The following is a 57,671-nucleotide window of genomic DNA, read 5'->3' on the forward strand; positions in this document are numbered from 1 at the left end:
GGGCCGCCGCCGCCAAGCGGGTCGCGGACCGGGTGGAGGTGCTGCGGCTGGGCCGGCGCGTCGCGTCGTACACCGCCGCCGACACGACGATCGAGGAGCTGGTCGGGGCGATGACCGGCTCGCTGGACGGGCCGAACGGGACCGGGGAAGCGGAGGGCGCACGATGACGGCGCAGAGCGAGAAGGCCCCGGCGGCCGTGGGCGGCCGGGCCGCGGTGCCGGACTGGGTGCGCCGTGCGGCAACCCTCAACGAACTGTGGACCTTTGTCATCCTGGTGGCGCTGGTCCTGTTCTTCACCATCGCGGCGCCGGGCAAGTTCTTCACCACGTACGACATCACCCAGATCGCCGTGAACGCGGCCATCTATCTGGTGCTCGGTGTCGGCATGACGTTCGTGATCATCACGGCGGGCATCGATCTGTGGATCGGCTCGGTGCTGGTGCTGGCCGCGGTGGCGGCGGGTGAGTACAACATCCATCACGGCGGGGCGACTTCGGGCTGGGGCACGGTGGCGTTCTGTGTCGTCATCGCGCTGGCGGTGGGCACGGCGTGGGGCGCGCTGCAGGGCGCCGTGGTGGCGACCGGCAAGGTGCCGCCGCTGATCGTGACGCTGGGCGGGCTCGGCGCGGCGCTGGGCATCGCCGAACTCGCCACCGGCGGCCAGGACCCGGCCGGGGCGTCCTCCACGCATCTGCAGAACAGCCTCGGTTTCGGCAAGGTGCTCGGTATCCCCTGGATGGTGATCCTGGCGGCCGTGGTGACCGCGGTCTTCGGCGCGGTGCTGGCCGGCACCCGGTTCGGCGAGCACACCCTCGCGATCGGTTCGAACCCCACTGCCGTACGGCGGGCGGGTATTCCGGTGGGCCGGCAACTGGTCAAGGTCTACGGCCTGATGGGGCTGCTGGCCGGGCTCGGCGCGGTGATGTGGCTGGCCTCGTACGGCACGACGTCGATCGCCGGGCACTCCACCGACAACCTCAAGGTGATCACCGCGGTGGTCCTCGGCGGTACCAGCCTGTTCGGCGGGCGGGGTTCGGTGCTGGGCACGGTGATCGGTGTGTTCATCCCGGCGGTGCTGACCACCGGGCTGATCGTGATCGGCGTCCAGCAGTACTGGCAGGACGTGGCGGTGGGTGTGGTGCTGGTCGTGGCCGTCTACATCGACCAGCTGCGCAGGAAGACCCGGGAACGCGCATGACCGGATGGCTCGTGACGGGATCGCCCGTGACGGGATCGCCCGTGACGGGATCGCCCGTGACGGGATCGCCCGTGACGGGATCGCTCGTGACTACTGAATCGCTCGTGACTAGGGAGGACTCCGTGATGAGGAGCATTCGCAGCAGGCGCCGGTTGCTGGTCGCGGTGGGCACGGTTCTGGCCCTCGGCGCGGGGGCCTCGGCGTGCGGATCGTCGGACGACGGTGGCGGCTCGGGTAGTTCGGGCAGCGCCAAGGGCAAGAAGGTCCGGCTGATCACCGGGGTGAAGAGCGACCCCTTCTACATCACCATGACCTGTGCCGCGCAGGAGGAGGCCAAGGCCAAGGGGATGGACTTCACGGCCGACGGTTCCGCGCAGTGGGACGTGTCCGTGCAGCGGCCGCTGCTCGACTCGACGGCCGCCTCCCGGCCCGACGGGCTGCTGATCTCGCCGGTCGACACCAGCGCGCTGACGCCGTCGCTCAAGCAGATCCAGTCGGCCGGCACCAAGGTGGCGCTGGTGGACACGACGGTGACCGACACCTCGATCGGCATCACCCGGATCTCGTCGGACAACGAGAAGGGCGGCCGGGTCGCCGCCGACGCGCTGGCCAAGCTGATGAACGAGAAGGGCTCGGCCATCGTCATCAGCGTCAAGCCCGGCGTGTCGACGACCGACGCGCGGATCAAGGGCTTCACCGAGGAGATGGCCAAGTACCCGAAGATCAAGGTGCTGCCCACGCTCTACGACAACGACCTGCCGGCCACCGCGGCCTCCCAGATCCAGTCGACGCTCGCCGCCCACCCGGACCTCGGCGGGGTGTTCGCGGGCAACACCAACACCGGTCAGGGCATCGCCACCGGGCTGAAGCAGGCCGGCAAGGAGGGCGCGGTGAAGGTGGCGGCGTTCGACGCCGAGCCGGACGAGATCGCCTCGCTGAAGTCGGGCACCCTCCAGGTGCTGGTCGCCCAGGACCCGGCGGCGATCGGCCGGCAGGCGGTGGACCAGCTCGCCAACGCCTTCGAGGGCAAGTCGGTCAGCAAGTCGATCGGCACCAACATGGTGGCGATCACCAAGGACAACATGAACGACCCGTCGGTCAGCAAGTACTTCTACAAGTCGCAGTGCTGAACGGAGTTCCGCGAGAACGAATCTGACGACTGGTCGAAGACCCGTCCGACGTACGGTCAGCGGCCGGGCGGACCCACCCTCCTGGGTCCGCCCGGCCGCCGGTCGTACGGGCGGGTCAGCTCTACGAGCAGGACTCGCCGTTCAGCGTGAAAGCGTACGGCGCCGAGTTCTGGCCGCTCCAGGTACCGAGGAAACCGAAGGACAGGGTGCCGTTCGCGGCAACCGACTGGTTGTAGTTGGCGGCGTCGGCGGTGACCACGCCGCCGTTCTGGCTGACGGTCGCGTCCCACATCTGGGTGACCTTCTGGCCGTCCCGGAAGGACCACTGGACCCGCCAGCCGGACAGGGCCTGGGTGGTGGTGACGGTGACGGTGGACTGGAAGCCGTCGGTCCACTGGTTGACCAGGTCGTAGGAGACCTGGCAGGCGGCGGGCGCCGCGGAGGGGGTGGGAGTGGCGGAGGCGGTGGCGTGGTGGCCGCCGGTGCCAGCCGTGGCCGAGGAGGTGCCCTGGGGCTCCGGGTCGGGGTTCTTGTGACCCGGAGTGTCGACGGCGGTGGCCGAGGCGGAGGGGGCGGCGGAGGCGGTGTGCGTGGGGGTCGGGTCGGCCGACGGGAGGACGGAGCCGGGGTCGGCGACCGGCTGCCGGTCGTCCTGGGAGGCGGAGGCCGTGTCGTCGCCGGAACCGCCGCCCATCGGCATCATCGACACGCCGAGCGCCACCAGCGAGATCATCACCGCCGCGCCGAGCAGACCGTGCCGCAGCACCTTGCCCCGGCCGCTGCCCTCCTTGGGGTCGCCGCCGTCGTGGTCGGCGCCGACCGGGCGGCCCGCGCCGAGCCGTACCTCGGCGGCGCGGCGGCGGCGCTCCAGGTAGGCGAGGCCGCCCCAGCCGATGACCCCGCCGGCGAGTGCCGCGGGCAGTCCGCCGCCGTGCAGCCGCAGACAGGCGGCGGCCTCGGCGCACTGCACGCAGGTGGCGAGGTGCCGGGAGAGGTCCTCGGGCGTGTCGGCGGAGGAGGACCGCGTGACCGCGTCGAGGAGCCGGGCGTAGCTGCGGCACTCGGCGGCCATCGGCGTGTCGAGGTGGGCGCGGTGGCAGCGGTCGCGGAAGAGTCCGCGCACCTGCTCAAGCTCCTGTGCGACGACCACCGGGTCGAGACCGAGCCGGCGTGCCACGGAGGACAGCGGCAACGCCTCCACCTCGGCCAGCCACAGCAGTTCGGCGTCCGCCTCCTGCATGTCCCTCAGGCCGCGCAGCGCGACGGGCCGCTGCAACGGCAGCCCCGTGTAGCGCGCGGCCTTCTCGGAGTTGAGCCACAGCCGCAGGTCCGGGTCGAGCTGGTGCCCGAGCCCTTCGGCCTCCCAGGCGGCCGCCGTGTTGCGCACGGCGGTGAGCAGCAAGGGGATCATCGGCAGCCGGGCGGCGCGCCGTCCGGAGCTGCGGACCGGAGCGAAGTCCGCTTCACGGGCTTCACGCATACCGAGCGTGAAGGCCTCGGTGGCCAGTTGATTGGCCGTCAGAGAGCCGGACGTGCACAGGTCGGCATAGGAGAGCACCGCGTCCCAGCATTCGGAGAACAGCGCTGCCTCGGCGGCGTCCTGAGGGGTCGGCAGGTCGGGCATGGGTCTCCTGCATCCAAAGCGAGGTCAACTCACCGTATCGGCAACGGAGTTGGGGGGAACCTCGCGGCGGGCCCGAGTTTTTCACGTCTCCTGCACAACTGACAAGCGGCATATTCAAAACCGGCTACCGGTGGTCGTGCCACGGATTCTCCCCGTCGCCCATACCACCGGTCCCCGGCGTCACGTCAACCGCTGCGCCCAGCTGTCCGACCGCTCCCCGGCCGCCACCCGCCCCCGCGCGTCGAGCGCCCGCACCGGGTACGCGGACCGCGCGCGGGGATCGCGGTCACCGTACCGGACAGACGCTGACGGCCGAAGCGGGCACCTGGCCGTGGATCGTAGCCCGGCCGGAGAACGCGTTCGTGTCCACCGTGGTCCACAACTCCGGCCCCTAGTACGGACAGCGACCGCGTTTCGACTCACCGTTCTCGTCAGTCACTTGCGGCGGGCCGCCGGGAGTCACACCTTCGTCGGCTCCTGAGCGGGCAGGCTGTCCATGAAGGAGCTGACGGAGAAGACGGCACGGCCGGGTCCGGGCTCGCCGTAACCGGGCGGGGAGGAGAGGCCGAAGTCCTCCATCGTCTGGCGGTAGGCCTGCAGCAGCCGGATGTGGTACTCCAGCGGGGCGCCCTGCGGGTTGGCCTTGCCGAGCGGGGTGGTCGGCTCCGGGCACCAGGTGGTGAAGCGGGGCGTGATGCCGTGCGACATGAAGAAGCGCAGCCCCTCGGTGGTCGACGCGATCGCCTCGTCGACGGTCTTGAACCCGAACGGCTCGGCCATCTCCACACCGGCCACGAAGTTGGGGATCACGTTCCGCGCGCCGAAGATCTCGGCCGAGTCCAGGATCCGCTTGTGCCACTCGTCCCGGCCGACGTACCGCTCCTTGCCCGGGCAGTACATCTTGAAGAGGTACTCGTCCCACACCTCGAAGTTGGGGTGGTAGATCTGCACGCCGTAGTCCTTGAACCGCTGCACGTCGTCCCGCGGCAGCGCCTGCGCGACGACCTTGCCGATCCAGCGCCCCGGGAACCGCTCCTCGATGGCCTTGGCGTAGTGCCCGTAGAAGTCGGCCTCGTCCCGCCCGGCGACGGTCTTGGTGATCGCACCGCCGGTCAGCGTGTAGGCGGTGGACGCCTTCGCCGTGTCGTAGCGGTCGATGATCTCCAGGGCTTCGAGGACCTCCTCGACGTCCTTCACACCCGTGTACGGCCGCCCGGCCGCCTTGTGCTGGCGCCAGTTGTGGTTGATGTCGCAGTACTGGCACTCCTCCTTGGCGCCGAAGTACTGGCAGACCCGGAAGACGGTGAGGTAGATCAGGTAGCCCCACTGGATGGTCGGGGCGACCTCCATCACGGACTTTCCGTTGGAGAGCTTGTGCCGGTAGTACTCCGGCATCGGCGGCACGCCGACGTCGGCGATCCGCTTCCCGTCGAGGTAGAGGCCCAGCATGCCCTCGTCGTCGGCGGCCACGCGGTACGGCGAGGTGGGGTTCACCCGCACCGACACCACGGTCCGGCGCAGGTCGTACGGCCCGCCGGTGAGGATGATCTCCTCCGGGGGCCGGCGCAGCGCGGCCTCGCCCAGCTCGGGCAGGGTGCCGTGGTCGAAGGAGAAGATGAAGTACGACTTCGGCTTGACCTCGCCGCTCTCGTTGTCGCTCAGGGCGGAGGGGTCGAAGGCCACACCGCCCCGGAGCAGGTCCTCCTTGAAGACGGCTTCCCGTGGTACGTGCGGGAACCTCTCCATCAGATCTTCGACCAGCGCGGTACGGCTGCCCATCCCGTGTCTCCTCCCGGCTCAGGCGTTCGACTCCTCACGTTATGCCCATGCTCGGGCGTCAGCCGTGCCGGGTCCCCTCACGGCGCGCAATATGCCCCGGTACGGGGGTGTTAGGGGCCAGTGCGGGATCCGTCACCGGTGTCCCCCAGGCCGAGGTGAGCGGCAGGACGCCGGCCCACAGCCCCAGCTCCGCGTCCGGTCCGTCACCGTCGTCCGGCGGTCCGGTACGGATCTTCACGGAGGCCTCCTCCAGGGAGAGGGCGAGGAGGGTGGTGGCAGCCAGCTCCCTGCGGTTCGGGCGGCGGGCGTACGACCACTGGCCCGGGGCCGCGTGTTCGGAGAGAAGGCGCAGGCCCGCCAGCTTCTCCTCGGGGTCGGTCACCTTGCGGGCGGTGCCGTGGACCACCGCGCTGCGGTAGTTGACGCCGTGCTCGAAGACGGACCGCGCCAGCACCAGGCCGTCGACGTGCGTCACGGTGACACACACCGGGGTCCCGCCGGCGAGGCTGCGGCTGGCGACCGAGCCGTGCAGATAGAGCTGCCGCTCGTCCCGCCCGTACACCGTCGGCACGACCAGCGGGCGCCCCTCGACCACCACCCCCAGATGGCAGACGAACCCGGCGTCGAGAATCGCCTCCAGCTCGGCCCGGTCGAGACTGCCCTGCTCGCGCAGCCGGCGATGGCGGGTGCGGCCGGTCACGGGAAGGCGTGGGGACAGCGATTCAGGGGCCATGCCCGCACGCTACCGATACCGCAGGGAAATGGCCACAGCATTGCCGATCACAGCAACCGACGGCACGCGAAGCAACGAAATCAGCAGATCGCTCCGGTCGCTCAGCCGCCGGCGGACCGCCGCGTCGATTCCCGCAGCACCACATGCGTCCCCAGCACCAGATGCTGGCCGTCCGGGAGCTCGTCGCGGTGCAGCGCGAGGCGGACGGCGGCGCGGCCCAGTTCCTCCTGGGGCACGTGGACCGTGGTGAGCGTCGGGTAGACGTCACGGGCGACCGGGATGTCGTCGTAGCCGGCCACCGCGATGTCGTCGGGGATACGGCGGCCGGACTCCCGTATCGCCTGGATCACGCCCGTGGCGATCATGTCGGTGGCCGCGAAGACCGCCGTGAACTCCCGCCCGGAGGTGAGGAGTTCACGGGTCGCCTGGTAGCCGTAGGAGCGGGAGAAGACGCCGTCGAGGATCAGGGCCGGGTCGGGGGCGAGGCCGAGGAGTTCGTGGGCACGGGTGAAGCCGGCGATGCGCTGGGCGCTGGTGGACAGGCCGGGGACCCGGCCCAGGTAGGCGACGCGCCGGTGGCCGCCGGAGAGGAGGTGGCTGGTGAGGGCGAAGGCGCCGCCCTCGTTGTCGTAGTCGACGACCGTGGCCGGGACACCGGGGCCGAGCGGCGGGCGGCCGACGAGGACCAGCCGGGAGCCGGACCGGTCCAGGGCGTGCGCGAAGTGGGTCATGCGGTCGTGGTAGGCCTTGTCCTGCAGGGCGCCGCCCACCACGATCACCGCGTCGGCCCGCTGCTCCCGCATGGTCTCCACGACGGCGAGGATGCGCCGCGGGTCGCCGTGCGTGGTGCAGAGCATGCACAGCCGGCCCTCCGCCGAGGCCTGCTCCTCGACCCCGCGGGCGATGTGCGCGTAGAAGGGGCCGGTGACGTCGTCCACGACGAAGGCGACGGTCTTGTTGGTGGCGCCGCCGAGCGCGCGGGCGTGCGCGTTGACCACGTAGTCCAGCTCGCGCATCGCCTTGAGGACCTTGGTCCGGGTGGCGGCGGCGACCGGGTAGGTGCCGCCGAGGACCCGGGAGACGGTCGACGCGGAGACGCCGGCCCGCGCGGCCACGTCCCGTACCGTCGAGGCGTCCCCGTTCAGCGCCGGCTGCGTCCTCTTCGCCACCGCTCGGCTCCCCTTCGTCATGTGTTCAGGTCACCCTACGAGACGGCCGGAGGCGCCCGGCGGACGGCCCGTCACGCGGCCCGCTCCAGGACCGAGTGGTCGATGGCGTACAGCAGACCGTCTCCGGTCAGCAGCCGTCCGGCCTCCTCCACGACGGTGAGTCCGAGCCTCGCCACCTCGTTGCCCTGCGAGCCGGCCAGGTGCGGGGTGAGGAAGGCGTTGGGGAGGTCGAAGAGGGGGGAGTCGGGGGGCAGCGGCTCGGGGTCGGTCACGTCGAGGATCGCGGTCAGGCGGCCGGTGCGCAGCTCCTCGATCAGGGCGTCGTGGTCGAGGAGGGAGCCGCGCGCGGTGTTGATCAGCACCGATCCGGCCGGCATCAGGGCGAGTTCGCGGGCGCCGAGGAGATGCCGGGTCTCCGGGGTCTGGGGGGCGTGCACGGTGACGATGTCCGAGGTGCGCAGCAGCTCGTCCAACGGCAGCAGGGGGACGCCGAGCCGGGCGGCCTCCGCCTCGTCCACGTAGGGGTCGGCGAGGCCGACCGACAGGTCGTACGGGCGCAGCAGTTCGAGGAGCCGGCGGCCGATGCGGGAGGCGCCGACGATGCCGACGCGGCGGTGGAAGTTGCCGATGCCGGGGACGATGTCGCCGTACGGGAAGGTGCGGCGGGTGCGCAGCAGGTCGCGGAAGGCGAAGACGTCCTTCCCGGCGAGCAGGATCATCGCGAGGGTGTACTCGGCGACCGGCAGCGCGTTGGCGGCGGCGGCCGAGGAGACGGCGATGCCCCGCCGCCACACCTCGGGCGTGGTGAAGCCCTTGACCGAGCCGGCCGCGTGCAGCACCGCCCGCAGTTTCGGCGCCGCGTCCAGGGCGGCCGCGTCCAGGACCGGGCAGCCCCAGCCGGTGACCAGGACCTCGGTGCGGGCGAGCGTCTCCCGTACCCGGGGATCGGTGAAGTCGTGCGCCACCAGAGTGGGATCGATTTCTACGTACTCGCACAGTCGCGCGAGCACCTCCGGCGGAAAGATGTGCGGCACGTTCTGGGCCGTCATGGCGAACAGTGCCTGGGGACGCTCGGGCAAGGAAGTGACCTTCCGGCTCGGTGACGCGCGGATAGCAACCGGTCTCTACCGTAGGTCTCGGCGAATGAGAGGGTCAATGGACAGGCACTCCCCGGAGGAGACGGACACTTCCCGGAGAACGACGGACGCTCCCCCGGAGAACGATAGAAATGGGACGGCAGAGATGACGGATCCGGCGCAGACGGTCACCAACTGGGCGCGCAACATCACCTACACCGCCAAGGAGTTCCACCGCCCGGACTCGCTCGACGAGCTCCGGTCGCTGGTGGCCGGCAGTGCGCGGGTACGGGTGCTGGGCAGCGGGCACTCCTTCAACCGCATCGCCGACCCGGGCCCGGAGGGCGTGCTGGTCTCGATCGCCGGGCTGCCGCCGGCCGTCGAGGTGGACACGGCGGCCCGTACGGTCCGGGTCGCGGGCGGGGTGCGCTACGCCGAACTGGCCCGCGCGGTGCATGCGCGAGGCCTCGCGCTGCCCAACATGGCCTCGCTGCCGCACATCTCGGTGGCCGGCTCGGTCGCCACCGGCACCCATGGCTCGGGCGTGGCCAACGGGTCGCTCGCGGCGCCCGTACGGGAGGTGGAACTGGTCCTCGCCGACGGCTCCACGGTCACCATCGCGCGGGGCGACGCCCGCTTCGACGGCGCGGTGACCTCGCTGGGTGCGCTGGGTGCCGTCACCGCTCTCACCCTGGACCTGGAGGCGGCATATGACATGGCGCAGACTGTATACACCGAACTGCCGCTGGACGGCCTGGACTTCGCAGCGGTGTCCGGGGCCGCCTACAGCGTGAGCCTGTTCACCGACTGGCGGGAGCCCGGCTTCCGGCAGGTGTGGGTGAAGCGGCGCACCGACCGGCCGGCCGTGGACTTCGGGTGGGCCGCGCCCGCGACCGAGGCGATGCACCCGGTGCCGGGCATGCCGGCGGGCAACTGCACCCAGCAGTTCGGGGTGCCGGGGCCCTGGCACGAGCGGCTGCCGCACTTCCGGGCGGAGTTCACGCCGAGCAGCGGGGACGAGCTCCAGTCGGAGTACCTGCTGCCGAGGGCGGCGGCCGTCGACGCCCTGCACGCCGTCGACGGCATCCGGCAGACGGTCGCCCCCGTCCTGCAGACCTGCGAGGTGCGGACGATCGCCGCCGATCCGCAGTGGCTCAGCCCCGCCCACGGCCGTGACTCCGTCGCCCTGCACTTCACCTGGGTGGACGACCTGACGACGGTGCTGCCCGTGGTACGCCGGCTGGAGGAGGCGCTGGCGCCGTTCGACCCGCGGCCGCACTGGGGCAAGGTGCACGCCGTGCCCGGCGAGGTGCTGCGCGGCCGCTACCCGCGGCTCGCCGACTTCCGTGCTCTGGCCCGGGACCTCGACCCCGACGGGAAGTTCACGAACCCCTTCGTGGCAGAAGTCCTGCACGACTGACGGACTTAATCCAACCCTTAATGTAATGGCTTGTCGAAAGCGCTTCCCAGACCATAGCCTTGCGCCGTGTGAAGCACACATCACGTGACATCCGCACCGCGAACCGCTACGAGGTGCTGCGGCACATCATCGCCGAGTCTCCCACCTCCCGGCAGGAACTGGCGGCCGTCACCGGGCTGAGCCTGGCCACGGTCGCCACCCTCGTCGGGGAGCTGCTGGAGCTGCGGATGATCACGGAGGTCGGCTTCGAGGACTCCGCGGGCGGCCGTCCCCGGGGACTCGTCGCGGTCAACCCGTCGGGGGGCGCGCTGATCGGCGTCGACATCGCGGAGACGTACGTCCGCGTCGAGCTGTTCGACCTCGCCCTGAACGTGCTGGCCCGCGCCGAGGAGGACGTGCGCCCCGGCGAGAACCGGCCGGAGCAGGTGGTGGGCCAGGTGGCCGCGGCGGTCGGCGCGGTGGTGGCGCAGGCCGGGATCGAGGGCGCGCGGGTGCTGGGCGTCGGGGTGAGCGTGCCGGGGCAGGTGGACCGGGCCACCGGCATCGCCGAGTACGCGCCCAACTGGGACTGGCACGACGTGCCGTTGCTGCGCCTGCTGTCCGGACACATCGCGTATCCCCTCTACCTGGACAATCCGCTGCGGGCCTGCGCGGTGGCCGAGCAGTGGTTCGGGGCGGCGCGCGGGCGCGGGGACACGGTGGTGGTGAACCTCGGAACGGGGGTCGGCGCCGGGCTGGCGCTCGGCGGCGGACTGCACCGGGGTGTCAGCAACAGCGCCGGCGAGTGGGGGCATACGACGCTCGTGCTGGACGGCCGGCTGTGCCACTGCGGCAACCACGGCTGCGTCGAGACGTACGTCGGCGCCCCCGGCATCATGCTGAACCTGCGGGAGTTGAGCCCGCAGAGCCCGCTGCTGCACCCGGAGGACCAGACGGCCACCGTGGACGCGCTGGCCCGGGGCGTGGCGGACGGTGACCCCGTCGCGGTCGAGGTCGTACGGAACACGGCCCGTTACATCGGCGCCGGTATCGCCAACCTGGTGAACCTGCTCAACCCCGAACTGGTCGTGCTCAGCAGCTGGGTGGCCCGCCGGCTCGGCGAGCCGCTGCTGGCGGAGGTGCGGGACGCCGTCCGGCGGCACGCGCTCGGTCGGCCGTTCGCCGCCACCGAGATCGTCCTCTCCCCCATCCCCACCGACCCGGTCTGCCTGGGCGCGGCCACGTTCGCCCTGGAGGGCGCGCTGCGGTCGGTGGGCCTGCGCAACGGGGGCCGCACGGGCCGCACCGTGCCCGCCTCCCGGTGACCGGCCCCGCCGACCCGGCCGTCCCGCCCCTCGACGTGCCCGCCTCCCGGTGATCGAACAGTCCAAATCGCGGGTCGATTAATCCATTGCCGGGCTCCTCGGCGCTCTGCGACCGTCGTGGCGTATCCGCGGCCGGTCGGCCTCTCGAACCCGACCGGCCGTATGCCGTGCACGGAACGAGGGGGTCCTCAGCGTGGCCGGAAGTATCGAGGTCCGCGGCCTGTCCCGCACCTTCCACACCACCGTCCGGCGCCCGGGTTTCGCGGGCGCCCTGCGATCCCTGGTCAACCCCGAGCGCGTCGAGAAGCACGCGGTCTCCGACATCTCCTTCGACGTCGCCCCGGGCGAACTCCTCGCCCTGCTCGGCCCGAACGGCGCGGGCAAGTCGACCACCATCAAGATGCTCACCGGCATCCTCACCCCGACCTCCGGCGAGGCCCGGGTCGCGGGTGTGGTGCCGTACCGGGAGCGGGAACGCAACGCCCGGAACATCGGTGCGGTGTTCGGGCAGCGGACCCAGCTGTGGTGGGATCTGCCGGTGCGGGAGTCGTTCGCGATCCTGCGGGACATCTACGAGGTACCGAAGACCGAACACGCGGCGCGGCTGCGGGAGTTCGACGACCTCCTCGAACTCTCCAGCTTCTGGGACACCCGGGTGCGGCACCTCTCGCTCGGCCAGCGCGTCCGCTGCGACCTCGCCGCCGCCCTGCTGCACGATCCGCCGGTCGTCTTCCTGGACGAGCCGACCATCGGCATGGACGTGGTGGTGAAGGAGCAGGTCCGCGAGTTCCTCCGGTACCAGGTCGCCGAGCGCGGCCGTACCGTGCTGCTGACCACGCACGACATGACCGAGGTGGAGCGGCTCGCCGAGCGGGTGGTGCTGGTCAACCACGGGCGGCTGGTGCTGGACGGCACCCTGGACGAGGTCCGCCGGGACTTCGGCTCGACCTGGCAGGTGCGGGCGACCCTTGCAGACCCGCACACCCCGGTCGGCCCGCTGCCGGGCATCGCGCTGGTGAGCCATGACGGGCCCCAGGTGGTGTTCGGCCCGGACGGTCCGGCCGCGCCCACCGTCCACCAGGCGCTGAAGCTGGTCATCGAGCGGTACGAGGTGACCGGTGTGGCCGTGGACGAGGCGGACCTGGAGGACGTGATGCGCGCGGCCTACGCCGAGGCCGGGGCCAAGGCCGAGGCGGCGTGATGACGACCCCGACCTACGCCTGGCGCGCCGCCCGGGTCACCCCGCTCGGCGAGCTGTACACCCCGCCCCGCATCACCGCCGCGCTGCTGCGGCTGACCGTGCAGGTGGTGCTGGTCGCGTCCCTGTGGCACGGCCTGTACGCCCAGACCGGTACGACCGCCGGGCTCTCCCGGGACCAGGCGGTCACCTTCGCCGTGCTGGCCGTACTCGCCTCCCGGCTGCGGGAGCTGGACCAGTACGCGGGCCGGGACTCGGTCGCGCAGCACATGTACTACGGCACGATCGTCTACTGGTATCTGCGCCCGCTGTCCCCGCACCGCTACTACGCGCTGCGCGCCCTGGGCGAGCAACTCTACGGACTGGCCTGGGCGTTGACCGGGTACGCGATCTGCCTGGCGTCGGGTGTCGTGGTGCCACCCGAGTCGGCGGCCGTGGCGGGGGTGTTCGCGCTCAGCCTCCTCCTCGGCCAGTGGGTCCTGCACTACGTCATGCTGCTCATCGACCAGTTGTGCTTCTGGACGCTGCGCAACACGGCGGCCCTGCTGATCCTCATCTTCGCGCAGAACCTGATGTCCGGGGTGTACGCGCCGCTGTGGTTCTTCCCGCACTGGTTCCTGGTCCTCAGCTCCTTCCTGCCGTTCCAGGCCACGCTCAACGTGCCGCTGTCGCTGTACGTGGGCCGTATCCCGCTCTCCGACGCGGGCTTCCAGCTCGGCGTCCAGGCCGCCTGGCTGGTGGCGCTGCGCTTCCTCACCCGGTTCCTGTGGCGGCGCGCCGCCCGTCGAGTCGTCTCCCAGGGAGGCTGAGGCACATGAACGCCGTACGGATCATCTGGCGGGTCACGCAGCTCAACTTCCGCGCCCAGCTGGAGTACCGCACCGAGTTCCTGATGATGATCGCGATCGGCGCGGTCTGGCAGGTGTCGGTGATCGTGTTCGCGACCGTGCTGCTGACCCGGTTCGCCGGGATGGGCGGCTGGGACAGCTCGGACGTCCTGCTCATCCCGGCGACCCGGATGCTCGCCCACGGCCTGTTCGTGCTCTTCCTGGGCCGGGTGCACGGCCTGGGCCGGCACATCCAGGAGGGCAAGATCGACGCGTATCTGCTCCGCCCCCTCCCGGTCTACCGCCAGCTCCAGCTGGAGTTCTTCCCGACCAACGCGATCGGCGACCTGACGGTGGCGGTGGGCCTGATGGCGGGCGCGCTGAGCCGCAGCCACCTGGACTGGACGCCGGGCCGGATCGCGTACCTGGTCGCGGCGGTCCTCGGCGGCATGCTCCTGGAAGCCGCACTGTTCACTGTCGTCGCCTCGGCCTCCCTGCGCTTCCCGGCCGCCGACTACTGGGGCCGCTGGCTGGAGGAACTCCTCGGCACCTTCGGCAGCTACCCGCTCAACGTCCTCCCGAGGGCGGTCGGCGGCTTCCTCACCTACGGTCTCCCGCTCGCCTTCGTCGCCTACTTCCCGGCGGCCGTCCTCACCGGCCACGGCCACTCCACCGGCGCCCCCTACTGGCTGGCCGCCGCCTCCCCCCTCCTGGGCCTGCTCGCCTACCTGGCCTCCCGGTGGCTGTGGCGGTGGGCGCTGGGGCACTACACGGGGGTGAACGGCTGACGTTCGCGGGTGTCAGCCGTGCCGCGCGCCGCGGACCGGGGTGCACAGGCCGGCGACGGCGATGAGCGTGCAGCAGGCTCCGGCCACGGCGGCCACGCGGGCGGTGCCGTACTGTTCGGCGGCCCAGGTGAGCACGGCAGCGCCGACCGGGGCGACCGAGTACTGAAGTGTCCAGTAGGCGGAGGTGACCCGGCCCAGGAGGGGCTCGGGGGTGATCTCCTGACGCAGTGACATGGAGCAGATGCCCGCCATGCCCAGACAGGCCAGGTAGACCGCGCTCAGGACGGCCACGGCGGGGACCGTGTGCGCCCGGCCGAGCCCGGCGAAGGCCAGTCCGCACACCGCGGTGGAGACGATCCAGGTGGGCCCGAAGCCCAGTCGCCGCCGGACCCGGGCGACCAGCAGCGCCCCGGCGATCGTGCCGACCGCACCGACGGCCATCACCGTCCCCACCGTGCCGTCGTCGTGGCCGAGGTCGTGCTTGAGGTGGTAGATGACGAGGTCGGTGACACCGAGGCTGAGGAAGCTGAACACGGCGAGGAGACCGGCGAGCGAGCGCAGGATGGGGTGGCGGACCAGGTACGAGAGCCCGGTGCGCAGGTCCTGCCACAGACCCGTGTCCTTGACCGGCCGGTCGTCCGCGGCGCGCGCCCGGACCCGCACGAAGAGGAGACAGGCCGCCGAGACCGCGTAGCTGGCCGCGTCCACGGCCACCGCGTCGGCGGGCCCGGTCCGGGCGGCCACCAGGCCCGCGCCGAGCGGTCCCAGCACGCCGGCCGCGGCCGCGGTGGCGTTCAACCGGCCGTTGGCCTCGGTGAGTCGGCCGGGCCCGACGAGTCCGCGGACGACGGTGACGTATCCCACGGCGAAGAGCATGCCGACGGCCTCGCACAGGGGCAGGACCACGTACAGCAGCCAGAGGCGCGGTCCGGCGAGCCAGACGAGTGGGACCAGCCCGTAGAGGACCATGCGGACCAGGTCGCAGGCGATGAGGAGCTTCCGACGGTCGACCCGGTCCACGACCACACCGGCGAAGACCGCCGCCAGCACCATCGCGGCGCCGCCGACGCCGGTGAGCAGACCCATCCGGGCCACCGAGCCGGTCGCCTGGAGGACCAGCAAGGGCAGCGCGATCAGGCTGAAGGAGTCACCGAGGACGGACAGGGTCTGGGCAAGCCAGAAGAACCCGAAGTCCCGCTGTCTCCACAGCGGTTGACCGTCCGCCGTCCGCTGCCGTGCCGCCCGCGTCACGCGCCGCGCCCCGTTCGCCACGGCTCCCCCTTCCGTCACCCGGCAACCATATGCCGGTGCCCCGGCCGGGCGCGCCGCGATAAATCGCATGACGGCAGAAACCTAGAGGCCCTAGGATCCTGTCTAAGAATCCTAGGGGAGGCATCACATGGCCCGTGCCGGAATCACCGCCGACCGGCTGGTCGCCGCGGCGGCCGAGCTGGCCGACGAGGTCGGCTTCGAGCAGGTCTCGCTGTCCGCGCTGGCCCGCCGGTTCGGCGTGAAGGACGCGAGTCTCTACTCGCACGTCCGCAACCTCCAGGACCTGCGCCACCGGATCGCGCTCCTGGCCGGCGGCGAGATGATCGACCGGATCGCCGTCGCCGTGGCCGGGCGGTCCGGACGGGACGCCCTGGCCGCCTACGCCGACGCCTACCGGGCGTACGCCCTCGCCCACCCCGGCCGTTACGCGGCCACCCAGATCCGTATCGACCCCGCGTTCGTCGACACCGACGCCCCCGCCATGCGCCGCACCGTCGAGATCACCTACGGCATGCTGCGCGGCTACGGCCTGGCCGAACCCGATCTCACCGACGCCGTACGCCTGTTGCGTGCCACCTTCCACGGCTACTGCGCCCTGGAGGCCTGCGGCGGCTTCAACGCGCCGCGCGATGTCCGCGCCTCCTGGGAGCGGGCGGTCGACGCCCTGCACATCGCACTCGAGAACTGGCCCCGCGAGGAGACCGACCACCATGTCTGACCTGTACTACGACGTCACCGGCAGCGGCCCCGTGCTGCTCGTGCTCCCCGGCGGAGCGGGGCACCCCATGGGTCTGGGCCCGCTCACCGAACGCCTCGCCCCGCACTTCACGGTCGTGACGTACGACCCGCTGGGCCTCGCCCACGGCCGCCTGGGCGACCCGGTAGCCGACCAGGCGGTGCGGGACTGGAGCGCGGGCGCGCACCGGGTGCTGGAGGAGGTACTGGCGCAGGGCCAGGGCGAGTCGGCGTACGTCTTCGGCACCAGCTCCGGCGGTATCACCGCCCTCGACCTGCTGGCCCGCCACCCGGACCGGCTCCGGCACGTCATCGCCCACGAGCCGCCGTGCGTCACCCTGCTGCCGGACGGCGAGCGCCTGCGCACCGGGCTCATCGAGCAGCTCGACGCCGCCCGCCCGGCCCCCGGGTCCCCGATGGCCGTCTTCCTCGCCCACGTCCTCCGCCCCTTCACCACCTACAGCCCACCGGCCGCGCTGCCCCGCCTCACGATCGCGGCCGGAATCGACTCGAAGGGCCAACTCCTGTACCGCACGGCGGAGTTCGTCGCCGAGCACACCGGCGCGGCTTTCACGGAGTTCCCCGGCGGCCACCTCGGCGTCCTCGAAGACCCGGCCGGGTTCGCCGACCGGGTCAGGGAGACACTGCTCGGGACCGGGTGACACCACTGGGATGACACAGAGCGACCGACCGCACACCTGGAATGCAGCGACGGAGGAGGCGTGACTATGGTGGAGAGAAGGTCATCACCGAGGGCCTGACCCAGGGCGCAAGCTCCGCCGGCCACCGCACGGCGGAGGCGCATCGCGACGCTCGTCAGCCTTGTGCGCTCGGCGCCATGCCCTTCCCGGACTTCCCGATCATGCCGTTCTCGGATTTCCCCAGGGAGCATTCCCATGGCTGCTCAGACCGCCAAGATCGTCCTCGAACCCGAAGCGCGGGAACTCGCCGAAGCAACCTCGCACCATCCGTTCCTGTACGAGCTGGATCCCGCCGCGGCGCGCAAGGTCCTCGACGACCTCCAGGCCGCGCCGGTCGACAAGCTGCCGGTCGACGAGGAGTGGGTCACCGTGCCGGCCGCCGTGGGCGATGTGCGGGTACGCATCGTCAAACCGCAGGGCGCCACCGGAATGCTGCCCGTCGTGCTGTACATGCACGGCGGCGGCTGGGTGCTGGGCAACGCCGGCACCCACGACCGCCTGGTGCGGGAGCTGGCGGTCGGCGCACGCGCGGCCGTGGTCTTCGTGGAGTACACGCCGTCACCCGAAGCCCACTACCCCGTGGCCATCGAGCAGGGCTACGCCGCCGCGCAGTGGATCGTCCGCGAGGGAGCGTCCAAGGGGCTGGACGCACAGCGCATGGCGGTGGCCGGGGAATCGGTCGGCGGGAACATGACGGCCGCACTCGCCCTCATGGCCAAGGAACGCGGTGACGTCACGTTCGTACAGCAGTCGATGTACTACCCGGTCACGGACGCGGCCATGAACACCGGCTCCTACGACCAGTTCGCCACCGGCTACTACCTGAGCCGGAAGCTGATGGAGTGGTTCTGGGACGCCTACACGACCGACCCGGACCAGCGCGCGGAGATCACCGCGTCTCCCAACCAGGCCACCGCCGAGCAGCTCTCCGGCCTGCCGCCCGCTCTGCTGATCGTCGACGAGGCCGACGTGCTGCGCGACGAGGGTGAGGCGTACGCCGCCAAGCTCCGGGCGGCCGACGTCCCGGTGACCACGGTGCGCTACGACGGCACGGTCCACGACTTCATGTTGCTCAACTCGCTCAGCAAGTCCGAGGCCGCCCGTGGCGCGATCGACCAGGCCACGACGTTCCTGCGCAATGCCGTCGGAACCGACCAGGCCTGACGGAGACGTCCACACGCACGGCAACCTTCCGGGACCCGGCGGCGACCACAGGGCATGACTTCTGCACCACGCACCACACGTCACCGCCGGGTCCACGCCTACCGCAAGCCCGCGATCGGGCTCCTCGCCGCCGGCGGTCTGCTGGCCGGCGCCTGGTACGCCACCGCCGGCGCGGCCACGACCCCGGGCCTGAAGGTCACGTCCACGGCGGTGAGTCTCGGCGCCAAGTTCCCCTACCTCTCCGCGGGTTACAACAACGCCCGGGAGTGGAACAGAACCGCCACCGCGGTCGCCCCCGACGGCACGCTCCGCGTCGCCTGGCCCGCCGCCGACGGCGTGCACGTCACCCCGCTGACCGCGGCCGGCAAGCGGTCCGGCGCCGACACGGTCGTCAAGGGCGCGAAGGAAGTGGGCGGTCTGGTCGCCCACAACAACGGCTTCGCGCTGCTCACCCGGGTCTCCGACACCAACAAGTGGAAGGAGACCGCGGCCGCGATCGTGCGCTACACGGGCGGCAAGCGGACCTGGACCACCAAGCTCACCGGCACCGCCTCCCACGACACCTCCCCCACCCTCGACGGGCAGCTCACCTGGAACGGCTCCAAGTACGGCGCCTACTTCGTGGTGCACGGCGCCGGCGGCTTCGCCGACGGGCACTTCGGCGACAAGCTGTCGTACGTCAGCGCGGGGGGCAAGAAGCTGAGCGGCGGCTGGAGTTGGGGGTGCAGCCACAACGAGGGCATCGCCCTGCACGCCGAGACCTCCGGCGCCTTCACCTCCCTCTGCTTCGACGACTGGCGCTCGGGTCTGTTCGTCTCCACCGGCATCGGAGCCCCGGACGTGGCCCCGGTCGTGCAGCGGGAGCAGTGCTGGGCAGGGTACTGCGGTGGTACCTTCCCCGGCCGCACCGGCGACCTGGTGAAGTCGTCCACCGGCAGGTACGCGACCGCGTTCGCCTCCCGGGGCTCGGCCGCCGCGAAGAAGAACCCGGACGACAGCAGCGGCCGCGGCTGGACGGTCACCCCGAAGACCGCCACCCACCAGGTCGCCATCGCGTTCCTGAAGAACCGCAACTCCGGTCCCGGCAAGGCGGTCTACCTCACCAGTGCCAAGACCGTCGAGAACGTCAACGTGCACCTCGCGCCCTACGGCAAGGACAAGCTCCTGCTCTCCTGGGAGTCCCTGAAGAACGCCAAGTGCTCGGCCGGCACCTGCACCGGCACCTTCACGGGCACGCACCTGCGGCTGGTCGACTGGAACGGCAGGTTCGTCAGCGCCGACAAGGTGGTGAGCGCGCGGTTCACCGGTGACATCGCGGTCCTCAAGGACTCCTCCCTCACCTGGGCCTACGCACCCGTCACCCCGACCTACGGCACCCCGCTCAGCGGGGCGTCACCGACCACGACGACGCTGCGGATCGCCCGTCTCACCCCGTGACGGGAGACGGCGTGCTCCCCGGGGCGCCGAGCGACTCGACCATCCGGCGCATGGCCTCGACGGGCTGCGCCGGATGGCGGGCGGCCGCCTGCCGTACGTACTCGCGCAGGAGCCGAGCCGAAGCAGCCGACGTCGCGGCAGGATACGGCGGGATCCCCCTCTTTCAAGGAGAGGGAGGATGCCAGGATCCGCATGATGCCGAAAGCGGCTCAGCCCCGCGCGGTGTGCTCCACCTCCACGCCGGACTCCTGCCACCGGACCCGGAGCCCGGGACCGCCGCTCCACAGCACCGTCAGCTCCCGGTCCCCGTCCGCGCGTACGGTCACCGTCTCCCCCAGCGCCACGGCGTCCGCCGTGCCGGTGAGCCGGCTCAGCGCGACGAACAGGGTCGCGTCCTGCGCCGTGACCCCGGTCAGCGCGTCGTCGAGGTTCACGGCGGGCAGCAGTTCGGCCCGCAGCCCCTCCGGTGCCGCCCACCCGGTCACCCGCACCGGCGTCCCGGGCTCCGCCCCCGTCACCCGGAAGGCCCGCACCTCCACGGCCCCGTGCACGAGCACGGCGCTGGTCACCCGGGCGCCCGCGCCGGCCGAGTGCCGCGAAGCCGCCCACCCCTCCCCCACGCCCAGCGGCTCGATCCGGGTGCGGCTCGGGTCGTCGCCGACGATCACGCTGTTGTCGTACGACGCCGAGGGCCCGGTCACGGTCGAGTAGCCGAGGCGGGTGTAGTAGGGGTCGTAGCGGACGTCCTCGCTGCCGTGGTTGTGGAGGCGCACGATCCCGTCCGAACTCGTGGACTGGAGAAGCCAGTTGGCGGGAGCGATCGGGGTGACCGCGTCGGCGCGTTCCGCGGGGGCCGGTTCCTCCGGCGCCGTCCACACCTCGTGGTCCGGCGGGAGCAGCAGTCCGAGGAAGCCCTTGCTCGCCCAGTACGGGGAGGCGGGGCCCGAATAGCCCTGCAGGACGGCGGGGTCGGGGCCGTGCCAGCCGAGGGTCAGCAGGCCCCGGTCGTCCAGCGCGTCCCGGTCGAGAAAGTACTGCAGTGCCCCGGAGGCCAGTCGCCGGGTCTCCCCGGGGGACAGGGGGGTACGGCCGGTGAGCGCGCCCAGCCACAGCGGGGCCGTGGTGGCGAAGCGGTACGTCAGGGAGCGGCCCTGGTGCATCGGGGCTCCGTCACCGCCGAACAGGCGGGCGTAGTCGGCGAGATGGCGTTCCAGACGGCCGCCGTACAGGTCCAGCAGCTGCTGGTCGTCGGCCAGCCAGGCGTGCAGCACCGGGTAGAGGTGCATCGCCCAGCCGTTGTAGTAGTCGAACTTGCGGCCGTCGCCGTCCGTGTACCAGCCGTCCCCGACGTACCAGTCCTCGATGCGGGCCAGGCCGTGGTCGACCGCCTTGTGCGCGGCCTCGGGCTCATGGCCCACCTCGGCCAGGAAGCCGCCGACCGTCACCGGGAACAACTCCCAGTTGCAGGGCCAGGGTTCGGCGGTCAGCGCATCGGCGAGCCAGGCCGCCGCCCGTTGCCGTACGGCGTCGTCGAGCCGGTCCCACAGCAGCGGGCGGGTCAGCCGCAGGGCGAGGGCGACCGAGGCGGCCTCGACCAGCGGCTGGCTGCGGTCCTCGATGCGCGGCCAGACGCCCGCCACGCCGGCCGCGAGTCCGTCCGCGTACCGCTGGAGCGCGGTCTCGTCCCGGCGGAAGGCGGCGAGGAGCAGGGTGCGGGCGTAGCCCTCCAGGCCGTCGGAGAGGTGCCCCGACCAGCTCTGGTGGTCGCCGGGGAGGTGGTAGAGGGCGCGGTCCGGAGTGGCGTACGGCTCCACTGCGGCGAGCAGCGCGTCGGCCGCGGCCTCCCAGTGGGCGCGGGTGTAGCCGGTGCGCGGGCTGCGGCGGCGGTCCTCGGGAGGCAGCTGCATCAAGGCTCTCTCTCGCTCGTGCCGTTCGAACCTGGGGCGCCCCGGTTCCGGTCGAGGCGCCCCAGGGGCTCATTCCGCCCGCACGGTGCCCCGGGGCACCAGGTGCTGGGCGAGAAGCTCATCACGCACCAGGCCCGCGTAGACGGTGGCGCCGTACGCGGAGGTGTGCGTGTTGTCCTTCTTCTCGTTGTACAGGTACAGCACCTTGGAGCCCTCCACGCCGAGGGACTCCACCAGCGCCTTGGTCTTCGCCGTGAGGTCGATCAGCGGAACGTCCTCGGCGGCGGCGACCGAGCGGATCACCTCAGGATGATTGACACCGAGCCCGTTGACCAGAAGCGCGATGTCGTTGTTCAGCGTGCCGTCGGCATTGAACCAGCGGCGCACGATGGGTGTGACCAGCACCGGCCGCCCGCCCTTCTCCCGTACGCCCGCCACCAGTGTCTCCAGGTTCGCACGGTATGTCGCCTCGTCGGTCGTCTTGTCGTTGTGCGCCAGCTGGATCAGGACCAGATCACCCGGGCGGATCAACTGCTGGACGGTATCCCAGAGTTGGGGGTTCTGGAGATAGGTCACCGTACTTTCGCCGGAGTCGGCGTAGTTGGCGACGGCGACGCCCTTGCGCAGGTACTGCGGGAGCTGCTGGCCCCAGCCGGAGTAGGGGTCGGCGGGCTGGTCGCAGACGGTGGAGTCGCCGACCAGGAGGATCTGCCGGGTGTGCCGGGATGCGGGGGTGACGCGGATGTCGGCGAGTGCGGGGGCCGAGCCGCCGATGGCGAGGTCCAGGCCCGGGGTTCCGTCCGGGCCCGTCGGCTCGCCCTCGGGGGTGCGGACGTTCACGGTGAAGCCGCGGGTGACGCGCCGGCCCGCGGCCGCGGCGGTCTCCGGGAGGAGCGAGCGCCGGGTCTCCCCGCTGATGCTCGTGCTGGACGCGGCGGCGCCGCCGAGCCGGACGGTCACGTCGTAGTCGCCCGGTGGCACGTCGAAGTGGCAGGCGGTGGCGGTGCAGTTCGCGATGCCGAGGGGCGGCTGCCGGTCGTGGGCCTGGGCAGCGGGAGCGGCCGTCAGGCAGGTGCCGAGGACGACCGCCGCGAGCGCGGCGACACGAACACCGTTGAAACGTCTCACCCGGGACTCCTCCGTCGTGGTGACAGGACCAGGCGGGGACCGTACCGCCATCCACAAGCGCTTTCTAGACCTTGGGCTGTTTTCACGAGATTGCCAACTCCGAGGGAGCGAAAGCCCTTTCGCGAAATCGATTCAACTGCCACTCTCACAAACACCCGCACCCCCGCCCCACCGAAGGAGGCACCCCCATGTCCGGATCCACCGGGAGACCGCTCGGACGCCGCACCTTCGTCCTCGGCAGCGCGGCCGCCGCCGGTACCGCCGCCCTCACCGGCCCGCTGGCCGGCACCGCCTCGGCGGCGAGCTTCGGCTGGTCGGACGACGGCTCCAACTACGTCGTGGACACCGGCGCCAGCCTGGTCTTCAAGGTCAGCAAGACCAACGGCGACCTGACCTCGCTGGTCTACAAGGGCACCGAGTACCAGGGCTACGGCGGAAAGAACTCGCACGTCGAGTCGGGCCTCGGCACCTCCACGGTGACCATCGCCCAGTCCGGCACCACGATCCTGATCTCGGTCGCGTACGGCACGCTGAAGCACTACTACGCGGCCCGCAGCGGCGAGAACAACGTCTACCTCTGGACCAACAAGGCCGACTCGTCCGTCACCGCCACCCGGTACATCGTGCGCGTCAAGGCCGGCCTGTTCCTCAACGACGAGCCGGACTCCTACACCTACGCGCCCACCGTGATCGAGTCGGCGGACGTCTTCGAGAAGTCCGACGGCCAGACCCGCGCCAAGCACTACTCGAAGCTGCGGGTGATGGACTACAGCTACATCGGCTGGACGACCGGCAGCGTCGGCCTGTGGATCGTGCGCAGCAACCACGAGAAGGCCTCCGGCGGCCCGTTCTACCGCTCGCTGCTGCGCCACCAGAGTGCCGACGGCGGCGGGCTGTACGAGATCCTGTACTACGGCGAGAACCAGACCGAGTCGGAGCGCTACGGCCTCCAGGGCCCGTACGTCATCGCCCTCACGGACGGCGGCGCACCCTCCTCGTCCCTGTACCCGGGCACCCTCACCACGTCCTGGGCGGACTCGCTCGGCATCTCCGGGTACGTGTCGGCGAGCGGGCGCGGGCGGGTGGCCGGCGTCGGCATCACGGGGCGGGACACGGCGTACGCGTACACCGTGGGGCTCGCCAACTCGGCGGCGCAGTACTGGGGTTCGGCGCGCTCGTCGGACGGCTACTTCTCGGTCGCGGGCGTGTTGCCCGGCACGTACACCCTCACCGTCTTCAAGGGCGAACTGGCCGTCTACACCGGCTCGGTGAGCGTCTCCGCCGGTGCGACCACCACCCTGAACACCATCGCCGTGCCGTCCTCCAACGATCCCAGCAACGCGTCCGCGATCTGGCGGATCAACAACTGGGACGGCACTCCGGGCGGGTTCAAGAACGCCGACCTGATGACGTACGCGCATCCGTCCGACGTACGGGCCGCCGCCTGGACCGGGAACGTGATCATCGGCAGCGGCACCGAGACCTCGGCCTTTCCCTGCTACCTGTGGAAGGACGTCAACAGCGGGATCGTCGTCTACTTCAAGCTGACGGCCGCCCAGGCCGCCGCCGCGCACACCCTCAGGATCGGCGTGACGACGGCCTACGCGAACGGCCGGCCGCAGGTCGTCGTCAACGACACCTGGACCTCCGCCGTCCCCTCCCCGCCCACCCAGCCGAGCACCCGGTCACTGACCGTGGGCTCGTACCGGGGCAACAACTACACGTTCACCTACAGCGTTCCGGCGTCCGCCTGGCTGACGGACACCAGCGCCTACAACACGCTGAAGATCTACGTGGCGAGCGGCTCGGGGACGACGGCCTACCTCAGCGCCGGCACCGCGATCGACGCGATCGACCTGCTGGCCTGAACCGACCCTGATTCATCATCAAGTCCCGCGCGTCCACTGCTGGTTCGTGCCGCTGTTGCAGGTGTACGTGATGATCGCGGCCGAGTTGGCGGTGGACGCGCCGTTCACATCCAGGCACTCACCGCTGGTACGGGCCTTGATGTTGACGTAGGAGCCGGAGGTGACGACCGACCACTGCTGGGCCGTGGCGCCGGTGCAGTCCTCCTGGGTGACGCTGCTGGAGTTCTCCTGGAGGCACAGCGAGCTGCCCCGGCCCATCAGTTCGTAGTAGCCGGTGCCCAGGTCCTTGAACCACCACTTCTGGTTGGTGCCGCTGTTGCAGGTGTACTGGCTGATCGCGACGGCCTCCCAGAGGGACTGGTTGGGGACGTCGGCGCACTTGCTGCTGTTCCGGGCGATCAGGGTGTTGTACGTGGCACTGGTCCCGCTCACCGTGCCGGCGGCCGTGTCGACGGAGACCTCCGGGTACCAGGACATCGACATCGAGGTGGAGGTCGGGAAGGTCAACGGCAGCCAGACGTACCGGGAGTCGTTGACCGTGCCGCCGAAGGAGTTGCCCCAGCGGTCGCCCATGTAGAGGTACGAGGTGCCGGACGTGCCGGTGACCGGGAGGACGTACGCGGTCTGGGAGTTGTAGGCCGTGGAGTCGCCGACGTTGGTCCAGGAGGTCCAGGGGCCGGCGAGGGAGGTCGCGGTGGCGTACTCCTGCTGGTTGGCGCTCCAGCCGGTCGCGCCCGAAGTGAGCATGAAGTAGACGCCGTTGCGCTTGAAGAGCGCCGGGGCCTCGCGGTGGCCGCCGGCCCAGGGGTTGGCGACCAGGCTGTCGATGGCGGTGTAGTCGGCGGTGAGCTTGTAGATCTGCAGGTCGTAGTTCTCGTTGGCCGCCGAGACCATGTAGGCCGTGCCGTCGGTGTCGACGAAGGTGGTGATGTCCCGGGACATGTACTGGCCGAGCGGCTGGAAGCTGCCCTGGTAGGTGTAGTTCCCGTCGACGGTGTCGGAGACGGCGACCGCGGCCTTGGCCTCGCTGTAGTCGACGCCGTTCTCCTTGTGCATCCACATCACGAACTTGCCGGTGGAGGCGTTGTAGATGACCTTCGGACGCTCGATGTAGGCGGTGCCGAGCTCGGAGGCGGAGGACTGGGTGAGGACGTGGTTGCGGAACTCCCAGGTCTTCAGGTCGGTGGAGCGGTAGGCGTCCACGTACTTGAAGGTGTTGTCGGAGTTGCGGTCCTCGCCGAACCAGTAGTAGTAGCTGCCGACCTTGATGACCCCGCCGCCGTGGGCGTGGACGATGTTCCCCGAAGTGTCGGTGAACTGGGTGCCGTTGGTGACCGTCTGGGAGGCGGCCGCGGCCGGTCCCGCGGTGGCCAGGGCGCCGATCACCGCCAGACAGAGGGACAGCAGGATCGCGTACGCACGTCTCATCTCACACACGCTCCTTGGGGGAAGGGAACCTGTTCGACATACCGAACTGCATTTGTCATGACGAACGTTGTGATCGCCGAAAAGGTAAGGGTGTGTTACGCGTGGGTCAACGGGTCTGACGCGACAAGGGGGAAAGCGATTTCCAACCGATCCGTGCCGGTGGCCGTTTTTCTGTTATCGAGGACGGTCCCCCACCGTCTCCCATGATGTGCGCAGCCACCTCCACACCACCGCAGCGGCCGCCGGCGCCCTCGCCGCCCTCCTGGCCACCGCTCCCCCGGCGTCCGCCGCCTCCGCCGCCGCCCCGGCCTCCGAAGCCGGCACCCGGGACGTCACCGCCGACGTCCTCGCCGACCGGGACGTGACCGTCACCGGCGACACGGTCGTCACCGTGCCGGCCGGGACGACCACGTACGACGGCGTCCTCCGCGGCGAGGGCACGCTCACCGTGCGCGGCGGCGGCACCCTGATCCTCACCAAGGACAGCGACTTCACCCTGCCCAAGTCCCGGCAGCGGCAGGTCGTACGCACCCAGGGCGGCAACCACCCGTATACGACGGTCACCAACCCCGACCCGCCCGCGATCACGGTCGAGCGCGGTACGACCCTGCAGTACGGCACGGGCGGCGGCACCGGCCTGATCGGCCACTTCCCGTACGACACCCCCGGCTACCAGCTCAACCAGCTCAACATCCGCGTCGACGGCACCCTGCGGCTCTCCCTGACCCGCACCTTCAACATCGGCACCATCAGCGGCTCGGGCCTGGTGACCCAGCCCCGCAACATGTGGGGCACGCTGGACCTGGCGGGCACCCACCCGTTCTCCGGGGTCATCGACAACGGCACGGGCATGGCCGTCGGCCGCCCGGAGTACCCGGTGGCGCTCCCCGCCGCCCGCGCGATCCTCAACCAGGGCTCCTGGATCATCGACACCCCGCTGGGCCAGACGATCACCCTGCGCCAGGACTTCTACCAGCGCGAGTACGGCAGTGACGTCAACGTCCACTCGCGGCCGGGCAGCAAGGTGGTCCTCACCGGCCAGTACAGCTACAGCGACCGGGGCGGTGACACCAGCCCGTCGCTGAGCGACCCGTCCCTCAACTGGAAGCCGATCGCGCACCAGCTGAACAAGCGCGGCACCAACATCGAGGGCGCCGACGTGCGCTGGGGCGACGGGACGACCCACCGCATCTTCATGCCGGGGACGAAGGAAACCGTCTACGTCAACCTGCACGAGGCGAGCGGCCGGCGCTCGAAGCTGACCTTCGACTACAACGGCCCGGTGACCCTGGGCGCCCCGATCGGCGGCGGCCGCTACCACGACACGCTGGCCGCACCCGGCGCCGGGGACATCGTGATCGCGGGAACCCGCGGGAACGACGTGACCTTCGCGGCCGCCCAGGACTACGACGGCTCGACGACGATCCGGAACGGCGCGGTGCTGCGGCTGGGTTCGGGCACGAAGGGCGGCGACGGCTCGCTCCTGACGGGCACCGAACGCCGGCGCGTCGACAACGACGGCACCCTGGTCGTCCGCAACACCTCCACCCCGATCCGCCTGGCATACGTCGGCGGCTCCGGGTCCCTCGTGCAGTCGGGGGCGGCCACCACCACCCTCACCGGCGGCGCGGTGACGTACACGGGGACGACCACCGTCAGCCAGGGCACCCTCGCCCTGCGCTCCGGGGCGACGCTCGCGCACAGCGAGGCCATCCGGCTCACCTCGGCCGGGGCCCGTCTGGACCCGGGCACGGCCGGCCTGCGGGTGCTGACCACGCTCTCCGGAACGGGCACCGTGCTGGGGTCGGTCACCAACGACAGCCTGGTGACCAGCGGGCTGACGGTGAAGGGGGACTACACCCAGCACAAGCAGGGCGAACTGGTCCTGCGGAAGAAGCCGTTGAAGGTGACGGGCCGCCTCGCCCTGGCCGGTGCGCTGGACCTGTCCGCCGCGGGCACCGCTCCGGCCCGCCGCATCACCCTGATCGACCACACCGGCACGACCCGCACGACCGGCAGCTTCGACGGGCTGCGCGAGGGCACCGAGGTCAAGCTGGCGGACACGGTCTACCGGATCACCTACCGGGGCGGCGACGGCAACGACGTGGTCCTGAACGCGGAGGCCGCCAGGGCCTCGACGAAGGCGGACACCGCCGACCCGGCGTCCGCTCCCCCGGCCGTGACCACCCGCACCGCCGCCGAATCGACGGACGCCTTCGGCTGGTGGCCCTACGCCCTCGCCCTCGGCCTCCTCGGCGGCCTGATGGTCCCGGCGGCCCGGCGCACGCAGCGCAAGGGCCGCCGGAGGAACAGGCGGCACGCGGCCTGACCGCCTGCCGGTGCCGCCTAGCGGTGCCGCCCGCTGGGCGGCTCCGGGAAGCCCAGCTCCGGCGCCGAGGCGCGCGCCTCGGCCGCCCAGTCCGCGAGGAAGGCGAGCGTCGAACCGCGCTCCCGGTAACGGAGTCCGGCGGCGATCGGGCGGCCGCCTCCGTAGTCCAGCTGCTCCTCGCCGGCGCGGGCCAGCATCAGGGCGGTGAGCCAGTCGTACTTCACCGCCGAGGCGCACACCGCGAGCCGTACCAGCCGCTCGTCGATGTCCCGGCCGGACTCGCGCAGGCCCTGGAGGTAGGCGTCGTAGGCCGCCGCCGCGTACTCGGGCAGCCGGGCGGCCGGGACGAAGAGGTCGAAGACGGAGTCGGGGAGGTAGTTGCCCAGGTCCTCTCCCAGGGCGCCGTCCCCGGCGAACGACCAGTCGAGGGCGACGGTGGCGGGGCCGTCGGAGCGGAGGTTCGCGGGCCACATGTCGAGGTGGCAGAAGGCCCGCGGCAACTCCTCCAGCACCTGGAGGAACCACTCGCGGTCGTGGTGCAGCCGGACCATCTCGCGGCGCAGGCCGGGCGGGAAGTGGTCGCGGACCAGGGGCTGCCGCCAGGCCCCGTCGTCGTCCAGGAGCTCCTGGCCGAGGGTGTTGCCGCCGATGTACCGGCGCAGGAAGCGGCGGGTCAGCCACGGTTGGTCGGCGGGCCGCACGGCACCCTGGGCGGCGCCGAGGCGGCGGGCGTGCTCGACGTGCCGGGCGAGCGGCCATGCGGTGGCCGGCTCCCCCGGCACGTCCTCCAGCCACAACGCGACGTCCCCGTCGGGCCGTTCGACGAGAGCGAGCAGCCGGGGCGCGCGGATGCCGTAGGGCTGCCAGACCTGGGCGAGACCGGACTCGTAGACGTGCGCCTCGCGCCGCCAGTAGTTCCAGTGCCGGGGCTCGTCCGAGGCCGCCCATCGTTCGGTGGCCTCCTTGTTGCGGGTGAGCACCTTCAGCACGGCCGAGCGGCGACCGGCGCGCACCCGCCACACACCGCCGGTGACGCCGTTCTTCGGGTTGTGGACGAGGGGGTCGAAGACGGCTCCGTCCGCGCCGAGCACCTCGCGGGCCTCGGTGTCCTGGAGTGTCGTTTCAGGCATGGCCCAAGGCTAGTTCGCGGGCGATCTCCGCGGCGCCGCCCACCTGGATCCCCGGGCTGTCCGTCTCGTGGCGCACGACGGCCCTGATCGTCGCCGGGGTGCCGAGCGAGTCGCCCATGTCGGCGGTGACACCCCGCAGGCCGTCACGGGCCAGGTGGGCGGCCAGGCAGGCCGTGCTGTTGGCGTTGGCGATGTCCTCGGGAACGCCGATCGACGGGGCGAACATACGGGCCGCGACCCGGCCGCCCGGTGCCGGGGCCGAGTAGAGGTAGCAGCCCAGCAGGGCCGGCCGGTCGCAGGCGGTGCGGAGGCGGTCGAGGTCCGGGGTCAGCGCGGAGACGGCGGACCGGGTGGGCAGCGGGACGAGGAGTCGCGGCCGCCCCAGGGTGGCGACGACACAGCCGGGCGTGTCCCCGGCGACGCCCAGGGCGCTGAGGACGTCCTCGTGTTCGCCGGCCTCGGGCGCGCGCAGGCCGACCGGGCCCGGCGTGAACCAGGCCTCCAGGCCGCCGTTCCCGTCGTGCCGGATCGCCCGGCCCGCGAGGGTGCCTCCCCGCGTCCGCAGGGTGACCTCGCGGGTGCCGGCGCGCGCGGCCAGGACGGCCAGCGCCGCGACCGTGCCGTGGCCGCAGCCGGGCAGTTCGCCCTCGGCGGTGAAGAAGCGCAGCGTCGCCCCGCCGCCGTCCCGGTCGGCGGAGAGGAACACGGCATGGGACGTACCGGCCCGGACGGGCACCTCGCGCCGCTCGTCGTCGGTGAGCGGGGTGTCGTCCAGGACCGCGGTGGGGCTGCCCCCGCGGCCGTCGCGCAGGCAGGCACGGACGATGGTGACGTTCACGGCAGCGAGCGTAGGGCAGGACGCCGCCGAGACGCCGTCACAGCAGGCCGGCGTGACGTTCGAGGAACGCGGCGACGTCCGCGGGATCCTCCAGGGGAAGCGGATAGACCACGAGCCGGTCGACGCCGAGGTCGGCGTAGCGCCGGGCGGTGTCGGCGTTCACCGGGGAGAGTTGCGTGAAGTTGATCTCGAGTCGGCCCAGCCACTGAGGGCGTTCGACCTCGGCGGCCGCTTTCCGCAGCCCGGCGAGATGCCCGGCGAGATCCTCCGGGCTGTCGCCGTTCCCGAACCACCCGTGGCCGCGCGCGACCGCCCGCCGGAACGCGGCCGGGCTGTGGCCGCCGATCACGATCCGCGGTCCGTGCTCCCCGACGGGCCGCGGGTGCGCGTCGATGCCGTCGAAGGCCACGTACCGGCCCTGATAGGACGGCGCCGGCTGGGTCCACAGCGCCCTCATCGCGTCCAGGTACTCGTCGGTGCGCCGGCCACGCTCCGAGTACGGCACTCCGACAGCGGTCATCTCCGGTTCGAGGTAGCCGGCTCCGACCCCCAGAGACAGCCGGCCGCCGCTGAGCACGTCGAGGCTCGCGACCTGCTTGGCGAGCACCAGCGGATTGCGCTGCGGCAGGATGACGATCCCGGTGCCGAGCTCCAGCCGTTCGGTGACGGCCGCGACGTAGGCCAGGGGCGCCAGCGGGTCGAGAATCGGATCCGTGGGCTCCATCGGCGCATCCGGTACCCGGGGGCTGGGCAGCACCACGTGCCCACCGGCCCACCACGACCGGTACCCCAGCTCCTCCGCCAGCCGAGCCAGCCGGACGGTCTCCGCAGGTCCCAACACGGCCTTGGCGTTCAGCCCGTTGACGCCCAGTTCCACCGGTGCCCACCTCCATACGCCCCGGGCGGCGACGACCTCGGCGCCCTGCTCGCACCCACGCGCCCATCATCGAATCCCGCGCATCCGCTGTCCAAGAGCTGCTGTTATAGCCTTCGGCTATGGATGTCCACATCCGGGACCTGCGCTCCTTCGTCGCGGTCGCGGAGGAACTCAGCATCACCCGGGCCGCGAGCGATCGGCTCTTCGTCTCTCAGCCGACACTGAGCAAACAGATCCGCCGGCTGGAGCTCTCCTTGCGGACCGGCCTCTTCGAGCGTGACCGGCGGACGGTCACCCTGACCGCCGCGGGCCGAGCCCTGCTGCCCCAGGCACGGCGGCTGATCGAGCAGTGGGAGGAAGCCCAGCGTGCGATCGCCGACGCCGTGGCCACCCAGAACTCCACGCTCACGGTCGGTTTCCACACGAGCATCGGCCGCGGACTCATCCCGGCCGTCACCGCCACGATGGAGAAGCTGCTCCCCGGTTGGCGACTCCAGTTCCGCCAGATCACCTGGGCCGACCCGACGGTGGGACTCGCCGGCGGCGATGTCGATGTCGCCATCGGCTGGCTGCCCGTCCCGACGGGTGGCGACTACGCGCACAAGGTGATCACCAGGGAGGACCGCTGGGTCGCTCTTCCGGCCGGTCACCGGCTGGCCGACCACCCGGTCGTCTCCTTCGAGGATCTCGCCGACGAGCCTTTCATCGCCCTTCCGACGACGGCCGGGGCGCTCCGCGACTTCTGGCTCGGCAACGATCGTCGCCGGACACCGGCGCGCATCGCCGCGACGGCCGAGACCGCCGAAGAGACCTTTGAAGCGGTCGCTTCAGGGCTCGGGGCAGCCCTCCTCGCCGCGGGCAACGCCGAGATCTACAGGCGGGAGAACGTCACCTGCCGGCCGGTCACCGGTCTGTCTCCCAGTGAGCTCGCCGTCGTCTGGCGCGCGGGAGACCACCGCAGAGCCGTACGAGTCTTCGTCGACGCCTGCTGCCTCTGCACGGCAGCCTGCTCGTAGGGGCCTGCCCGCACCGTGGACACGGTCGGTCGTTTCGCTGCCGGGTCGACTAGCGTCGGAGGCATGACCAGCGACAACTCCCCCAGCCTCGCCGACGCCCTCGCCGCCGGGACGGTCGTGCTCGACGGCGGCATGTCCAACCAGCTGGCGTCCGCCGGGCACGACCTGAGCGACGAGCTGTGGTCGGCCCGGCTGCTGGCCGACCACCCCGACGCGGTGAGCGACGCGCACCTCGCCTACTTCAGGGCGGGCGCGGATGTCGCGATCACCGCCAGCTACCAGGCCACGTTCGAGGGCTTCGGCAAGCGAGGGATCTCCCACGAGGAGGCCGTCCGGCTGCTCGCGCTGAGCGTGGCGCTGGGGCGCGACGCGGTACGTCGGGCGCGGGCGGAGGGGATCGTACGGCCGCTGTGGGTAGCCGCCTCGGTCGGGCCGTACGGGGCGATGCTCGCGGACGGCTCCGAGTACCGGGGGCGGTACGGGCTGAGCGTCGGGGAGCTGGAGCGGTTCCATCGGCCGCGGCTGGAGGTGCTGGCCGCGGCGGGGCCGGATGTGCTGGCGCTGGAGACCGTGCCGGACGCGGACGAGGCGGCGGCACTGCTGCGGGCGGTGCGGGGGCTGGGGGTGCCGGCCTGGCTGTCGTACAGCGTGGCGGGTGGGCGGACCCGGGCGGGGCAGCCGCTGGAGGAGGCGTTCGCCCTGGCGGCGGAGGTGGACGAGGTGATCGCGGTGGGGGTGAACTGCTGTGCGCCGGAGGATGTGGAGCATGCGGTGGAGGTGGCGGCGCGGGTGACGGGGAAGCCGGTGGTCGTCTACCCCAACAGCGGCGAGGTGTGGGACGCGGAGGCCCGGGCGTGGACCGGGCGGTCGTTGTTCGACACCGGGCAGGTGGAGGGGTGGCGGGCGGCGGGGGCTCGGTTGATCGGGGGGTGCTGTCGGGTGGGGCCGGAGGCGATTGCCGGGATCGCTCGGGTGGTTTGAGGTCGCCCGATCGCCGTGGGTGGTTGGGGCGGTGGGCGGCTGCGGGCTGGGTGGGGGCTGGTCGCGCAGTTCCCCGCGCCCCTGACGGGGCGCTGTAGTGCCGTTCCCTGCACGCCTGACGGGGCGCTGCAGTCCCGTTCCCTGCAACCCTGACGGGGCGCTGCAGTTCCGTTCCCTGCATCCGTGGCGGGGCGCTAAGGTCCCCGTGGGAACCGGTTGGTGGGGGTGGGGTTGACCAAGAAGAGCGGGGAAGACGGGCGGAGCACCATTCGCGATGTCGCCGCGCGCGCCGGGGTGTCGGCCTCCACCGTGTCGCGTGTGCTGGGCGGTGACTATCCCGTCAGTGCCGCCACCCGTACCCGGGTCCTGCGTGCCGTGCGTGAGATGGACTACGTCGCCGATGCCCGTGCCAAGGCCGTGGCCGGGGTCGGTACGCCCACGCTCGCCTTCGTGCTGGAGGACATCACCGGGCCGTCCTTCGCGCACATGGCGTACGGCGTGGAGCGGGAGGCGGCGCGGCTCGGGCATCTGTCGCTGGTGTGCAGCACCGACGGTGACGTGCGGCGGGAGCTGGAGTTCATCGAGATGATGCGGGCCCAGCGGGCCGCCGCCGTGATCCTGGTGGGCGGGGCCGCGGACACGCCCGACTACCGGGAGCGGACGCGTCGGGTCGCCGACTCGCTCGCCTCGGCCGGGTCGCGGCTGGTGCTCTGCGGGCGGCCGCCGCTCGGGCCCGACGCGCCGGTGACGGTCATCGAGTACGACAACGAGGGCGGCGCCTACGCCCTGGTCGCCCACGTCCTCGCGCAGGGGCACCGGCGGGTGCTGTTCCTGGGCGGGAAGCCGGACCACACGACGGCGATGGGACGGGAGCGGGGGTATCTGGCCGCGCATCGGGCCCGGGGCCTCGAACCCGACCCGGAGCTGCTGCTGCACGGCGACTTCACCCGGGACTCCGGGCACCGGCTGATGCGGCAGGCCCTGGCACGGGGACCGGAGTTCAGCGCGGTGGTCGCCGCCACCGACATGGTGGCGGCGGGGGCGCTGACCGCGCTGCACGAGGCGGGTCTGACGGTGCCGGGGGACGTGTCGCTGGCCGGGTACGACGACATACCGTTCGCCCGCGATCTGCACCCGGCCCTGACCACCGTGCACGTGCCCTACGAGGAGCTGGGGCGGCTCGCCGTACGGACCGCGCTCGGCCACGGCGGGGAGTCGGCCGACGAACACCTGCTCCTCGGCACGCATGTGGTCGTACGCGACTCAGTGGCGGCGTACGGCGGCCACTGAGCGGCGCAGCCGGCGTACCGCCAGGGCCAGTTCGGCGGTTCGTTCGGGGTGCGGCGGTGGCGCGCCGGGGTTCCAGAGGGCGAACTCCTCGTCCCGGGGGCCGGACACCGTGTGGGGCTCGCCGTCGCCGAGGACGCGGACCGGGTGGGTGTCGTCCCAGGGCTGCCAGCCGGGGTCGCCGGTGGTGGCGAAGCGGACCCAGGCACCGTGCATGGCGTCGGCGAGGTCCTGCGGGGCGCCCTCGCCGGCCAGCCGGGCCGCGTCGGGCACCTTCCCGGTGTCGAAGACGAAGCCCAGTTCCAGGGCGTGGCAGGCGCCGAGACCGGGGCGGTTGGAGGGCCAGGCGAACTCGTAGAGGTAGGAGGAGCCGGGGCGGGCCCCGGCCAGCCGGTGCAGCGGGCGGCGGAGCAGGTGGTCGGTGACCATCTGGCCGACGACCTCGGCGGGGCCGGCCGCGGGATGCAGGGTGCGGTAGCCGCGCGGCACCTCGTGGCCGACGTGGCAGCGGGCCATGGCACCGGCGAGGGCGACCGGGCCGAGCCGGTCGATGTGGTCGACGAGGCCGCCGGGGACCAGCCAGAGCCGGTACTCGTCGCGGGTCCAGCCCATCAGGAGGTCGACGCCCATGGCCGCCTCGCCGTCGAGGAGGGCCTGGAGCGGGTCGCGGGGGACGAGGTCGCCGTCGACGACGATCCCGAAGGCGGGGCCGCCGAGGACGGGGCTGCTGAGCCGGCCCACCTCGGCCTGGGTGCGCAGCAGCAGCTCGCGGTCGACCTCTGCGAAGGCCTGCGCGGTCGCGGGGATCCTGAGGCGGCTGGCCATCCGGCGGACCATGCGCCGTACCTTGTCGCGTTCCGAGGCCTCGGGCGGGCCGCTCTGCAGGACGGCCCGGCGGATCAGGCCCTGGGTCTGGGGTGCGGCGAGCAGGGCGCCGGTGCTGATGGCGCCGGCGGACTGGCCGCACAGGGTGATGCGGGCCGGGTCGCCGCCGAAGGCCGCGATGGTGTCGTGGACCCAGCGCAGGGCGGCGAGTTGGTCGCGCAGGCCGGGGTTGGGCGGGGTGTCGGGGAACAGGCCGTAGCCCTCCACGCCCAGCCGGTAGTTCACCGAGACGAAGACGACCCCGTCACGGGCGAACGCATGCCCGTCGTACACCGGAACGGCCGAGGATCCCCTGGTCAGGGCGCCGCCGTGCAGCCAGACGAGGACCGGGAGCCGGGCACCGGGGCCCGGCTCCGGGGTCCACACGTTGAGGTTGAGGCAGTCGTCGCCGGGGACCACCGGGTCGGACAGATACTGCGCGAACGCCTCCGAGTACGGCGGTTTGGGCGCCGTCGGCCCGAAGGCGGCCGCGTCCCGGACCCCGTCCCAGGGCTCGGGCGGCACGGGCGGACGGAACCGGTGCGCCCCGAAGGGCGGGGCGGCATAGGGGATACCGCGGAACACGGCGACCCCGCGCTCCCACCTGCCGCGCACCGCCCCGTACGGGGTGTCGGCCACGGGGTCCTTCGGCTCCGTCCGGTCTGCCGTCATCCGCCCACCAGCTCCTCCCGCCGCGTATGCCAGTACGCCGGTAAGAAAAGAGCACCACATCCGCTTCCAGTATTCCGGCACACACGGCGGTCAGGCGGATACGCGCGGCTACTTGGCGTACATCAGGGTGCCGAAGCCGAGCTGGTCGTAGCCGCCGCTGTCGGAGCCGTAGTCACCTCCCCCGCCCTCGGGGGCGACCAGGTTGTAGTACATGGCGGAGATGTACTTGTCGTCGAGGTACAGACGCCGGTTGTAGTGGAAGTGGAGCATGGCCCACACCGGGCGGACCTGGCCCCGGGAGCTGGCGGATACGACGGTCTGGGACGACTGGGCGCAGCTCTGCCCGGTGCCCCAGGTGTAGGTGGTGAAGGGGACGTCGTCGCCGATGTTGTACTTGGCGACGTACTGGGCGGCCTTCATGAACCGCTTGTCGTCGTAGGAGTACAGGTCGTCGCCCTGGTTCCAGGCCATTTCACAGACCGCGCCCATCTGGCCCATGCCCATGACGGTGTGGCCCTGGTCGCGGCCGGACTCCTGCCACTGGCCCAGCGCGTAGCCGTCGGAGTCGGTGTACAGGTAGGGCACCGCGTGCCCGATCGAGCCGTTGCCGGCGCCGGACTTGAAGTAGGTGACGGCCTGGTCGTACTTGGCCTTGTCCTCGTTGAGGATCCCGATGGCCAGGATCGAGGCCATGTTGCACAGGTCCCAGTTGGCCCAGTAGTTGGTGATGCAGGCGTCGTTGTGGTTGGTCAGGAAGCTGTTGTTGAGCGGGTAGAAGACGTTCGCGAGCATCGACTGGGCCGCGGCGAGGTCGAAGCCGGAGTAGTCGCGCATCAGCTCGCAGGCGTTGGCGAACTGCCAGCCGTAGAGGCCGGACGCGAGGAACCGGTCGGCGTTTCCGGTGACCGTCGTCAGGGTCCTGGACCAGGCGTTGAGGATGTTCGCGGCGCAGACCGCGTTGGCCTCGGTGCCGCCGACCTTCCAGCGCAGGGCGTTCTGGTAGGCGGCGGCGATGTCGTTGTAGAGCAGGCTGTAGTTCTGCCCGTCGCCGCCGCGGATGATGGTGGCGGTCGCCCGGTTCGTCCAGGTCGACTGGGAGTGGGAGTTGGCGGTCAGCTTGTTCCAGCCGGACAGCCAGGGGTCGGTTCCCGCCGCGACCCTGACCTTGGCGCGGTTGATGTCACCGGCGTTGTGCAGCATGCCGGGGTGGGTGAACGTGGCCGGGGCCGCGTGTGCGGTCGTGGCCACGGTGGCGCCGCCGAGGGCGAGGGCGGCGGTGAGGCCGCCGGCGGTCTTCAGCAGACCGCGGCGGCTCAGCTCTGTTCTGCGGAGGTGCTCGTGGGGGGAAGTGCGGCTCATCGCTGTGCATCTCCAATCCGTCTGGCTCAGGTGGGCGTGATGCTCACCTCGTCGAACTCGGTGGTGCAGCGGGCCAGTTGGTTGCGTGAGCAGACCACGAGGCCCACGTGGTAGGGGGCGTCACCGAAGGCGGGGATCTCTCCGTCGGCTATGGGGGTCCAGGTGACGCCGTCATCGGTGGACAGGGCTGCGGCGAAGGCGGTCCCGGTGCGCTTCAGCCGCAGCAGGGCGGGGAGGGTGACGGCCGCGCCGCCGGTGAAGGCGGAGGCGCCGGCCACGGTCTTGCGGAGCATGAGCTGTGCGGTGGTCCCGCCGGTGACGACGACTCCGGCCGCCTGGTCGAACGGCGACAGCGACTTCGCCATCAGCAGCCCCACCCGGTCGGCGCTCACGCCGGTGCGGGAGACGAGCCGGGCGACGATCTCGCAGTCGCCGCTGACGGTACGTCGTACGAACTGGCCGGTCATTCCCTGGCCGTTGGCGTTCAGGTCGACGCCCGCGCCCCGCACGGTGAAGGTGCCGTCGTCGTACGACGTGCTGCCCGGCGTGGTGATCGCGACCACACCCAGCGTCCCGAAGGCGCGGTCGTCGAGCACGGTGTCGCCGAGGTCCCCGTACGTCCACGGACCGGGCGGCGCGGTGCCGACCGTGAGCGCGAGGGTGCCGGTCGTGGTCCCGGAGGCGTTGGCCGCGGTGGTCGTGACCGTGAACTCGCCCGTTCCGGTGGGGGTGCCGGAGACCAGACCGGTGCGCAGGTCGATCCGCAGCCCGGCGGGCAGACCGTCCGCCGTGAACAGCACGGGCTCGTGCGCGGCCCGCAGCAGATGCCGGAAACCGACACCCTGGTTGGCGAACGCGGCGGTGGCGGAGATGAGTTGTGGCCGCGCCGGGGTCGGCATGACGGCCGGTGCCGGTGCCGAACGCGGGCCGCGGCCACCGGTGTTGGTCTTCACGACCGTGTAGTGGTACGTCGTTCCCGGTGCCCCGGTCGCGTCGGCGTAGCGGACGCGGGTGCCGAAGCCGACCGGGCCGACGCCGGTGGCGAGGGTCCGGTACGGTCCGCCGGCGCGGCTCGCGCGCAGCACCGTGTAGCGGGCGGACAGGTCCGGGTCGCTCCAGGCCAGCTCGACGGCGTCGGCACCGGTGACGGCCCGCAGGTCGGTGGCGGCGCGGGCGGGGCGTGGCACGCACCACACCGCGCCGGACGGCGAGGTCACGCTGACGTTGTCGAAGGCACCGGTACCGGTCCCGGCGTAGTCCTCGTCGACACCGAGACCGGAGGTGAGCGCGAGGCCCGCGTACCCGGTCCGCCCCAACTCGACGTCGGCGGATCCTACTTCGGTCCAGTGGACGCCGTCCGGCGAGATCGCGCCCGTGCACCGCGGACCCTTCCGGGTCACCCGCACCCAGTAGGGCGCCCGCAGCCGGTAGCCGTCGCCCGCGCCCTCGACGTAGGGCGCCTCCAGAGGGGTCGCCGATTCGGGCAGCGCACCCAGGTTGGAGAGCGGGAAGGCCGCGTTCACCGTGATCGCCTGCTGCTGGGAGGGCGGCACCGGAGTGCTGCCGGTCCCGGAAACCTCCGCACCGGCCGCCGGCCGTACCGTCCAGACCCCGCTCCAGGTGTGCAGCGGCAGCCCCTGGATCAGCATGGAGGCGTGCGCCGCGTCCGCGTCGAGGGAGGCGCGGACGGTGACGCCGATCTTGGAGTACTGCGAGCTGAGCGGCCACACGATCCGCGCGGTGACCGTGCCGTCGCCGCGCAGCGGCAGGTGGACGAGGCGGTAGGTGTCGTCGGTGCCGCTCGCCTCCAGGACGAAGCGCTCGCCGTCGAAGGCCGCGGAGCCGGGGATCTTCACGTGTCCGACGTCCTGGGTCGCCCAGGGCCCGGGCAGTCCGGCGAAGGCCGCCGCCCATGCCGCACTCCCGCTCTTCCCAATGGAGTTGGTGGCGGCAACCGTGTAGTAGTAGGTCCGTCCGGCATGCACGCCCCGGTCGGTGTACGTCGGCTGTGCGACCCTGGAGGCGATCTCCTCGTACCGGCCGTCCGCGGCGCTCGCCCGCAGGACCGTGTAGGAGTCGGCCCAGGTCGACGGCAGCCAGGTCACGGTGACGGACCGGTCCTCCCCCAGCGCCGTGACGCCGGCCGGCGGGGTCGGCGCACTCGCTGCGGACGCCGTCGCACCGGCGTAGGCGAAGGTGCCCCAGCTCGGCAGGTCGTCGTTGCTGCCCTCGACGACCCGGGCGCCTCCGGTGCCACGGAAGACGGCGTTCTTCGTGTACGGGGTGTCGAGGCCGCGCACACCCGCGTAGTGGGCGTACGCCATCTCGTAGATCGGCGGCAGGGTGCCGCGCGAGGTGGCCGAGACGGCCAGTTTGACGTACTTGCCGGTGCGGTCGAGGTCGGGGACGAAGGGGACGTCGCCGCCGAGGTTGTAGCGGGCGGCGTACTCGACGTTGGCGAGGATGCGGTTGTCGTCGAAGCCCCAGAGGTCGACGCCCTGGTTCCAGGCGACCTGCGCGGCGTCGGCGAGCAGGCCGACCGCGAGTTGCTCGTGGCCCTGGTCGCGGCCGCTCTCCTGGCCCTGGCCCGCGTCGGTGACGATGCGGTGCAGGACGCTGCCATTGCCCGCGCCGGCCGCGGCGAAGCGGAGCGCGTCGTGGAAGAGGGTGGGTTCCTCGCAGAACACGCCGATGGCCAGCAGGGATTGAAGGGACGTCAGATCCCAGTTGCCGTTGGCGTAGAGCGTGTAGCAGGACAGGGCCGGATACCAGACGCGCAGGAAGGACTCCTCGCAGCGCGCGATGTCGGCGTCGCTCCAGCCGTCGTAGCCGGTGTGGCGCAGGAGTTCGGCCGCGTTGACGAACTTGAAGGCCTGGAGCCCGGCACCGAGCGGGCCGTCGGCTCCGGTGACGGCGGTGAGCGAGGCGGACCAGGCGTTGAGGATGTCGCGGGCCTTGTCCGCGTGCGCGGTGTCGCCGGTGACGGACCAGATCAGGGCGTTCTGGTAGGCGGCGGCCGAGTCGGCGACCGCCTGGTTCTGGTAGTTGGCGGGACCGCGGCCCCAGGTGGTGATCTGGCCCGTGTTCTGCACGGCGTACGAGGCGGAGGAGCGGGCGTGGGCCGCGAGCGCCAGGTAGCCGTCGTAGACCGGTGATTGCTTGGCGGCGACCGCAGCCTTCATCCGGGCGAGGTCGTCGGCGGAGTGCAGCAGACCGGGGTGGGCGAAGGCCACCGCGTCCCGGGCCTGATCCTGGGCGGCCGCCCGGCCGGGCACGAGCAGTCCGCTCGCGCCCGTCGCCAGCAGCAGGGCCGCGGAGCCGCCGAGGAATCCCCGGCGGCTGACAGGACCCGCTGCAGTTGGCTGCGGTTCGGCAGCGGTAGCGCCCCGAAGGGGCGCGAGGAACTGCGCGACCAGCCACGACGGAGCCGCAGCAGCCCCACGGCCCCTCCCCGCGCTTCCGGCGGAGCCAGGTGCGGGGATCGTCATGACGCGGCGGCCGCCTCGGCCTCGGCGGTGGTGATGAACTTCAGGTTGGTGACGTGCTCGTTGTAGAACCACTGGATCTCGTCAGTGGTGTAGTACCAGCTCGGCTTCTTCATGGAGTCGGCGATGACGACGCCGTTGATCACCAGGTTCTCGAAGGTGACGTTCGTGATGGCGTGGTCGGCGTCGTAGCCGAGGAACAGGGACGGGTTGGCGTGCGTGCCCGTGTAGCTGAGGTTCTTGACGTAGACGCCGTCGATGCCGCGGCCGACCGAGGTGTTGTACTTCGTGTTGTACATGACCTTCATGTAGATGACCTGGCCCCAGCGGAAGTCCTCGATCCGGACGTCCTCGATGCGCACGTTCCTGATGAGGTTGGAGTCGCCGGGGTTGAGGGCGATGCAGCCCTGGTAGTTCATCTGGGGTTCGCGGTGGTCGAGGATGTCGATGTCGCGGATGACCAGGTTCTCGATCGTCTCCGGGGCGTCCGTGTTGCCGTGCGTGCCGATGTTGATCGGGTGGGCGACGTCGGCCCACAGGGAGCAGTTCTGCACGGTGATGTTCCGGGTGTCGCCGTAGTAGTCCCAGCGGTGGGCGTAGATCGCGATGCAGTCGTCGGAGTTGCGCAGGAAGCAGCCGTCGATGAGGACGTCGCTGGAGGAGAAGATGTCGATGCCGTCGCCGTTGCCCTTGGAGCTGAAGCCGCGGACCTTCCTGATGCGGACGTTCTGGGCCTCGCCGAGGGTGGCGATGTAGTTGCCCGGGTTCATGATGATGACGTCCTCGACCCGGATGTTCTTGCTGCCCTCGCAGAGCACGCCCTGTCCGGAGCTCGCCCAGATCATGCCGTGGCCCTTGAGGGCGGCCTTCTCGACGTTCTTGAAGTAGACGGTGGCCTTGAGTACGGCGCCGCCGGCGAGGTAGACGGTCTTGCCGCTGGGGACGGTGAGGACGCCGCCGGTGACGGTCTGCACGCCGGGGCCGAAGTAGATGACGTCGGGGTCGTCGGCGGCCGGCGGGCGGTGCTCGACGCGGTTGGTGATGACGTGCAGGCAGTCGAAGATCTCGTCGTTGATCTGGACGACCAGGTCCTTCGGCTCGTCGAGGGTGAACCGCAGGGTGTCGCCGAGGAGTTCGGGCGTGATGCCGTACGAGCCCGGTCTCACCCGGGCCTTGGTGGTGCCGCCCTTGAGGTGGGTGACCTCGACTTCGACGGAGCCCCGGAAGTCGAAGTACACCAGGGAGGAGTTGTAGACCTTGCCGGAGCCGGTGGTGGCGTTGATCTCCTCCAGCTGCGGCCGGTAGATGTCGAGCGTCTGCCAGTCGCCGTCGGGGGCGGTACGCACCCGCACCTGGAAGCTGGTGTTGGTCGGTACGGCGGACGGACGGGGGTAGGTGACCAGCTTCGGGCGGGACTTGGCGTCGTCGGCGTGGGCGGCGGTCGCGGTCAGGCCGCCCGAGAGGCCGGCGGCGAGCGCGGTGGCTCCCGCGGCCTGCAGGGCGGTGCGGCGGGAGAAGGGCGCGGTCATGGGTGACTCCTTGCAACAGGTCTGCGGGTTGGGCTACTTGAGTCCGGACGTCGACAGGCCGGCGACGAAGCCGCGCTGGGCGACCAGGAAGACCAGCAGGATGGGGACGACGTACATCACGGAGGCGGCGGCCTGGAGGTTGGTGATGGGGGTGCCGGCCGAGGAGACGTAGGTGGTCATCACGGCGACGGCGAGGGTGGAGCGGTCGGTGGACAGCAGGAGTTGCGGCGCGATGTAGTCGCCCCAGGTCCAGGTGAAGGCGATGACGAAGCTCGCGGAGAGCACCGGCCAGGACTGCGGCAGGAAGATCCGCCAGAACATCCCGGCGTAGCCGCAGCCGTCGACGATGGCCGCCTCCTCCAGTTCGCGGGGCAGGCCGGCGAAGAACTGCCGGAAGAGGAAGACCAGGTAGGGGGCGGACGACAGGCCCCACAGCACCCAGGGCCAGTAGGTGTCGACCATGCCGAGCTTGGCGAAGATCAGGTAGGTCGGCAGCAGGGTGATCATCTGGGGCAGCATCATCGAGCCGATGAGGATGCCGAACAGGGTCTTCTTGCCGGGTGCGGTGAGCCGGGCGAAGCCGAAGCCGACCCAGGCGGAGCTGAGAGTGACCAGGGTCGCGTAGATCGTCGCGATGATCAGGGAGTTGCGGGCGTAGCCGAGGAAGTCGATGAGCCGGTAGGCGTCGGCGAAGTTGTGCCACTGGAAGTGGGTGGGCAGCCAGTGCACGGGGGCGGCGGCCAGTTCGGCGGGGGCCTTGAGGCCGGTGAGGACCAGCCAGCCGAACGGGCCGAGGAACAGGCCGGTGACGACGACGAGGACCGTGTAGAGGACGAGGCGGTTGACGCGTATCCGCATCCGGGCAGGGGACTTGGGGTTCACGCTGGTGGCGGTCACTTCTTCGCCTCCGGGTCGACGTTGTAGAACACCACGCCGGAGGTGAACCTGAAGATGAGTCCGGTCGCGATGAGGATCAGGACGAAGAGCACCCACAGCAGTGCGGAGGCGTATCCGTAGCGGCCGAGCGCGAAGTACTCCGAGAACACGTGGATCATGTACGTGTAGTTGGACTGCGGGATCGTGGTGAGGCCGCCCGTGGTGGCGATGGGGGCCAGCAGCATCGGCATGATGGTCTGCACCGAGGCGATCACCCCGGTCACGGTCTGGAAGAGCAGCACCGGCGACAGCAGCGGCACGGTGATGCTGCGGAAGGTCCGCCAGGCGCTCGCCCCGTCGATGCGGGCCGCCTCGTGGAGCTCGCGGGGCACGTCCTGGAGCCCCGCCAAGGAGATGATCATGATGTTGCCGGCCGCCCAGAGGACCGTCATGACGAGGACGTAGCGGGCGTAGGGGTCGGCCAGCCAGCCGATCGCGTCGAAGCCGAAGAAGGTCAGGACGCCGTTGGCGGCACCGGAGTTCTGGTCGAAGAGGTTCTTGAAGGCGATGCCCGCGCCCACCGGGGGCACCACGGCCGGCAGGTAGAGCAGGGTGCGGAAGAGCCCGCGTCCCTTGATCGGCCGGTTGACCAGGACGGCGAGTGCGAGCCCGGCGACGATCGACAGCGGCACCGAGAGCAGCGCGAACAGGCCGGCCCGGCCCAGGGCGTCCCAGGTCGTCGAATCGCCCATCAGCTCGCGGTAGTTGCCGAGGCCGACGTAGTGCCAGTTCGGTGAGATGCCGTCGTACGTGGTGAAGCTCAGCCACAGCGCGTAGGCCATGGGCGTGATGGTCAGCAGCGTGAACCCGACGATCCACGGGGAGGTGAACATGTAGAAGGCGCGGTGCCTGCGGGCCGTCATCGAGGGCCCGGTGCGCTCGGCGGAACCGGCCCGGCCGGCACCCGTGGTCGCACTCGGCCGGCCGGCGACGGAGGAGACCTGATCGACCGTCATCCCACTTGCTCCTTACCGCGCTTGAGCTGCTGGTTGATGGTCGAGTTCAGGTGCCCGGCGAGGCTGTCGACGGACATCTCACCCTTCATCGCGGGAGTGGCGACCTGGTTGAAGAGCGCCTCGAAGGCGTCCCCCGAGATGTAGGGCGACAGGGAGACCACCGAGAAGTGCCCGAGCTCGTTCTCCTGCGCCCGCAAGGTCCGCCTCTGGTACTCCTCCTTGGCCGGCATCAGCGGCCGCAGGGACTTCAGGGTGGGGATGCCCCAGCCGCCTGCGGCGCGTGCCTTGGCCGGCGCCTCGCCGAAGAACCACTCGAAGACCCGCCAGGCGGCGTCCTTGTGCTTCGCCTTGCGTGGCATCCACAGTCCGGTGCCGCCCTGGCAGGCGCTGATGCGCGGACCGCCCGCGAAGACCGGGGCGGGAGCCAGCCGGGAGACCTGCGCCAGCTTCTTGTCGGTGCCGATCATGCCGCCCATCCAGTAGCCGGAGTTCGACATGGCCAGCCGTCCGGCCTGGTAGGTCGGGCCGTCCCAGCCGTTGGGGTCGGGCAGGACCGGGCTGGGCCCGACCTTGAGCCTGCAGTAGTCGATGTACCAGGCCAGCGCCTTGCGAGCCTCGGGGGTGGTGAAGTCGACCTTGGAGAAGTCGTCGCTGAAGAGGCTGCCGCCGGCGGAGGCGGTCATGGTCGCCATGAGGGTGAGCTTGACCAGGCCGTTGTAGCTGCCGCCGAAGACGGTCGTCTGCCCCTTGGACCGCTGGGCGAGCCGCCGGGCGTCGTCCAGCCACTCGTCGAAGGTGACGGGTTCGGTCTCGGACGGGTAGGTGACGCCCTTCTTGTCGAAGGCCGCGGTGTTGAACCAGAACATGGAGTCCTGGGAGAAGTCCTTCGCCATGCCGTAACGGGGGCCCTTGCCCTGGGACTTGCCGTCGTAGCGCCACAGGTCGTTGACGGGGTCCAGGTCGTCGAGCCTCAGGACGCTGCTGGCGGCGAAGTAGTCGTCCAGCTCCTGCATCACGTCCCGCGCCGCGAAGTACGCCGCGTCCACGGCGCCGACACCGCGCACCAGGTCCGGCGGGTTGCCGCTGGTGAGCATCGCGATCAGCTTGGTGATGTCGTAGTCCACCCGCTTGATCGTGACGCCGGTTTCCTTCTTGGCCTGCTTGACCAGGTCGGGGCTGAGGTCGTCGGCCTTGACCATCATGGTCACGGTCTCGCCCGAGCTGCTGACCCCGGTGGACACCTGGAGCGCACAGCCGCCGAGCGACGCGGCCCCGGCCGCGGCACCCGCCGCCGACAGGGCGAGAAAGCTGCGCCGGCTGACCGGGGCACGGGCGTGCGTCTGCATGAACTACCCACTCTCTGAAGGGAGGTGACCAGATGTCGGCTCGGTTGGCAACCGGTTGCTATGAGCGGTGAGGGGAGCTTCAACCCGTACGAGAGCGTCGTCAAGAGGCGCGGCGAACTTTCGAAAACCCTTCAGCGGCAACCGGTTGTTCTTGCGTACCGGTTGCTGCTCACGGACCGTTCGACCGACCGCACGTCGAAAGATTCCGACTCATACCCCTTGCTGGGAGCGGCCGAGCCGTCCTACTGTCCCGTGGAAACCGGTTTCTAAGGCACTGCCGAGCCGCCGCCCTCCTCGCCGAGAGCGCCCACCTCCGAAGGAACACGGTCAGATGAACTCCACCAGGTTGGTCCGCGCCGCGATCGCGGGCCTCGCGCTGACAGGTCTGCTCTCCGCCTGCGGCGGATCGGACTCCGGCTCCGGCGGCTCCGACGCGGCCTCCGGCCCGGTCACCCTGCCCTTCTGGGGCTGGGCGAACGGCCAGGACGCCGTGGTGAAGGCGTTCAACGCCGCTCACAAGGACGTCCAGCTGAAGTACACGAAGGTCACCGACCAGCTGACCATGCAGAAGCAGCTCACCAACGCGGTGAAGGCGGGCAACGCGCCCTGTCTGGTGCAGAACACCGCGGAGTACGTCACGAGTTGGGTCGCCCAGGGCGCCCTCGCCGACATCACGAAGTACGTCGGGTCGGCCAAGGACAAGTTCAACTCCGGCTCCTGGTCAGCCGCACAGGTACAGGGCAAGCTGTACGGCGTCCCCACCAGCTCCGCGCCGAACTTCACCATCTACCGCACGGACGTCTTCCAGAAGTACGGCCTCAAGGCCCCCACCACCTGGGACGAGTTCATCGCGGCGGGCAAGACACTCAAGAAGCACGGCGTCAAGATCACCAACTTCGCCGGTGAGGACCCCAGCACCCTCGAAGTGCTGTCCATGCAGGCCGGCGCCCACTGGTACGCGATCGACGGCAACTCCTGGAAGGTGGACTTCCGGGACGCGGGCACCTTGAAAGCCGCCGACGTGATCCAGCAGATCATCGACAACGACCTCGACTCCAAGCTCTCGTTCGCCGACTACGCGGCCGTGCAGCGCAACTACGACAACGGCGGCACCGCGACCCGGCAGATCTCCACCTGGCAGATGGCCGGCATGGTGCAGAACTTCACCAAGTCCTTCGGCAAGTGGGCCCTCGCCCCCTGGCCCACCTTCTCCGGCGAGACCGCGAAGACCCCGGCTGGCACCAACCTCACCGGCAGCGTCACCCTCGTCACCAAGCAGTGCGCCCACCAACAGCAGGCCGCCGAGGCCGCGTTGTGGATGTCCACCGACTCCGGCGCGGTGAAGACGATGGCGAGCCCGACCACCGGCAACGGCGTGATGCCCGCGCTCGCCGACAGCAGCGCCTACGTCGACGAGGCGATCTCGCAGAAGCTCCTCGGCTCCAACTACGACCCGGCGAAGAAGGTCGTCACCGACAGCCTGAACACGGTCACCACCGACTGGACCTTCGGCCCCGACTGGACGGCCATGTTCACCGAGTTGCAGAGCGGCTGGGCTAAGGTGGTCAGCAAGCAGCAGAAGGTCACCGACCTCCTCGCCCACATGCAGCAGTGGACGGTCAACGACCTGAAGTCCCGCGGCATCAGCGTCGAGGGCTGAGGCGGGCACCCGGATGGTCCGCTCCCAGCGCTGGAAGGGCGCCGCCTTCACGGTGCCCTTCCAGCTCGGTTTCGTCTTCCTCTACCTGATCCCGATCGGGTACGCCGTCTACGAGTCGCTGTACCGCTCCCAGTCCTCCGGCCTCGGCCTCGGCGGCACCACCGACGAGTTCTCGGGCCTGGCCAACTACCACCAGGGCCTGACGGACCCGGCGTTCCTCGACTCGGTCCTGCGCGTGCTCCTGTTCGCCTGCGTGCAGATCCCCGTGATGCTCCTCGTCAGCCTGCTCCTCGCGCTCTTCCTGGACACGCTGACATCCCGGGCGGCGGGCCGTTTCCGCGTCCTGCTGCTGGTCCCGTACATGATCCCGGGCGTGGTCGCCGCGATCGTCTGGATCAACCTCTACAGCCCGGACGTCGGCCCCCTCACTCCCCTGGCCAGGGCGTTCGGCCTCGACTGGAACTTCTTCGCGCCGTCGATGGTGTGGCCGTCCATCGGCAACCTGCTGACCTGGCACGGCATCGGCTACAACATGGTGATCATCTACTCGGCGCTGCAGGGCGTCCCGCGCGAGCTCTTCGAGGCGGCACGGCTGGACGGCGCCTCGGAGCGCCGCATCGCGCTGAGCATCAAAGTCCCTTACGTGCGGGGTGCGTTGGTCCTCACCGGCATGCTGTCGATCATCCAGATGCTGCAGATCTTCAACGAGCCGGCGCTGTTCCGGAACGTCACGCCCCAGACGGTGAGCGACAGCTTCACCCCGATCATGGTGATCTACAACCAGGCGTTCAACGCGGGCAACTACCACTACGCGGCGGCCCTTTCGGTGCTGCTGGCCCTGATCCTGGGCGTCGCTTCCTTCCTCTTCTACCGGCTGACCGCGAAGGAGGCCGACTGATGGCACTCACCGAGGAGCTCACGAGGACACACCCCGTCCGCCGCATCAACAAGCCCGATCCGGCGGCCCGTTCACGAGGTGGCCAGCGCTTCCTCCTCGTCGGCCTGGCGCTGGCGAGCGCGTACAGCCTCTTCCCGGTCTGGTGGCTGATCGTCGCCGCGACGAAGGACCGCACCGCCCTCTACCAGAGCAACGGCCTCTGGTTCTCCGGCTGGCACCTCTGGACCAACCTGCACCAGCTGTTCACCTACGAGAACGGCATCTTCCTGCGCTGGACCGCCAACTCCTTCCTCTACGCCGGAGTCGGCTCCCTGGGCGGCACCCTGATCGCCCTCGCCACCGGCTACGGCCTCGCCCGCTTCCAGTTCCCGGGCCGCAACCTGGTCTTCGCCTGCGTGGTCGGTTCCTTCCTGGTCCCGATCGCCCTGCTCACCCTCCCCCTCTATCTCCTCTTCTCGAAGATCGGCCTGGTGGACACCCCCTGGGCGATGCTGATCCCCTGCCTGATCAACCCGTTCAGCGTCTACCTGGCGAAGGTCTACACCGAGGCCACCGTCCCCTACGAACTCCTCGAGGCCGCCCGCATCGACGGTGCGGGCGAACTGCGCATCTTCTTCTCCATCGTCCTGCGCATGATGACCACCGGCGGCGCGACGGTCTTCCTGCTGGCCTTCGTCAACACCTGGAACGCCTTCTTCCTCCCGCTCACCGTGCTCCGCGGCGAGGAGAACTGGACCCTCAACCTGGGCCTGTACAACTGGTCCGGCAAACGCCTCGAATCCGGCGTCGACCTGACCGGCCTGGTGCTCACCGGCGCGCTGCTCTCCATCGTCCCGATGGCCGTCATGATGATCGCGATGCGCCGCTACTGGCGCTCCGGAGTCACCCTGGGAGCCCTCAAGTGACCGAGCTCCACAACCCGGTGATCCGCGGCTTCGCCCCCGACCCCTCCCTGGTCCGCGCCGGCGACTGGTACTACCTCGCCAACAGCTCCTTCGAGTGGTTCCCGACGATCCCGATCCACCGCTCCCACGACCTGGCGCACTGGGAGTACGCGGGCCATGTCGAGGGCGCGGCCCCCGGCGACTCCCTGGCCGGCGCCCCCGACTCGGGCGGCATCTGGGCCCCGTCCCTGAGCTGGGACGGCGAGTGCTTCTGGGTGGTCTACTCGATCGTCCGCTCGGTCGGCACCCCGTACTTCGACGCGGACACCTACGTCAGTACGGCCACGGAGGTGTCCGGCCCCTGGAGTCCCCCGCGCCGCATCCCGAGCCACGGCTTCGACCCCGCGCTGTACCACGAGAACGGCCGCCTCTGGCTCCTCAACCTCCAGAACGACCACCGCCCCGGCGGCAGGCGCTTCGCGGGCATCGTCGCCACGGAACTGGACCGGGAGACGCTCACCCCCGTCGGAACCACCCATCTCCTCCTCCAGCAGGACCGGTTGATCGAGGGCCCCAAGCTGCTGAAGCGGAACGGCTGGTACGTCCTGGTCCTGGCGGAGGGCGGCACGGGCTTCGAACACGGGGTACGGGTGGCCCGCAGCCGCAACCTCACCGGCCCGTACGAACTCGACGAACGCCCCCTGCTGACGACGCGGGACGACCCCGAGTGGCCGTTGCAGAAGGCGGGACACGCGGAGTTGGTCGAGACACCGGAGGGCGAGTGGTTCCTGAGCCACCTGACGGCCCGCCCCCTGAAGACGTCGAAGGGCCTACGGTGCCCACTCGGCCGCGAGACGGCGATCCAGTCGGTGACCTGGGACGCAGAGGACTGGCCGAGACTCGGTCACGGGGACACCCGTCCGGCAGTCACATTCGAGATACCTGATCTCCAGCGCCCCGACAGGGGCGCGGGGAACTGCGCGACAAGCCCCCACCGCCCCGCAGCCGACAACGCACTCCCCTCCTACACCCTCCGCTCCCCAGCCGCCCCCTCCTGGATAGACCCCACCACCCGCCCCGGCTGGCTACGCCTCCGCGGCCACCACGGCCCCGACTCCCTCTGGTCCCACCACCTCCTGGCCCGCCGCATCACCGAACACCACACCGAGGCCCAGGTAACCCTCCAGGCAACCCCGTCCACCTTCACCCAGTCCGCCGGACTGCTCCTCTGGTACAACACCTCGGCCTACTACGCCCTGGACCTCACCTGGGCAGAACCGGAAGGCGAATCGCAGCACGGCCAGCAGTGGCAGAACACAGGCCGGACCGTGCTCGTACTGACCACCCGCGACGAGAACGAGACCCGCCGCGCAGCCGTACAGGAAGTCGACGCGGACACCCCCCTCACCCTCGGCGTCACGGTCCACCGCACCGAAGCCCAGTTCTGGCACCTCAGCGAAGACACCCGCCACCCCATCGGCCCGCCCCTCGACTTCACCCGCCTCTCCGATGACCACGGCAGTCGCCTCCGCTTCACCGGAGCAATGGCCGCGATCCACTCCGTGGACCTCGTCGACGCCTCCTTCACCGCCGACTTCACCGGTTTCCGGGTCATCTGCACCCCCGTATAGCCCCGGCCTCCCTGTTCGAAGTTTCGAAAGTCCCACCCCCACCGATCCCGTGAATTCCCAGGTCTTCACGCCGAGTTGACGCGCACCTATCTTAGGAAGCGCTTACTGCACGGCTTGCACACAGACCGCGGAAGCAGCGTTGGTCGCAACTTTCGTTACTTTCGTTGGCCCAAGGGCGGGCCGGAGAGGCGGGTTCCCCATGGTCCGTGCCGGAGGTACGAGCGTGGCGGCGGCCGGTCCGACGCTGGCGGTGGTGGCCCGCGAGGCGGGCGTCTCCGTACCGACCGCGTCGAAAGTGGTGAACGGCAGGGACGATGTGGCCCCCGAGACCCGCCGCCGGGTCACCGAGGCCCTGGAACGGCTCGGCTACGTCCGCAGACCGCGGTTCGACGCGACGAAGGCCCCCGCGCTGATCGATCTGGTCGTGCAGGCGCTGGACAGCTCGTGGTCGGGTGCGGTGCTGCACGGGGTGGAGGAGGCGGCGTACGAGGCGGGTCTCGAGATCGTGGTGTCGGCGGGGCCGGCCCGGACCCGGGCCGGCCGCCCGGAGCGCGGCTGGCTGGACAAGCTCACCGCACGCGGCTCGTCCGGGGTGCTGTTCAACCTGGCCGAGCTGACCCCGGCGCAGTACGCCTGGCTGGACCACCACCGCATCCCGTACGTCCTGATCGACCCGGTCCATGAGCCCCCGGCGGGCGCGGTCTCCGTCGGGGCGGCCAACTGGCAGGGCGGGGTCACCGCGACCGAGCACCTGCTCGCCCTCGGCCATGAGCGGATCGCGGTGATCGCCGGCAACCGGCGCCGGATGTGCAGCGGCGCCCGGGTGGCCGGCTACCGCTCGGCGCTCGCCTCGGCGGGGCTGCGCCATCGGGGCGAGTACGTCCGGCACGCGGGCTTCGACGAGGAAGCGGCCCGGCACCGTATGCACGAACTGCTCGACCTGCCGGAGCCGCCGACCGCCGTGTTCGTCTGCTCCGACCGGATGGCGCTGGGGGTGTACGCGGCGCTGGCCGAACGCGGACTGCGGGTGCCGGCGGACATCAGTGTGGTCGGCTTCGACGATCTGCCCGAGGCGCGCTGGGGGACCCCGGCGCTGACCACGGTCCGCCAGCCCCTGTCGGAGATGGCGGCGACGGCGCTGCGACTGCTCGTACGGCTGATGCACGGGGACCGCCCGGAGGGCACCCGGACGGAGCTGTCGACCAGGCTGGTGGTGCGGGCCAGTACGGCGGCCCCGCCTGCCCGTTCGGCCGTACGAGGGTGACCGCGCCCTCGACAAGATCGTTTCCAGGGCATGAATCCCACCCTGCGCACCGCGGCGGCCTGTGCCCTGGCCGTAGCCGCCGTGACCACGGCCCTGGGCACCGCCCGGGCCACGACCCTGACCCTCGCCCCGGCCCGGCACCACGCTGCGGTGGCCGTCCCGGCGGCCGACGAGCACGACCCGAAGGAGGACGTGGAACTGGACGAGAACGGCCGTCCCGACCTCGGCGAGGACTGAGAACCGCTTTCGGACCACATGGCACCCTGCCAGATCGGGACGCGCTCGCGTGCCTCGATCGGGCAGGGTCGCACCCAGTTCCGAGAGCGACGGCGCGATCGACTTGAACTCCGTTGCTCCAAGGGGCCATTTCAATGATTGCAGCGGACGTATTTCCACTGGTGCATACGAGCTGAAATCTGCCGGAAGGAGTACTTCCGCCACAGGGATGTCCTACCGTCTGTCTCCTGAGAACCTCTCACCGAAGCGAGGCCGGTCCTGTGCCCCACACATCGCCTCCCACCGTCGTCGTCCTGACCGCGCTCCCGCTGGAGTACGAGGCCGTCCGGGCCCATCTCGGCTCACTCCGGACGATCGAGCATGACGCCGGCACGTGGGCTGCCATCGGCCCACTCGACGACACGCCCTGGCAGGTGGCCCTCGTACAGATGGGAGAGGGCGCCGTGAACGCGGCCGTGCTCACGGAACGGGCCATCAGCTGGCTGCGTCCCCAGGCCCTGCTCTTCGTCGGTGTGGCCGGCTCTCTCAAGAAGAAGAAAGTCAAACTCGGCGACGTCGTGTTCGCCACCAAGGTGTACGCCTACCACGGTGGCCGGGACACGACGGAGGGATTCAAAGTGCGTCCGGACTCCTGGCGCAGCAGCCAGCGCCTGGACCAGGCGGCGCGTCACGTTCTGGGCACCACAGCTCACTTCAAGCCGATCGCCGCTGGTGACGTGCTTCTTGACAGCGAGGTCTCGGCAGTTGCGAAGCACCTCAAGAACCACTACGAGGACGCAGTGGCGATCGAGATGGAGGGCAACGGCGTCGCGCACGCGGCTCACCTCAGCAACCGGGTGGACGCGGCCGTCATCCGCGGAATCAGCGACCTTGCGAACGGCCGCAAAGCGAAGGCCGACGCCTCCGGCTCCCAACTGCGCGCCGCGGCGCGCGCCGCCGAGGCCGCGTTCGCCATCCTGCGTGATCTGCCGCCGTTGGACCCTGCCCGGCAAGGTGGCACAGCGGCGGCTCACGAGACCACACCGGAGCCGACCGCCGTATACAGCGGTGACCATGTCGATCACCGGAACAACATCAACTACGCGCCCGTCGTCGGCAAGATCGTGTACCAGAACCCACCCCGACAGAATTGACGGCAGCGAGATTCCCGTGGCAGAGACGCCTGGCCCGTATCCCACCGTTGCCGTGCTCACCTCCCATCCGCGGTGGTACGCATCTGTGCGCAAGCGGCTCGCCGACGTACGACGGCGCGAGCACCCTTCAGGAACCAGATTCGATACCGGCTTCCTTGCGGGCACCCGGTGGGAAGTCGCCGTCGCGGACATGGGTACGGGCAACGACGCGGCCACCGAGATCATCAGACAGGCTGCCACCTGGCTGCATCCGCAGGTCCTGCTCTTTCTCGGCCCCGCGGGAGGCAAGGAGTTCATTCGCCTGGGTGATGTGGTGGTCGCCACCAAGGTCTACCGGTACGACCGGCACACAACAGCCGCCTCGCTTCCTCAGCCTGCCTCACACCGATTGGAACAGGCCGCCAGGATGGCGCTGCGCGAGGGATCGCATTGGTGCGAAAGCGAAACCGGTGTGCACTTCAGGCCCATCGTCGCCGTTCCCGACGAACGTGCGACCGAGGCACGCCGTTCTGGTGACTGCCTGGCGGCGGAGCAGGATGCTCTGGAGACGTATCAGGACGCGGTCGCGGTCGAACTGAGGAGTACCGGAGTCGCCTGCGCCCCGCCCCTTGTCGGCCCGTTCGGCAACGCGCCGGAAATTCTAACGATCCGGGGCATTACTTTCACCGTGCCACCCAACAAACAGGACGTGTCCGGGCCTTACGAGGAAGTCGTCGAGACGACGACCTCGGCTGCCCTCGCGGTCCTTGCCGAACTCGTGCCCTGGAGTTCCGTAGCCATGGCGTCGGCAGATACGGCCGACGGCTCCCCGGTGATCCGCTACCGCGACCACATCGACTTCCGCAACAGCGTGTTCAAGGCCCCCACCACGGGAAAGTACGTCCGCGGCGAGGACTCAACGCCCTGACGGGGAGAGCGCACGTGCCTGGGCGTACGCCTCCATCGCCTCCTCGATGCGGCCTGCCGCTTCGAGAGCCCTCCCGAGGTTGCGGTACGTCTCGGCACCTCGGGCCCAGTCACCGACTTCGCTCAGAAGTTGGGCCGCCTGCGAGAAGGCCCTGAACGCGTCGTCATTCCGGCCTGCCTCGTCCAGCACGATAGCCAGGTTGTTCCATGCCATTGCTTCGCCGTGCCGGTCACCGGCGAGCCTACGCAGGTCACGGGCCCGGACAAAGGCGTCGGCGGCCGGTCCGAGCCTGCCCAGACGGGTTTCGGCGATCGCCAGATTGTTCCACTGGATGGCCTCCCCCACCTTGTCGCCCCTGGCTCGGTGCAGGTCACGGGCCTGGTTGTAGGCCCCGACAGCCGCTGCGGGCCGGCCCGCGCTCTGCAGGGCGTCCCCGAGGTTGTGCCAGGCCGTTGCCTCGCGCAACGGGTCGCCGGAGCGCGCCGCGAACCGGTGTGCCAGGGTGCTCACCGTCACGATCTCCTCGAACAGACCACGTCGTCTCAGGTATTCGGTGAGGTACAGGGCGAGATCGAGGGCACGTGCCGTAAGCCTGCTGTCCTCACCCCATTGGACGGCGGCCAGCAGCCCGAGCCGCTCCTGATCGAGCCAGGCCAGCGCCTCCTCGATGTCATTGAAACAAGCACCGAAACCCAGTCCGCGCAAGCGGTCGTCGGCTTCGTCGGCCCGCTCCACATAGTGGTCGAGCACGCGATCCCTCGCTGTCTCGCGCTCCGCGAGGCAGGAAGGGTCGTCGGCGGACACCTGTGTGGCGAACACCCGGACCAAGTCGTGCAGCCGCCACTGGGTACGGCTGCTGCCCCGGTCGACAAGGTAAGCACGCTCCAGTACAGCGAGCGTGACCGGTGGTGGTGCAGCCCCGAGCAGCGCGGCCAGTACCTCAGTGCCTGTCTCCGGTCCCGGAGCCTCGGCCAACAGCCGTAACATCCTGGCTTGTTCGGGATTCAGCCTCTGGTACGAGAGGTCGAAGGCCGTGCGCACGCTGCGCTCTCCGTCGTCGAGGTAGGACAGGCGCGTCTCCTGGTCACGTAGTTCGTCCACCGACTCGGCGACCGGCTTGTCTGGATCCCAGACGAGATGTGCTGCCGCGATCTGCAGAGCGAGAGGCAAGTGGCCGCAAAGGGCAGCGAGTTCGACGGCAGCCGCGGCTTCCGCGGTGATCCGATGGTCCATGCCGTCGGCCAGCCGCAGCACCTGGTCCAGCAGAGCGACTGCGGCCTTGGAAGTCAGTTGCCTCAATGGCAGGTGACGGGCGTTGAGTTGAGGAATCGCGGTCCGGGACGTGATCAGGATGCGGTGCCGGGAGTCCGCGGGAAGCAGGGGGCGGACCTGCTCCGGAGACGCGGCGTTGTCCGCGACTATCAGCACGCGATCGGGCCAGCGTGCCAGTTGGCTGCGGTAGTGCTTGACCCGCTCCTCCTCGGTGGTGAGCTGCTCGGCAGGTGTGCCGAGATCCTCTAGAAGTGTGCCGAGTGCTTGCTCGGCGGTGATGCTCGTGTTGTCGTGGCCGTGCAGGTCGATGAAGAGCACGCCGCCGGGAAACCAGCCCCTGTCGTTGGCAGCGTGGGCCGCTTCCGTCGCGAGTGCGGTCTTGCCCACCCCCGCCATGCCGGCCAGCACGGTTGCCGTGACAGTTCCGGGCCGCGACGGCCCGGAACTCGGGCACAAGAACCCCTCCAGTTCCTTCAACAGTTTCTTGCGCCCGGTGAAGCTGGGAGTCGCGGGAGGAAGGGAGCCGACCGCGGCCGGGGGAAGAGCCGCGGGCGCCGGCACACCGTGGAAATGCTGATGAAGTACCGAGCCGACCGCATCGCCGAGGAACAGTCCCTCGAAGTCGATGTGGTCTCCCTTGACTCGGGTTCCGTGCCTGGGTGTCCGGCTCTCCATGGCCGCGGCGACGGCCTGAACAGCGCCCGGGTCTGTGGAAAACAGCGTGCGCAACCGATCACGCAGCGCGGCTGGAACGGCCGGCGGACCGGCGTGCCCAGCCGCGGTGAGATACGGCGCCAAGGCACGGGCTAAGTCCTGTCCGAGCGGGCCGGCGGCCCCGTCGGACAGTGCTACCAGCAGTGCCTCCTGGTCCGGTTCCATGCTTGTCCCCCGTACCGCGGAATCCGGCCCCACGGTAATGCCGGGCAGACTGCTCGCGCACCCCGTCCGCCCGATCCCGCCTACGGAAACCGCAACCGCCGGAGCGAAGTCCCACTACAGTGCTAAGCATCGGACCCGCCGGGCGGACAGATGCGGCGGCTTACGGGTGGGGGTGGTCAAGTGCCGGGCAGGAATCCTCTGACGGCGGTCATCACCACCGTCCCCGCAGAGTACGAGTCGATGCGATCACACCTGCCGAACCTACGGGATCGAATTGTGGGAGACCATGGTCTGCGCATAGAAGTGGGCGCTCTGCCCGGCAGCGGCTGGCAAGTGGCTCTGGCGGAATCCGGTGAGTTCGGCGCGCCGTTCGCCCCGCTTGTCAATGACATCGTTCAAGCGCTCCACCCCGATGCTCTTCTGTTCGTCGGTATCGCGGGCGGGCTCGAGGAGGGCCTGCGTATCGGTGACGTGGTGGTGGCAACCCGCGTCTACGCTTTCCGGGGTGGGAAGTTGACGCCCGAAGGCTTCTACGCACGCCCTCAGTCCTGGCATCCCTCACACCGGATGCTGCAGGCCGCGCGATACGCCCTGCACGACACCCCCAGGGTCTTCTTCAAGGCGATCGCGGCCGGGGACGTCGTCATCAACAGCCAACAGTCCTCGCTCCTTTCGCAGTTGAAGCGTCACTACAACGACGCGGCCGCCATCGAAATGGAAGGCGCCGGCATGGCTCATGCCGGGCATCTGACCGCTGGAGTCGAAACTCTGACCATCCGTGGCATCAGCGACGTGGTGAACACGGCCAAGGACTTCGAAATCCACGGTGGGGCCCAGCAGTATGCGGCTGCCCGGGCGGCGGAGGTCGCCGTAGCCGTGCTACGCAAATTTGATCCACTGCCGGATCAGAGCGTGGACGAAACGAACTACGGCGGCGACCATATCGACTTCCGTGGCAGCACGTTCTTCGGACCGGTCGCGGGGAAGGTCACGACCGAGCGACCGCACGGGGACGACGTGAACTTCGGCCGACGGGACCTGAACGAGGGCTGAGCGCCCGCAGCAGAGCGTGGGCGGCCGGACAGCGGTCCGGCCGTCACGCAGCCTCAGTCGTAGTGCTCAGTCGTCGTCGTCCTGGCGCGGCTCCCCGAGCAGTGCCTGGATCGCGTCCACGGCGCTGCCGTCGTGGTCACTGCCGGCCGTGCCTCTGCCTGCCTGGATGTTCGCCGTGCGGTCCACCTCCAGGATGGAGTCCGCGTTGGAGTTGTCCAGCACGGTGATCAGGCTGCCGGCCGCGTGCGCGGGGGCCACGGCCGCGCCGAGCAGCGCCGCCGTGAGGGCCGCGGCGGTCCGCAACCGCGTCACACGCCCACGCCCTCGGGCTCGTCGAGCCGTTCCCGGGCGATGTTGCGCTC

Annotated in this window: 47 protein-coding genes and 1 pseudogene (1 of these 48 running past the window's edge); 26 read left to right on the forward strand and 22 right to left on the reverse strand. The window is 70.6% G+C overall.

Annotated features, from left to right (window positions below; all coding sequences use genetic code 11):
* The 3 genes and pseudogenes from KVT45_RS58065 to KVT45_RS12420 form a co-directional block, all read left to right on the forward strand.
* Positions 1-167, forward strand: a pseudogene (locus KVT45_RS58065) (sugar ABC transporter ATP-binding protein); the annotation flags it as partial.
* A complete protein-coding gene (locus KVT45_RS12415; RefSeq protein ID WP_254646692.1) occupies positions 164-1,198 on the forward strand; it encodes an ABC transporter permease in 1,035 nt (344 codons plus the stop codon). The pseudogene KVT45_RS58065 and the gene KVT45_RS12415, both read left to right, overlap by 4 nt.
* A 125-nt stretch (positions 1,199-1,323) precedes the next feature.
* Positions 1,324-2,328 (forward strand): ABC transporter substrate-binding protein, encoded by a 1,005-nt coding sequence (locus KVT45_RS12420; RefSeq protein ID WP_217546881.1) that lies wholly within the window; start codon positions 1,324-1,326, stop codon positions 2,326-2,328.
* Between the two features lie 121 nt (positions 2,329-2,449).
* Here KVT45_RS12420 and KVT45_RS12425 read toward each other — a convergent pair whose 3' ends face one another.
* The 5 genes from KVT45_RS12425 to KVT45_RS12445 form a co-directional block, all read right to left on the reverse strand.
* Positions 2,450-3,952, reverse strand: coding sequence for a cellulose-binding domain-containing protein (locus tag KVT45_RS12425; RefSeq protein WP_217546883.1), 1,503 nt, complete (start codon positions 3,950-3,952; stop codon positions 2,450-2,452).
* Positions 3,953-4,411: 459 nt separating this feature from the next.
* Complete coding sequence (locus KVT45_RS12430; protein ID WP_217546884.1) at positions 4,412-5,731, reverse strand: radical SAM protein; 1,320 nt, start codon at positions 5,729-5,731, stop codon at positions 4,412-4,414.
* Between the two features lie 58 nt (positions 5,732-5,789).
* Positions 5,790-6,464, reverse strand: coding sequence for a pyridoxamine 5'-phosphate oxidase family protein (locus KVT45_RS12435; RefSeq protein WP_217546886.1), 675 nt, complete (start codon positions 6,462-6,464; stop codon positions 5,790-5,792).
* A gap of 101 nt (positions 6,465-6,565) precedes the next feature.
* A complete protein-coding gene (locus tag KVT45_RS12440; RefSeq protein WP_308310712.1) occupies positions 6,566-7,633 on the reverse strand; it encodes a LacI family DNA-binding transcriptional regulator in 1,068 nt (355 codons plus the stop codon).
* 71 nt (positions 7,634-7,704) lie between these two features.
* Complete coding sequence (locus KVT45_RS12445; RefSeq protein WP_217546890.1) at positions 7,705-8,712, reverse strand: hydroxyacid dehydrogenase; 1,008 nt, start codon at positions 8,710-8,712, stop codon at positions 7,705-7,707.
* A gap of 163 nt (positions 8,713-8,875) precedes the next feature.
* Here KVT45_RS12445 and KVT45_RS12450 point away from each other — a divergent pair, with 163 nt between their 5' ends.
* The 5 genes from KVT45_RS12450 (at position 8,876) to KVT45_RS12470 (ending at position 14,246) form a co-directional block, all read left to right on the forward strand.
* Positions 8,876-10,129, forward strand: a complete 1,254-nt coding sequence (locus KVT45_RS12450) for an FAD-binding protein (protein ID WP_217546892.1) — start codon at positions 8,876-8,878, stop codon at positions 10,127-10,129.
* Between the two features lie 68 nt (positions 10,130-10,197).
* Positions 10,198-11,433, forward strand: coding sequence for an ROK family transcriptional regulator (locus KVT45_RS12455; RefSeq protein ID WP_217546893.1), 1,236 nt, complete (start codon positions 10,198-10,200; stop codon positions 11,431-11,433).
* A 193-nt stretch (positions 11,434-11,626) separates the two neighbouring features.
* Positions 11,627-12,634: an ATP-binding cassette domain-containing protein gene (locus KVT45_RS12460; protein ID WP_217546895.1), complete on the forward strand. Its 1,008-nt coding sequence runs from the start codon at positions 11,627-11,629 to the stop codon at positions 12,632-12,634.
* A complete protein-coding gene (locus tag KVT45_RS12465; RefSeq protein ID WP_217546897.1) occupies positions 12,634-13,440 on the forward strand; it encodes an ABC-2 family transporter protein in 807 nt (268 codons plus the stop codon). Before KVT45_RS12460 ends, KVT45_RS12465 begins: the two co-directional genes overlap by 1 nt.
* 5 nt (positions 13,441-13,445) lie before the next feature.
* Positions 13,446-14,246 carry an ABC transporter permease gene (locus tag KVT45_RS12470; protein WP_217546899.1) on the forward strand — a complete coding sequence of 267 codons (801 nt, stop codon included), beginning with the start codon at positions 13,446-13,448 and terminating at the stop codon, positions 14,244-14,246.
* Positions 14,247-14,258: 12 nt separating this feature from the next.
* On the opposite strand, the gene KVT45_RS12475 is transcribed toward KVT45_RS12470, so the two are convergent.
* Positions 14,259-15,518 carry an MFS transporter gene (locus tag KVT45_RS12475; protein WP_308310720.1) on the reverse strand — a complete coding sequence of 420 codons (1,260 nt, stop codon included), beginning with the start codon at positions 15,516-15,518 and terminating at the stop codon, positions 14,259-14,261.
* 127 nt (positions 15,519-15,645) lie between these two features.
* Here KVT45_RS12475 and KVT45_RS12480 point away from each other — a divergent pair, with 127 nt between their 5' ends.
* The 4 genes from KVT45_RS12480 to KVT45_RS12495 all read left to right on the forward strand — a co-directional run bounded on the left by KVT45_RS12480 (position 15,646) and on the right by KVT45_RS12495 (position 19,555).
* A complete protein-coding gene (locus KVT45_RS12480) occupies positions 15,646-16,236 on the forward strand; it encodes a TetR/AcrR family transcriptional regulator (protein WP_217546902.1) in 591 nt (196 codons plus the stop codon).
* Entirely contained in the window at positions 16,229-16,915 is a 687-nt protein-coding gene (locus tag KVT45_RS12485; protein ID WP_217546905.1) for an alpha/beta fold hydrolase, read from the forward strand. Before KVT45_RS12480 ends, KVT45_RS12485 begins: the two co-directional genes overlap by 8 nt.
* Before the next feature lie 234 nt (positions 16,916-17,149).
* Complete coding sequence (locus tag KVT45_RS12490; protein WP_217546907.1) at positions 17,150-18,118, forward strand: alpha/beta hydrolase; 969 nt, start codon at positions 17,150-17,152, stop codon at positions 18,116-18,118.
* Positions 18,119-18,172: 54 nt separating this feature from the next.
* Entirely contained in the window at positions 18,173-19,555 is a 1,383-nt protein-coding gene (locus tag KVT45_RS12495; RefSeq protein ID WP_217546910.1) for a hypothetical protein, read from the forward strand.
* Positions 19,556-19,764: 209 nt separating this feature from the next.
* Here the strand turns inward: KVT45_RS12495 and KVT45_RS12500 are convergent, their stop codons facing one another.
* On the reverse strand, positions 19,765-21,462 hold the full coding sequence (locus tag KVT45_RS12500) for a DUF2264 domain-containing protein (protein WP_217546913.1): 1,698 nt from the start codon (positions 21,460-21,462) through the stop codon (positions 19,765-19,767).
* A 69-nt stretch (positions 21,463-21,531) separates the two neighbouring features.
* Positions 21,532-22,590 carry a rhamnogalacturonan acetylesterase gene (locus KVT45_RS12505; protein ID WP_217546915.1) on the reverse strand — a complete coding sequence of 353 codons (1,059 nt, stop codon included), beginning with the start codon at positions 22,588-22,590 and terminating at the stop codon, positions 21,532-21,534.
* A 188-nt stretch (positions 22,591-22,778) separates the two neighbouring features.
* On the opposite strand from KVT45_RS12505, the gene KVT45_RS12510 reads away from it, so the two are divergent.
* Positions 22,779-24,458, forward strand: coding sequence for a rhamnogalacturonan lyase B N-terminal domain-containing protein (locus KVT45_RS12510; protein ID WP_217546917.1), 1,680 nt, complete (start codon positions 22,779-22,781; stop codon positions 24,456-24,458).
* Between the two features lie 18 nt (positions 24,459-24,476).
* Here KVT45_RS12510 and KVT45_RS12515 read toward each other — a convergent pair whose 3' ends face one another.
* On the reverse strand, positions 24,477-25,886 hold the full coding sequence (locus tag KVT45_RS12515; protein WP_217546919.1) for an RICIN domain-containing protein: 1,410 nt from the start codon (positions 25,884-25,886) through the stop codon (positions 24,477-24,479).
* Positions 25,887-26,094: 208 nt separating this feature from the next.
* Here KVT45_RS12515 and KVT45_RS12520 point away from each other — a divergent pair, with 208 nt between their 5' ends.
* Complete coding sequence (locus KVT45_RS12520) at positions 26,095-28,215, forward strand: autotransporter (RefSeq protein ID WP_217546921.1); 2,121 nt, start codon at positions 26,095-26,097, stop codon at positions 28,213-28,215.
* Between the two features lie 17 nt (positions 28,216-28,232).
* On the opposite strand, the gene KVT45_RS12525 is transcribed toward KVT45_RS12520, so the two are convergent.
* From KVT45_RS12525 to KVT45_RS12535, 3 genes are read right to left on the reverse strand one after another with little or no spacing between them, the layout of a single operon-like run.
* Positions 28,233-29,345, reverse strand: a complete 1,113-nt coding sequence (locus KVT45_RS12525; RefSeq protein WP_217546922.1) for an aminoglycoside phosphotransferase family protein — start codon at positions 29,343-29,345, stop codon at positions 28,233-28,235.
* The gene (locus KVT45_RS12530) at positions 29,338-30,183 is read right to left on the reverse strand and encodes a PhzF family phenazine biosynthesis protein (protein WP_217546924.1); all 846 of its coding nucleotides are present in this window, start codon (positions 30,181-30,183) and stop codon (positions 29,338-29,340) included. Before KVT45_RS12530 ends, KVT45_RS12525 begins: the two co-directional genes overlap by 8 nt.
* Before the next feature lie 37 nt (positions 30,184-30,220).
* Complete coding sequence (locus KVT45_RS12535) at positions 30,221-31,060, reverse strand: LLM class F420-dependent oxidoreductase (RefSeq protein ID WP_217546925.1); 840 nt, start codon at positions 31,058-31,060, stop codon at positions 30,221-30,223.
* A gap of 119 nt (positions 31,061-31,179) precedes the next feature.
* On the opposite strand from KVT45_RS12535, the gene KVT45_RS12540 reads away from it, so the two are divergent.
* The 3 genes from KVT45_RS12540 (at position 31,180) to KVT45_RS12550 (ending at position 34,347) form a co-directional block, all read left to right on the forward strand.
* The gene (locus KVT45_RS12540; RefSeq protein ID WP_217546928.1) at positions 31,180-32,076 is read left to right on the forward strand and encodes a LysR family transcriptional regulator; all 897 of its coding nucleotides are present in this window, start codon (positions 31,180-31,182) and stop codon (positions 32,074-32,076) included.
* Between the two features lie 63 nt (positions 32,077-32,139).
* On the forward strand, positions 32,140-33,057 hold the full coding sequence (gene mmuM / locus KVT45_RS12545; protein ID WP_217546931.1) for a homocysteine S-methyltransferase: 918 nt from the start codon (positions 32,140-32,142) through the stop codon (positions 33,055-33,057).
* A gap of 231 nt (positions 33,058-33,288) precedes the next feature.
* Positions 33,289-34,347 (forward strand): LacI family DNA-binding transcriptional regulator, encoded by a 1,059-nt coding sequence (locus KVT45_RS12550; protein WP_217546933.1) that lies wholly within the window; start codon positions 33,289-33,291, stop codon positions 34,345-34,347.
* Here KVT45_RS12550 and KVT45_RS12555 read toward each other — a convergent pair.
* The 7 genes from KVT45_RS12555 to KVT45_RS12585 form a co-directional block, all read right to left on the reverse strand.
* Positions 34,321-35,880, reverse strand: coding sequence for a carboxylesterase/lipase family protein (locus KVT45_RS12555; RefSeq protein ID WP_217546936.1), 1,560 nt, complete (start codon positions 35,878-35,880; stop codon positions 34,321-34,323). The genes KVT45_RS12550 and KVT45_RS12555 overlap by 27 nt on opposite strands.
* Positions 35,881-35,988: 108 nt before the next feature.
* Positions 35,989-37,239: an alginate lyase family protein gene (locus KVT45_RS12560; RefSeq protein WP_217546939.1), complete on the reverse strand. Its 1,251-nt coding sequence runs from the start codon at positions 37,237-37,239 to the stop codon at positions 35,989-35,991.
* Positions 37,240-37,265: 26 nt separating this feature from the next.
* On the reverse strand, positions 37,266-40,727 hold the full coding sequence (locus KVT45_RS12565; RefSeq protein WP_217546942.1) for an alginate lyase family protein: 3,462 nt from the start codon (positions 40,725-40,727) through the stop codon (positions 37,266-37,268).
* On the reverse strand, positions 40,724-42,253 hold the full coding sequence (locus tag KVT45_RS12570; protein WP_217546944.1) for a glycosyl hydrolase family 28 protein: 1,530 nt from the start codon (positions 42,251-42,253) through the stop codon (positions 40,724-40,726). The genes KVT45_RS12565 and KVT45_RS12570 overlap by 4 nt, the downstream gene beginning before the upstream one ends.
* A gap of 33 nt (positions 42,254-42,286) precedes the next feature.
* Positions 42,287-43,150 carry a carbohydrate ABC transporter permease gene (locus tag KVT45_RS12575; protein WP_217546946.1) on the reverse strand — a complete coding sequence of 288 codons (864 nt, stop codon included), beginning with the start codon at positions 43,148-43,150 and terminating at the stop codon, positions 42,287-42,289.
* Positions 43,147-44,145, reverse strand: a complete 999-nt coding sequence (locus KVT45_RS12580; protein WP_217546947.1) for a carbohydrate ABC transporter permease — start codon at positions 44,143-44,145, stop codon at positions 43,147-43,149. The genes KVT45_RS12575 and KVT45_RS12580 overlap by 4 nt, the downstream gene beginning before the upstream one ends.
* Positions 44,142-45,491, reverse strand: a complete 1,350-nt coding sequence (locus KVT45_RS12585) for an extracellular solute-binding protein (protein ID WP_217546949.1) — start codon at positions 45,489-45,491, stop codon at positions 44,142-44,144. Before KVT45_RS12585 ends, KVT45_RS12580 begins: the two co-directional genes overlap by 4 nt.
* Before the next feature lie 331 nt (positions 45,492-45,822).
* On the opposite strand from KVT45_RS12585, the gene KVT45_RS12590 reads away from it, so the two are divergent.
* From KVT45_RS12590 to KVT45_RS12625, 8 genes are all read left to right on the forward strand, one after another.
* Positions 45,823-47,151: an ABC transporter substrate-binding protein gene (locus KVT45_RS12590; protein ID WP_217546951.1), complete on the forward strand. Its 1,329-nt coding sequence runs from the start codon at positions 45,823-45,825 to the stop codon at positions 47,149-47,151.
* Between the two features lie 13 nt (positions 47,152-47,164).
* Complete coding sequence (locus KVT45_RS12595; RefSeq protein ID WP_217546952.1) at positions 47,165-48,049, forward strand: carbohydrate ABC transporter permease; 885 nt, start codon at positions 47,165-47,167, stop codon at positions 48,047-48,049.
* Positions 48,049-48,954 carry a carbohydrate ABC transporter permease gene (locus tag KVT45_RS12600; RefSeq protein ID WP_217546954.1) on the forward strand — a complete coding sequence of 302 codons (906 nt, stop codon included), beginning with the start codon at positions 48,049-48,051 and terminating at the stop codon, positions 48,952-48,954. The genes KVT45_RS12595 and KVT45_RS12600 overlap by 1 nt, the downstream gene beginning before the upstream one ends.
* Complete coding sequence (locus KVT45_RS12605) at positions 48,951-50,564, forward strand: family 43 glycosylhydrolase (RefSeq protein ID WP_217546956.1); 1,614 nt, start codon at positions 48,951-48,953, stop codon at positions 50,562-50,564. Before KVT45_RS12600 ends, KVT45_RS12605 begins: the two co-directional genes overlap by 4 nt.
* A gap of 199 nt (positions 50,565-50,763) precedes the next feature.
* A complete protein-coding gene (locus tag KVT45_RS12610; RefSeq protein WP_217546958.1) occupies positions 50,764-51,828 on the forward strand; it encodes a LacI family DNA-binding transcriptional regulator in 1,065 nt (354 codons plus the stop codon).
* A 30-nt stretch (positions 51,829-51,858) separates the two neighbouring features.
* Complete coding sequence (locus KVT45_RS12615) at positions 51,859-52,065, forward strand: hypothetical protein (protein ID WP_217546959.1); 207 nt, start codon at positions 51,859-51,861, stop codon at positions 52,063-52,065.
* Between the two features lie 260 nt (positions 52,066-52,325).
* The gene (locus KVT45_RS12620; protein WP_217546961.1) at positions 52,326-53,198 is read left to right on the forward strand and encodes a 5'-methylthioadenosine/S-adenosylhomocysteine nucleosidase; all 873 of its coding nucleotides are present in this window, start codon (positions 52,326-52,328) and stop codon (positions 53,196-53,198) included.
* Positions 53,119-54,105 (forward strand): hypothetical protein, encoded by a 987-nt coding sequence (locus KVT45_RS12625; protein ID WP_254646695.1) that lies wholly within the window; start codon positions 53,119-53,121, stop codon positions 54,103-54,105. The genes KVT45_RS12620 and KVT45_RS12625 overlap by 80 nt, the downstream gene beginning before the upstream one ends.
* Here KVT45_RS12625 and KVT45_RS12630 read toward each other — a convergent pair.
* Positions 54,094-56,256, reverse strand: coding sequence for a tetratricopeptide repeat protein (locus KVT45_RS12630; RefSeq protein WP_217546965.1), 2,163 nt, complete (start codon positions 56,254-56,256; stop codon positions 54,094-54,096). The genes KVT45_RS12625 and KVT45_RS12630 overlap by 12 nt on opposite strands.
* A 150-nt stretch (positions 56,257-56,406) precedes the next feature.
* Here KVT45_RS12630 and KVT45_RS12635 point away from each other — a divergent pair, with 150 nt between their 5' ends.
* Entirely contained in the window at positions 56,407-57,309 is a 903-nt protein-coding gene (locus KVT45_RS12635) for a 5'-methylthioadenosine/S-adenosylhomocysteine nucleosidase (protein ID WP_217546967.1), read from the forward strand.
* A 66-nt stretch (positions 57,310-57,375) separates the two neighbouring features.
* On the opposite strand, the gene KVT45_RS12640 is transcribed toward KVT45_RS12635, so the two are convergent.
* Positions 57,376-57,621, reverse strand: coding sequence for a hypothetical protein (locus tag KVT45_RS12640; protein WP_217546969.1), 246 nt, complete (start codon positions 57,619-57,621; stop codon positions 57,376-57,378).
* Positions 57,618-57,671, reverse strand: the end of a protein-coding gene (locus tag KVT45_RS12645) for an oxaloacetate decarboxylase (RefSeq protein ID WP_217546970.1). Its footprint extends 813 nt past the window's final position; only the last 54 of its 867 coding nucleotides appear in the window; the start codon falls outside the window, past its right edge — the gene reads right to left on this strand; the stop codon is at positions 57,618-57,620. The genes KVT45_RS12640 and KVT45_RS12645 overlap by 4 nt, the downstream gene beginning before the upstream one ends.

This window comes from Streptomyces sp. GbtcB6, assembly GCF_019091475.1.
Taxonomy (GTDB): domain Bacteria; phylum Actinomycetota; class Actinomycetes; order Streptomycetales; family Streptomycetaceae; genus Streptomyces; species Streptomyces hyaluromycini.

Coding starts and splice junctions, on each gene's coding strand:
- KVT45_RS12515 (WP_217546919.1), bottom strand. CDS start 25,886: ATGAGACGTGCGTACGCGATCCTGCTGTCCCTCTGTCTGGCGGTGATC.
- KVT45_RS12595 (WP_217546952.1), top strand. CDS start 47,165: ATGGTCCGCTCCCAGCGCTGGAAGGGCGCCGCCTTCACGGTGCCCTTC.
- KVT45_RS12590 (WP_217546951.1), top strand. CDS start 45,823: ATGAACTCCACCAGGTTGGTCCGCGCCGCGATCGCGGGCCTCGCGCTG.
- KVT45_RS12470 (WP_217546899.1), top strand. CDS start 13,446: ATGAACGCCGTACGGATCATCTGGCGGGTCACGCAGCTCAACTTCCGC.
- KVT45_RS12480 (WP_217546902.1), top strand. CDS start 15,646: ATGGCCCGTGCCGGAATCACCGCCGACCGGCTGGTCGCCGCGGCGGCC.
- KVT45_RS12580 (WP_217546947.1), bottom strand. CDS start 44,145: ATGACGGTCGATCAGGTCTCCTCCGTCGCCGGCCGGCCGAGTGCGACC.
- KVT45_RS12510 (WP_217546917.1), top strand. CDS start 22,779: ATGTCCGGATCCACCGGGAGACCGCTCGGACGCCGCACCTTCGTCCTC.
- KVT45_RS12495 (WP_217546910.1), top strand. CDS start 18,173: ATGACTTCTGCACCACGCACCACACGTCACCGCCGGGTCCACGCCTAC.
- KVT45_RS12635 (WP_217546967.1), top strand. CDS start 56,407: ATGCGGCGGCTTACGGGTGGGGGTGGTCAAGTGCCGGGCAGGAATCCT.
- KVT45_RS12600 (WP_217546954.1), top strand. CDS start 48,049: ATGGCACTCACCGAGGAGCTCACGAGGACACACCCCGTCCGCCGCATC.
- KVT45_RS12555 (WP_217546936.1), bottom strand. CDS start 35,880: ATGACGGCAGACCGGACGGAGCCGAAGGACCCCGTGGCCGACACCCCG.
- KVT45_RS12500 (WP_217546913.1), bottom strand. CDS start 21,462: ATGCAGCTGCCTCCCGAGGACCGCCGCCGCAGCCCGCGCACCGGCTAC.
- KVT45_RS12485 (WP_217546905.1), top strand. CDS start 16,229: ATGTCTGACCTGTACTACGACGTCACCGGCAGCGGCCCCGTGCTGCTC.
- KVT45_RS12540 (WP_217546928.1), top strand. CDS start 31,180: ATGGATGTCCACATCCGGGACCTGCGCTCCTTCGTCGCGGTCGCGGAG.
- KVT45_RS12425 (WP_217546883.1), bottom strand. CDS start 3,952: ATGCCCGACCTGCCGACCCCTCAGGACGCCGCCGAGGCAGCGCTGTTC.
- KVT45_RS12450 (WP_217546892.1), top strand. CDS start 8,876: ATGACGGATCCGGCGCAGACGGTCACCAACTGGGCGCGCAACATCACC.
- KVT45_RS12560 (WP_217546939.1), bottom strand. CDS start 37,239: ATGAGCCGCACTTCCCCCCACGAGCACCTCCGCAGAACAGAGCTGAGC.
- KVT45_RS12615 (WP_217546959.1), top strand. CDS start 51,859: ATGAATCCCACCCTGCGCACCGCGGCGGCCTGTGCCCTGGCCGTAGCC.
- KVT45_RS12435 (WP_217546886.1), bottom strand. CDS start 6,464: ATGGCCCCTGAATCGCTGTCCCCACGCCTTCCCGTGACCGGCCGCACC.
- KVT45_RS12610 (WP_217546958.1), top strand. CDS start 50,764: ATGGTCCGTGCCGGAGGTACGAGCGTGGCGGCGGCCGGTCCGACGCTG.
- KVT45_RS12420 (WP_217546881.1), top strand. CDS start 1,324: ATGAGGAGCATTCGCAGCAGGCGCCGGTTGCTGGTCGCGGTGGGCACG.
- KVT45_RS12525 (WP_217546922.1), bottom strand. CDS start 29,345: ATGCCTGAAACGACACTCCAGGACACCGAGGCCCGCGAGGTGCTCGGC.
- KVT45_RS12490 (WP_217546907.1), top strand. CDS start 17,150: ATGGCTGCTCAGACCGCCAAGATCGTCCTCGAACCCGAAGCGCGGGAA.
- KVT45_RS12585 (WP_217546949.1), bottom strand. CDS start 45,491: ATGCAGACGCACGCCCGTGCCCCGGTCAGCCGGCGCAGCTTTCTCGCC.
- KVT45_RS12465 (WP_217546897.1), top strand. CDS start 12,634: ATGACGACCCCGACCTACGCCTGGCGCGCCGCCCGGGTCACCCCGCTC.
- KVT45_RS12570 (WP_217546944.1), bottom strand. CDS start 42,253: ATGACCGCGCCCTTCTCCCGCCGCACCGCCCTGCAGGCCGCGGGAGCC.
- KVT45_RS12565 (WP_217546942.1), bottom strand. CDS start 40,727: ATGACGATCCCCGCACCTGGCTCCGCCGGAAGCGCGGGGAGGGGCCGT.
- KVT45_RS12630 (WP_217546965.1), bottom strand. CDS start 56,256: ATGGAACCGGACCAGGAGGCACTGCTGGTAGCACTGTCCGACGGGGCC.
- KVT45_RS12625 (WP_254646695.1), top strand. CDS start 53,119: ATGTCGATCACCGGAACAACATCAACTACGCGCCCGTCGTCGGCAAGA.
- KVT45_RS12430 (WP_217546884.1), bottom strand. CDS start 5,731: ATGGGCAGCCGTACCGCGCTGGTCGAAGATCTGATGGAGAGGTTCCCG.
- KVT45_RS12415 (WP_254646692.1), top strand. CDS start 164: ATGACGGCGCAGAGCGAGAAGGCCCCGGCGGCCGTGGGCGGCCGGGCC.
- mmuM (WP_217546931.1), top strand. CDS start 32,140: ATGACCAGCGACAACTCCCCCAGCCTCGCCGACGCCCTCGCCGCCGGG.